We start from the raw sequence: 57,671 nt of genomic DNA, 5'->3' as shown, positions 1-57,671 counted from the left end.
GACCAATTCCCCCCGCGAGAACTCGTCCTAATAATTCTGCCAATAATTGCTTGGGTGGTAATTTAGGCAGTACCTCAAGGGGACTTAATATATCTGGGGCTTCGACTGTGATCACAGCTAACTTATCTGAGTGTATTGCAATGCCTGTGTCCTCCTCTGTACTTTCATCTACGGTGCGAAGGATGGCGGTAGTTTCAGACAAGCTATCTGGATATGAGAAGGGGGAAAAATCTGCCTGTGGGTCTTCAGTTTGCAGGGTTTGTGGTTGATTTACTTGAGATTTGTGATTGAGTGAGGATTTAAGTTTGTCGTTTGTGGTAGCTGCGCGGTGTTTCGAGGCTAGGTTAACTTCTGGCTGATGCGATGGTTGGGCATCTGGGAGGGATGTATTCTTGTAGTTGAGGTAAGTGGAGAGCATGTCGCGATGAGCATCGGCTGCGATCGCCTGAGTTACCATTGTGCAATTTATGTAAGACAAAATTCGCTTCACGTAAGCTAGCGCCTCTTTGTCTAACGGATAAACCATACCCAGCAATAGGTTGTTGTCTTCTAATCCAATGGGTAAAATTTGGTGGTGAAGGCAAACTTCAAAGGACAAGAGACTATCTATCAGATGGAATATTTGCTGGCGATCCCTTGCCTTTTGGGACTCACGCTGTTTGGCACTTTGCTGCCCAATTACTTTAGTATCAATAAGTTTGCCCTCTGAAGACAACATAGGTTTGATGGCTTGATATTTAGGTTGTCTACTATTGTGCCCATAACTTAGTTAGTAGTTAATAAAGATACTTTGTAATGTTGTTAAAACTTGCGCTAATTATCACGAGGTAAATGATTGTTAAGCCTTGACTGTTAACTGTAGGGGCGCAAGTCCTTGCACCCCGAACGACAATCGTCCTCACATAGCCGATAAAATGGCTGTTCCCATGCTCCCGTGGAAACGTCAAGTAATGTCTGGCTTTGTCGAGATTTTATGTAGCAGTTCTTAAAGCTTGGGCTGCGAGATAGATTTTTGTCCATTCTCCCAGCACTTGATGGGTTTTGAGTTTTAACTGTTGGGCGATGACTTCGATTGAGTTACCGGCTTTCCGCAATTTCAGGATTTGTCGCCCCAGTGGAGTCAATTGTTCATGAAGTTGTTCCCATTGATTTGGTGTTAGTCCCAAGTTGTGTTCTTCTAAGGAAATGGAAAGCCAGACATCCACGAGTTCTGTTTGTCCCTTGAGGGCAAAAACACGGACTGCATGGTAGCTAATTTTTTCTCGCAGACGGTAGACATCTTTAATCGACTTATTGAGCTTTTTGGCGATCTCTTCTTGGGATTTGCCTTGGAGATACATTTGTAGCCAGTCTACCGCCTCTTGTCCGAGATTTTGTTGTAAATAATTTTCAAATTCTTTTCGTACGGTTTGACGTAGCGCCTGTTGCTCCTCTTGTTCTTGTTCCTCTTGATATTGGGCGATCGCCTGACTATCGACTAAGTTCACCGGATTTTCATTGTCTTCGCCGAGAATTTCTTCAGAAACTAGCCTAATTACGTCACTACCTGGTACTTGAGTTAAGCCACCACGCTGAGTCCGACGTAAGTAATTCACAAAGCGGTAAGCTAGTAGGGGTTGATTGCGTACTGGTCTTAAACAATACTCTTCTATGCTAGCAAATAGCAGCATATCCCGCAGTCGCTTATCCGTTGTCAATTTGTTGATAGAAGCGATTTGTTCCTGCATGTAGCTATCACTTTGCAGCAATTCTTGGAGTACTTCTTTTAACACATCTAGCACAGTGCGCTGGCGATCGCGGCTCAGGGCTACCCAAGTTTGAATTTTATTCCGTAAGGTCGCTACACTCGCCAGTCGAGTTATGAGGTGCCGATAAGCTCGTTCTCGTGCTAAACCCAAGTAACGCTGTACTAAAATTCGATAGCGATATTCCATCGCTTGCTTCGCCAGATCGAGTTCCTGCGATTTGAGCAGATCGAAGCGTTGGCATTCACGTCCTAACAGCCAGAGAATTATACTTTCTCTGTTAGTTATACTTTGTTCTGGACGCTCTACCGCTAGACGTTTTCGCCAATATTGCGCCAGTTTTTCTGCTTCTGTTGGCATAACGAGATTGCGCTCCTCGAAACCCTGTTTGAAAGTTTGCATCACAACCCCCATGTGTCGCACTTAACTGTTTAACTGGCAGCTGCACCTAATTAAATCTTCTTCTTCATGAAGATATTTGAGTGATTCCATTTTTATTACGTCTCGATTGACTAACTTTATGCAAGAATTTCCCCATTGCTTTTGTGACATTTGCCCTCTCAGCCTTGACCAGACTGGTTTTTGAGGTATTTTAGCAAATTACGCCAAGTTTAAATTTTTGTAAATTTATCGGTTTAGAGAAACTCAGGGTAAAAGTCCACTGCTAATATGGTACTCACTAGCGAATTAAGGCAATATGTCTCCTGAGTGGGTATTGTCTGTTTTTGGCGTCCTTGTCGCGCATGGTAAGTTTAACCCCTCATCGCACAGCAAAATCAGCGATTTTGGTATCCTAGAATGAGATATAGGGGCGCAAAGCCTTGCACCACGAACCACAATCGTCCTCACATAGGCGATAAAATAGGTGTTTCTCTAATATTTGATAAATTATCCAATAATCCAAGATTTGTAGGGTGCGTTAACGAAGTGTAACGCACCATCTTGATCTCATGAGCGACGGCTGAGACTCTATCGCCCGCCCGATGACCGGATGATGGGGTTTTCTACAGATTCGCGATATTGCTGAACTGCTTCTGTGTAGGCTATGGGTAGCACTGCTTCGACGTTTTCATGGGGACGAGGAATAATCACCCAAGATTCTAAGGTGCCACCATATACATTTTCTGCTGCTTCGACACCAGCAGCCATAGCGGTTTTGACTTCAGAAACATCTCCACGAATGTTGACTGTAAAACGGGCGCTACCGACTCTGATATAACCGACGAGGGTGACTCGACCAGCTTTAACCATCGCATCTGCTGCTGCTAATACAGCAGGAAAACCCTTAGTTTCGAGTGACCCAACTGCCTGTAATGACATTAAAAATCTCCTGTATGAATAAAACTATGTGGCGCTATCAGTTAATTGTACGAAGCTTCGTTACAAGTTTTGATGGCGAACTTGCTTAGAACATGCGGAAAGGCTCAGATTTTTGTGTGAAGTGGATTGGAAGAATGGTTTCCACATTTTCTGGGGGATTGGGAACTATGTAATGGGTGATAACTGTATCAACCTTCACTTGCTCTCCAGCAGCTATTCCGGCTTCAACTGCTGTTTTGACTTCAGCAACATGTCCTCGGACAGCGACCAGCAAACGACCGCTTTCCGCTATACCATAATACACAAGTGTGACAGCGGCAGATTTTACCATTGCATCTGCTGCTGCCAACACTGAAGGAAAACCTAATGTTTCAATTACGCCCACCGCCATTGGCATGGCTTGACTCTCCTGAATCGAGGATAATTGACACTCTGCGGTCTGTTCGCCCTTGGCGTCTCCCTTTGGGAGAAGACACGCAGATTCTTTAAGACCTGCTTAAAAGGGATAGTCAAATATCCCCCTAGACGCTCAAAACAATTACCAATAACACAGGTATTGCAATTGCGCAAAATTTTCTTTTTTTTGTTTTCCGAGTCCATCACAACGCCAGTTAGGTACGCTCCATGTTTTCCCATTACTTGTTTACCCAGAGTCGCAACTTGTGCTCTTGCGAGGTAAATTAGGGGTTACACCTTACAAAACACTTCAACACGTAGATGGTTATTCCTACTCACAATTTGATCATATCATTTTCCACAGGTGGTTAAAACAAGCCGTGGCGTGTTTCCTCCACGCATCTATTGCCAAGTGGCTTCTACACGACCCGTGATGTTTTTGTGAGCGCCGATGCTGTAAGCTAAAATTTATGTTTGCTAATTTTCTTCCTCCTACAGTTGGGCAACTGACAGAAACCTCTTCTATCGCTCTTGCTCAAAGTATTCAAAGTCAAGCGATCGCTACCACCTTAATTGATGCACCAATTACCACCAGCTATGTCTGTCAAGGAAGTGGCGATACACCGATTTTATTAATCCACGGCTTTGACAGTTCTGTGTTAGAATTTCGTCGCTTGTTGCCGCTGCTGGCGGTAGATAATCAAACTTGGGCTGTGGATTTGTTGGGTTTTGGATTCACAGACAGAGTTGCAGGGATTCAGTTTAGCCCAGATACTATTAAAACTCACTTGTATTGTTTCTGGAAAACCCTGATTAACCAACCTGTAATTTTGGTGGGGGCTTCGATGGGGGGTGCAACGGCGATTGATTTTACCCTCACTTACCCCGAAGTTGTGCAAAAGTTGGTGTTAATCGACAGTGCTGGGTTAAAGCCGGGTTCACCGTTAAGTAAGTACATGTTTCCGCCCTTGGGTTATTTAGCAACGGAGTTTTTGCGTAGTCCAAAAATCCGCGATCGCATTTCCCGTAGTGCTTACAAAAATCCCAGTCTTGTTTCTGTCGATGCTCTACATTGTGGCGCATTACACCTACAAATGCCTTTTTGGAGTCAAGCTTTGATTGCCTTTACCAAAAGTGGTGGTTACGGTGCTTTTAATTTAGATATTTTAGCACAAATTGTGCAAAATACCTTGATTTTGTGGGGCGATTCTGATAAAATATTGGGTATTCGAGATGCCGAGAAATTCCACAGGGCAATTCCCCACAGTAAACTGGTTTGGATTCCAGATTGCGGTCATATTCCCCATTTGGAGCAACCACAAATCACTGCCCAACACATTTTACAATTTCGATGAGTTCGGGGCATGGGGAAAAGTCACCAATGCCCAATGCCCAATGCCCCAAATCGGCGGGCGGCTGTCCCTCGAAAGACACATAGGGATGGATAAACCGCCGACTTCCAATGGATGACTAGTAGTCTGTCAATTTTGTTTTGAGGGATTTTTGGTAGTGTGAGCGTCTCGCTCACGCGGGCAAGATGCCCGCACTACAGTCCATCATTTTTATCTTGACAGAGTACTAGTCTAGCAACCACATTTGAGAAGAGTTATCTGTTTCTTCTTCTGGTTGCTTTGTTGCTAGCTTGATAGATGAGCGGTGTGATTTTCTGTAGCTGAGTGGGTTATAAGCTTCTTTTTCATGTTGCTGGATTTCTAGTTCTTGTTTAGGAATTTCCTTTTGTTGTTTATAAATTTCGGTTTCTGCTTTTAAGGCATTAATTTCTTCTATAAGCAGGGAATTAGCGGCTGCAAGGTGTACGGCTGCTTGTTTAGCTTCGTCTAGCTCTTTGATTAAGCGTTCTGCTAATGCTTTTTGTTCAGCAACATCTGCTTGCGAATCTACAACTTGTTGCTGGAGAGAGGCTTGTTTTTGGTTGGCTTGTTCGAGGCTTTCTTGCAATTCTTTGATAGTTGTTTCTAAATCAGCTTTTGTCGGAACTGTCCGCTTCGTAGTCGTTGGTTCTGGTATCTGAGTGGGCGATTCTGTTGTCAATTCTTCTAGGGCTGAAGCATTTTCTTCGCTCACTTGTTCGGCGGTAACTTCAATCACAGGTTCACCTTGAGGGGGTGTAAATTTTTCGGCTTCTTCTTGTAGCAAGTCAGACAGACGTTTTTTTACCATTATTTTCTCCAATCACGCTGTAATTCATCGGCGACACGACGGTAGTCTATCTCCGCCTCTCGTGCATTATTTCCTCGCCATTGAGTAATTGCTACACCTTCTAGTGCAGCTCGTTCATGTGCTTTATAGGTACGGATAAAGTTTTTGCAAACCGGTATTCCTAACTTTATAAGTGTGTTTTGAGCTTCGAGTGCTTCCGCTAAAGAACGCATATCAACTTTTGTCAGCAGCACCCGATGGGGAACTCCCGCAGGAATGACGGCTTTTTGAACTGTTTCAATCAGGACAGCTAAATCCATTGCGGCACAGGGTGTAGGCAAAACTAGATAATTCGCACTCGCCACTACGGATGCTAATGCTTCTGAGCGTAGAGCCGGCGGCGTATCCACTACTACTAAATCGTACCCTTTTATCTTTCGTAATTCACCTAAAAGATTCGGATCGGTTTCTTGGGATAGATCAAATCCCATAGCGTTCTGGTTACGTCCAACCCACCAACTGGCAGAACCTTGAATATCTGCATCAATTAGTATGACCTTTTTTTTGGCTGCCAAGTTGGCGGCTAAGTTGACGGCGGTAGTCGTTTTACCGACTCCTCCTTTACCATTGAGAATAGCGATGATTTTTGGCACTGCTTACTTCCGACGCTGCCATATAACAATATACCGCTTTCTGTAGCGACTGTTTGTCAAGAAACTTTGCGGATATGCAGGGGCGCAAGGCCTTGCGCCCCTACCCAATATATCTGTCGCATTCTTTGTTCCAATTGGGATTAGGTATATGAGTACACCCCAACCACCAAACAATGACCCGATAAAAAGCGATCGCTCTGTGGAACAATTAGCTTGGGCGATCGCAGCTTCCGCCGGACAGCAAGCTTTAGATACAGCGTTTCCCGCCCTAGTTACGTACACTCGTAGGGGCACGGCATTGCCGTGTCCTCAAGGAAAATGGCACGAAGCAAATCAGTTAATTCAGCAAGCTTTAGATACAGCGTTTCCCGCCCTAGTTACGTACACTTGTAGGGGCAGGGCATTGCCGTGACCTCAAGCTTTAGATACAGCGTTTCCCGCCCTAGTTACGTACACTCGTAGGGGCATGGCATTGCCGTGACCTCAAGCTTTAGATACAGCGTTTCCCGCCCTAGTTACGTACACTCGTAGGGGCATGGCATTGCCGTGACCTCAAGCTTTAGATACAACGTTTCCCGCCCTAGTTACGTACATTCGTAGGGGCATGGCATTGCCGTGCCCTCAAGCTTTAGATACAGCGTTTCCCGCCCTAGTTACGTACATTCGTAGGGGCACGGCATTGCCGTGCCCTCAAGCTTTAGATACAGCGTTTCCCGCCCTAGTTACGTACACTCGTAGGGGCATGGCATTGCCGTGCCCTCAAGCAAAATGGTACCAAGCAAATCAGTTAATTCAGCAAGCTTTAGATACAGCGTTTCCCGCCCTAGTTACGTACACTCGTAGGGGCATGGCATTGCCGTGCCCTCAAGCAAAATGGTACCAAGCAAATCAGTTAATTCAGCAAGCTTTAGATACAGCGTTTCCCGCCCTAGTTACGTACACTCGTAGGGCACGGCAATGCCGTGCCCTCAAGCAAAATGGTACCAAGCAAATCAGTTAATTCAGCAAGCTTTAGATACAGCGTTTCCCGCCCTAGTTACGTACACTCGTAGGGCACGGCAATGCCGTGCCCCTACACATCGCGATATGATATTGTAGCTGAATTTATCTAGCTCAGAGCTTCGTTCATCTCCCTCAGAACTCCGTTCATCCACCTCAGAACTCCGTTCATCTCCCTCAGAACTCCGTTCATCTCCCTCAGAACTCCGTTCATCTCCCTCAGAACTCCGTTCATCTCCCTCAGAACTCCGTTCATCCACCTCAGAACTCCGTTCATCTCCCTCAGAACTCCGTTCATCCACCTCAGAACTCCGTTCATCTCCCTCAGAGCTTCGTTCATCCACCTCAGAACTCCGTTCATCCACCTCAGAACTCCGTTCATCTCCCTCAAATACTCAAAATCCCCACGTCCCCATCCCACTTACACTTAGTATTAGAGATATTCGTCCAATCTGGCTTAGTGGTTTTGCTACCAGAAAACCCCGCCGACCCTTATCAACTAGTACATGATTATATGGCAACCTTTATCCGCGAGCAAAAATCACCGCAATTACAACAGGTATTGGCGCAACTAGAAGAAGAGAGAAAACAAAGAAAACAAACTCAAGCCAAACTCAATCTGCTTCTCAAACGCGCCCTGTTTGGTACCATAAATGCAGGTTTAGGATTTGCCGGACTAGCAGTGGTAACATCTAATTGGGCAGTAGCGGCAAATGTTAATCAAATTAGCGCTATCAATAATGCTTCTGAAGCAGATTTTGCATCTGGACAACATGGAGATGCTTTAATAACAGCCTTAAGAGCAGGTAACAAACCCAAGCAGACAATTTGGGCAAAGCACAGAAGCGATACCCGAATGCAAGCTGTGTTAACTGTACAGCAACCGGTTGATTTAAAGTCAAATGAAAACAAAGAAAATCGCGGCATTGAGGTAAATACATTAGAAGGTCATAGCGGTTGGGTCAATAGCGTCGCCTATAGCCCCGATGGTAAACAGTTAGCTTCCGCAAGTCGTGACAACACCATCAAAATCTGGGATATCAGCACAGTTGACATCCTCCCACCACTAATTCGGAGTACCGAATATAGTGGGGGATTCCAAAGATCGCTCTTTGGGTTTCCTCTTTCCACGACCCGACTTACTTGGAGGAGTTTCCCCACCCATACAGAGGTCGATGTCTCCAGAGGCGTTAGTTCCGACGTGACCCGCCGTACTCAATCCTTTTGCTAAAATGTTCCGCGCTGCGTTCCAATCCCTATCTTGGGTATACCCACAATGAGGACAAACATGAGTTCTGGTGCTAAGAGTCTTTTTGACAACCTCTCCACAATTAGAGCAATTCTGTGAGGTATAATGTGGTGGAACAGCAACCGTGACAACACCAAACACCTTACCAAAATACTCAACCCATTCACGAAACAGCGACCATGAAGCGTCACTAATCGACTTAGCCAATCGGTGATTTTTCACCATATTCCGCACCATCAAATCCTCATACGCCACGAGGTCGTTAGACTTCACCACGCACCTTGCTGTCTTAACAGCAAAGTCTTTACGCTGGCGACTTACTTTGAGGTGTTTACGCGCTTGTTTATTTCTCAACTTAATTCTATTTTGAGAACCTTTTCTAGTCTTAGACATCCGCCGTTGCAAACGTCTCAAGGACTTTTCACTTTTACGAAGATGTCTAGGGTTGGCGACTGTTTCTCCGTTGCTATCTGTATAGAAGTGGTTTAACCCCAGGTCAATACCAATAGTTTTACCAGTTGGTTCTCGCTTTTCTACTCGTTCATGGTCAATGCAAAACTGGCAATAATAGCCATCTGCACGACGCACAACCCGCACCCTTTTAAACTGTTTCCTGTGGTAGAAATGCAGGTCACGAGTTCCCCAGAGTTTAAAGGTTCCTGCTTGAAACCCATCGGAGAAAGTGATATACCTGCGGTCTTCAGAAAGCTTCCATCCACAGGTTTTGTACTCAACAGAGCCATGCGTTTGTTCTTTCTTGAACTTTGGAAATCCCTTTTTTCCTGGCTTATTTTTCTTGCAGTTATCAAGGAACCGAGCAATAGCAGACCACGCTCTTTCAGCACTAGCTTGACGAGCCATCGAATTAAGCTTGGTAGCATAAGGAAAATCGGGATTAGCAGCAAGCACAGCGCAATATGCGCTCAACTCGTATTTACCAATGCCCTTATTATCCATCCAGTATCGAACACAACTGTTGCGAACAAAACGAGCAGTACGGATAGCTTCATCCAGCTTTCCGTACTGCTCGTTCGTTCCTTCCAGTTTGGCTTCAAATACCAGCATTTTTACGCTCAACTCAATGGCGTAATCATAACATGGATTTGCGAAAAACTCAACTGTTCCCTCTCCCACGCTTGCTTGAAAGCAAGTAATGGTCGTAGAACGTTTCATTTTTCGCCCTCGATTCATCTCGCCGCCAAATCACAGATTATGGCGGGAGCCTTCTCTCCGAATAAGGTAAAGCTGTGAAAACTCTCTCTGGTCATAGCAGTTCGGTCAATAGCGTCGCCTATAGCCCCGATGGTAAACAGTTAGCTTCCGCAAGTAGTGACAAAACAATAATTTTATGGGATTTGGATTTTGATAATTTATTACGCAGTGGTTGCGACTTGCTCAATAATTACTTCATATTCCATCCAGAGGTGTTGAAAGAGTTGCAATCATGTCAAACACCTGCGCGGTTGGCGGAGGGGGCGAAAGTGTTAGACAATTCCAAGTAATATAGCGATTCTCAGTTAAGTGAGGTACAAAATTGTATCACGCGGTGTAGGGGCACGGCATTGCCCATAGGTGTCAACTTAGAGCCACCTGCTCAATGATCCGCTGTTCTAAAAGTTCTAATAAATCATCGACATTCTTCGCAACTTGGTGAAAACTAGCGGGTGGTGGTGGTTCTGGTGCAAACTGGATTAACTTAATTTCCCCCAGACCGATACCAATCATCACCACTTCAACGTCTGGTTGATGATTATCGATAATTCCCAAAATTTCCTGTAGTCGATTATCAACATTACTATTTAATTTTTCTATCGCGTCTTTGGGACAATAAACAAAATGCGGTGTCGGTTGCAAATCAATACCGATAGTACCCTGACTATCGCCATTTTCTAACCATAATCCCCAAAATAAAGCAGCTAATTCTAGTTGATTTGCTTTAACAAACTTATCCAATTGATGACGCCATTTATTGTCTGCTGATTCCGGTTGAGTAATACCAAACATCATAAATAATTTGTAATTTGTAATTTGTAATTTGTAATTCGTAATTTTTCCCGATTTTTCTGGACTTGGTGATTTGTGAGATGATTTTTGACTCACGCATATTTTCAATCAGCCACGCCAGGTCTATTATCTTACAGCAGTTTTCATGTATTTAGACCACACACTGATATCTGTATTTCTTTGTTCCTTTGCGCCTTCTCTGCGAGACGCTCCGCGAATGCGCCTTTGCGTGAGATAAATACATATTTTCAATCAGCCACGCCAGATTTATGATCTTAAACCACTTTGCACACGCCAGAGACCAGAGTAAATCCCGTTTTGATCCAGCAATTGCTCATGGGTACCCGATTCTACTAATTTTCCATGTTCCATGACATAAATGCAATGAGCATTGCGGATGGTAGAAAGACGATGAGCAATCGCAATTGTGGTTCTATTGACTGTAATGCGTTCGAGCGATCGCTGAATTGCGGCTTCTGTTTCATTATCCACGGCTGAGGTAGCTTCGTCTAAAATCAATATAGGGGGATTTTTGAGAACTGCACGGGCGATCGCAATTCTTTGTTTTTGTCCACCAGATAACTTTTGTCCTCGTTCTCCGACAATTGTCTCATAACCTTGGGGCAGATGCTGAATAAATTCGTGAGCTTCTGCTACTTTCGCCGCTGTGATGATTTGTGATTGTGTAGCCTCAAAGCTGCCATAGGCAATATTCTCAGCTACACTGCCATGAAACAAGAATACATCCTGACTTACCAAACCAATACAGCGACGTAAATCCCGTAAGTTTAAATTTTGTAAATCAATCCCATCTAGAGTAATACTGCCGGCGCGCACTTCGTACAATCGCAACAAAAGTTTAACTAAAGTGCTTTTACCGGAACCTGTGGAACCAACAATTGCAATTGTGTTGCCGGCGGGAATTTGCAAAGATAGATGTTTGATGACTGGTAATCTATCTTGATAGGCAAAAGTCACATTCTTAAATTCCACTTCACCGCGCACTTGTTCTAGAGGTAAGCTTGTATTTCCTGGATGAATGGTGATGGGAGTATCTAACAAATCCATGACTCGATTTGTCGAAGCCATAGCTCGTTGATAAAGGTCAAAGGTTTCGCCTAATCTAGTTAAAGGCCAAAGTAAAAACTGGACTGAAAATACTAATGAACTGTAAGCGCCTACAGACATTCTCCCGGCGACTGTTTCCAGTCCACCAAATAGCATTAATGCTGTGAAGCTGGCTAAAATTAGCATTCGGATGAGGGGAATAAAAGCTGCCGAGAGTGCGATCGCTTTGCTATTACTTTGTCTATAAGCATCACTTTCTGCAGCCAACCGAGCGGTTTCATAATCTTCAGCGGTAAAACTTTTAATAGTAGTAATACCACTCAGATTATTTGACAATCTACCATTAAGTAAACCTACTTTTTCTCGCACATCAGCATAGCGAGGCGCTAGCAAATTCTGAAACATTACCGCTCCCCAGACAATAAAAGGCATCGGTAAGATAGCCATCCAAGCAATGCTAGGAGCCAAGACAAAGAAAGCACCGCCAATTACTATAATAGTTGTAGTAACTTGAATAATATCGTTGGCGCCCACATCTAAAAACCGCTCTAGTTGGTTAACATCATCACTGAGGATGGACATTAAACCACCAGTGCTGCGTTCTTCAAAATAAGCCAATTCCAATTCTTGTAGGTGATTATATGCATCCAGACGCAAGTTATGCTGAATATTCTGTGCTAAATTGCGCCAGAGTAACATATAACGGTACTCAAAAAACGATTCTAGTATCCAAGTGATGACCGTAAGCAGAGAAAGGATCAAAAATTGCCCAAAAATGTCTTTAATTCCTAACTGAGCAATGATAGAATCTTGCTGTTTGACTACTACATCTACAGCAATTCCAATTAAGATCGGTGGTGCTAGATCAAAAAGTTTATTGAGGACTGAACAACTAGTTGCCAGCCAAATTTGTTGACTATACTGATGTGCATAGTCAAGCAAACGCTGGAGAGGATGGGCCGAATGTCTAAGCCGTCTTGATACCCGATGAGATTTCTGTAATGTAGCCACAGCCGTTGACAGTTGTGTGCTACTGATTATACCACAAAAGTTAGTCATAAGTCCTGATTTATCAGCCAACTCACTCCCAACTCCCAACTAATTTGCTACCCTCGGACTGATTTATGCTATTTTACTCAGGACTGATAATGGAGATGGAAACTTGAAAACTCAGCAATTTGGAAATTGGCAAACCACAGCTATAGCTGTTATTTTGGCTGTACTTGTCGCCCTCAGCCTGAATTCATTTATCATTATTAATCCAGGGCAAGCAGCGGTAATTAGTATATTGGGTAAAGCTCAAGATGGGGCTTTACTGGAGGGTATCCATCTCAAACCACCGTTTATTTCAGCGATAGATGTATATGATTTAACTGTGCAAAAATTTGAAGTCCCAGCGGAGAGTTCGACTAAGGATCTGCAAAATTTATCAGCCAGATTTGCGATCAACTTTCGCCTTGATCCCATCCAGGTAGTGGAGGTGAGAAGGAAACAAGGAACCCTAGAAAATATTGTCTCCAAAATTATCGCCCCCCAGACACAAGAAGCATTTAAAATTGCAGCAGCCAGAAGAACAGTGGAAGAAGCAATTACCAAGAGAAGTGAATTAAAGGAAGATTTTGATAATGCTTTAGGCGATCGCTTGGATAAATATGGGATAATCGTCTTAGATACGAGCGTAGTTGACTTGACTTTCTCCCCAGAATTCGCCAGAGCAGTGGAAGAAAAACAAATTGCAGAACAACGGGCCCAAAGAGCTGTCTATGTGGCGCGGGAAGCTGAACAAGAAGCACAGGCTGAGGTAAATCGCGCTAAGGGTAAGGCGGAAGCGCAAAAACTCTTAGCAGAGACTCTCAAAGCCCAAGGAGGCCAGTTAGTGCTACAAAAGGAAGCGATTGAAGCTTGGAAAACTGGCGGCGCTCAAATGCCAAAAGTCCTCGTTATGGGACATGATGCCCAAAGCAGCGTGCCCTTTATATTTAACTTAGGAAATGTGGAAAATCAACCCTGAGTTGAGTAAATAATGTGAGTAGGGTGGGTATTACTACCCACCATAAAAGCAACATAACCCAAAAGGATGATAATAAACAAATTTATGTCAACTCCCAATCATCACAATTTTACCGCCGAAGAAGCTAAAAAAATCCTGAATAAATTCAATTGTCTGGATATAGCACCTATCCTCAAGCCATCAGAAAAAGTGTCAACCAGTCGAGCATTAATTTTGTTAGCCAGACTTTCTGATTACCAAATTTTAGGAATTTGCGCTGAGACAGCAGAGGAAGGGCTACAGGCTATGACAACTTATTGTCAGGCTTTGGGTTATGAAGCTCCACAAAATTTACCCAAAATCGAAGGTCCGGTTTATATCAAATTAAACGGCAAAAACGGCTTGTGTTATCTTGATTCTTATTTAGGTCATCATCGCGGAGTATTGGTGTCTTGTCAGTCTTACAATCCAGAGGGAGTAAATGAACTGTATGGACATTTACCCCTCGATTTATTTGTATAGAATTTCTCAGAAATAAAATTATCTGTAGGGTGAGCAATGCCCACCAGAAGCATGATACGGCACCCTACATATTATTTCAAAAATCAAATAGAAATCCTATAATTATCTTGGAATAATCAGAAAAAATGAGTATTATTACCCTACAATCAGTTAAAAAAGACTTTGGCATCAAAGAGATTTTAAAAGAGGCGAGTTTTAGCCTAGATCCTACCGATAAAGTAGGTTTAATTGGTACGAATGGTTCGGGGAAATCAACGTTATTAAAAATGATTGCCGGGCTAGAATCAATAGATAGTGGTCAAATTTTAGTCAACTCTGGGGCTAAAATTGTCTACTTACCCCAGCAACCAGACTTAGATGAAACTCGCACAGTTTTAGAGCAAATTTTCGCTGATAGTGGCGAACACATGGCTTTAGTGCGTGAGTATGAGGAACTTTCTGATAAACTAGCTCATTATCCAGAAGATAGTCAGCTAATGTCGCGCCTTTCTGAAGTAATGCAGCGGATGGATGCGACTGGTTCTTGGGAACTAGAAACCAACGCTAAAATAATTTTAACCAAGTTAGGAATTTCCGATTTTGATGCCAAAATAGGCACTTTATCTGGAGGTTATCGCAAGCGAATTGCTCTGGCGACAGCTTTGCTATCAGAACCCGATGCTTTGCTGATGGATGAGCCAACAAACCACCTCGATGCACTCTCTGTTGAGTGGTTACAAAGTTATTTAAATCGCTATCGCGGCGCACTTTTTCTCATCACCCACGACCGCTATTTTTTGGATCGTGTCACCAATCGAATTATCGAAATTGACCGAGGTGACATTTACACTTACACAGGTAACTATTCATATTACCTAGAAAAGAAAGCCCTAGCTGAAGAATCAGCCATTAGCAGTCAACGCAAACACCAAGGTGTATTGCGACGGGAATTAGAATGGCTCAAACGCGGACCAAAAGCCAGAAGTACCAAACAAAAAGCCAGAATTGACCGCGTTCATGCAATGCGCGACACTCAATTTAAACAGGTTCAGGGTAAAGTCGATATTTCGACAGTTAGTCGTCGCATCGGCAAAAAAGTTATTGAATTGAATAACATTTCTAAAGCATACAATGAACGCACTTTAATTAAAGATTTCACCTATGAATTTAGCCCAGAAGACCGCCTGGGTATCATTGGTGGTAACGGTGCAGGAAAATCCACTTTAATGGATATGATTACCGGGCAAATTCAGCCAGATTCTGGTACTATAGAAATTGGTACTACCATTCACATTGGTTATTTTGACCAGCATTCTGAAGAATTACTCACAGCTTTGAATGAAAATCAGCGCGTGATTGATTACATTAAAGCAGAAGGAGAATTTATCAAAATAGCTGATGGTACCCAAATTACTGCTTCCCAAATGTTAGAGCGGTTTTTGTTTCCTGGAAACCAGCAGTACGCACCAATTCATAAACTTTCCGGCGGTGAAAAACGGCGATTATTTCTGTTGCGCCTGCTCATGGGTGCGCCCAATGTATTGATATTAGATGAACCAACTAATGATTTAGATGTGCAGACATTAGCGGTACTAGAAGACTATTTAGAAGACTTTTCTGGATGTGTAATTATAGTTTCTCATGACCGCTACTTTTTAGACCGCACCGTAGACACAATTTTTGCCTTTGAGGAAGGTGGTGTTCTGCGACAATATCCTGGTAATTACTCAATTTATCTCGACCAGAAAAAACTAGAAGAAGCCGCGCAGCAACAACCTGCTAATCTTAAAGATAAGTCGAAGAATCTAGAGACAGAAAAAACTACATCTCAAGCCAAAGAACCGGAAAATAAAAAGCGCCGCAGACTGTCAAATTGGGAAAAGCGAGAATTTGAGCAATTAGAAGGTAAAATTGCCCAATTAGAAGCAGAGAAAACAGCCGCAGAAAAAGCACTGGTGAATGTTTCGGCTGGGAATTATACCCAAGTGCAAAAATTATATGACCAAGTGGAAGCGCTCAAGCAAGCAATTGATGTAGCGACGGAACGCTGGTTAGAATTAGCCGATATGGAGTCGTGAACAGTTTTGTAGGGGCGCAAGGCCTTGCGCCCCTACTTTAGCTATGAGTCAGTACCACAAAGTGGAACTCAAACCGCTAGGGGGCTACGTATATATTCTAAGTTACCATCAATGTTTTCAATTCCATTCAAGACGATTGAGGATTCATTCCATAAACCATCGTTCCTGCGACAAGTAGCTGATAGTACATCTTCATGAATAGCGATATTCATCGAATTCAAGTGAAAGTTACTAGCTTGCTCAGGGTCAGTTACTTCGAGAATGCCATCATTATTTTCAATTCCCTTCAAGGTTATTGAGGTTTGTTTCCATGAACCATCGCGCCTTTGACAAATGGCTGATATTACATTTCCTTCAATCGAGATGTTGGTGCAATTAAGGTGATAATTACTAGTCATTTCTAGATGCTCCTGATGTCCAGTATAATTTGCAATCTGTTATACTCCAAAAAAAACTCAATGGGTAATGGTTAAAACCCCTAATTGACTAATTCAGTAAAATTACATAAGGCTTGCAAGTTCTTGTGCCCCTACTAGTCATGGTCTTTATTGGTCATTTGTCAAGGGGCTTTTCTGTTCGCGTAGCGTCCCGTAAGGAAGCCCCACCCCAATCAGGGTGGTTTTTCTCCCCTGCTCCCTGCTCCCTGCTCCCCTGCTTTTTCATAGCCCCAAATCGTAAGCAATGCGATGGGCGCAAGCAAACCCTGAAAAAGCGACTGCATTCAACCCCTGACCCGGAAAAGTACTATCCCCCACACAATACAATCCCTTAACAGCGGTGCGATTAAACGGCATCCCTAGCAACCCCCACAACTTGCGCCGGGGAATAGGGCCATAGGTACCATCCTCTCGACCCAAAAAGCGGCGATGGGTGCGCGGTGTTCCTACTTCCAAATAATCTAATCCAGCTTCTAAACCCGGAAAAATCTGCTCTAATCGCTCGATAATTCTCCAAGCCGCTGCTTCTTTCTTCCCTTCGTACTCAGTCTCAGTCAGCCGCAACCAATCATCAATCCAGCTAGGGGTAAAAGTATGAATGATGTGATGTCCTGCTGGTGCTAAATCTGGGTCTAGCAATGTGGGAATCGACACAAAAATTGTGCCTTCTGGTGTCGCCATTTTCCCCCACTCTGCCAACAGAATATGATGACACTCCGTCCCCATAGGCAAAACTGACGCCTCTACCCCCAGGTGCAAACTGAGAAAGCTGGGCGACTTTTGATAACGCTGTTGCCACTTATTCTCATTTCTGGGTATTTTCGTTCTTGGTAGTAATTTGCTAAAAGTATCCCAACGTGTAGCATTAGAAACTATGCGTTTAGCAAGATATACTTTACCATTAGCCAATTGCACACCTACAGCTTGTCCCTTATCTGTGATAATTTTCGTCACCCTAGCTTGATACTGAATCTTACCGCCTGCTTTTTCTAGACCTGTTACCAATGTTTGGGCAATTTGTCCCACTCCGCCTTTAGGGTAGTTAACTCCGCCATAATGTCTGTCAGAAAAGACCATCCCCGCATTAATCATCGGTGTCATATCGGCTGGCACCACGGACCAGCAATAACACTCTATATCGATAAATTTTAATAAATCAGGGTCTTTGATGTAGCGCCGCGCCACATCTCCAACATTTTGTGGTAGATACTTGACTAAACCAAGACAAGCCAAAGGATGCTGAAAAAATGCTCGCAGTAAATAACGAGGTTCTTCTAGGGAGAGCAATTCCATGCTGTTAAGACAATTAAAAACCTGCCAGCATTGGTCATAAAAGCTACGAATTCCCTGCTTTTCATGAGGAAAATAAGCAGTAAGATTTTGCAAAAATTTTTCATACACCCGATCTACTTTGAGATCTAAACCGTTGGGCAAATGATAGTGAATCTGCACTGGATCAATAATCGTTTCTAAGCTGACATTTACCGCATCAAGGGCGCGAGTAAGTAAGTTAGTAGTGCCATTGTGTCCCAACCCAAATATCATCGAGGCGCCAACATCGAATCGATAGCCTTGACGTTCAAAGTAGCCAGCGCTACCACCGGGAATCAGATAACTTTCCACCACCAGTACTTTAGCTCCCTTAGCTGCTAGCTGGGTTGCTGTTACTAAGCCGCCAATCCCAGAGCCAATTACAATCACATCAATATCTTGCATTTGTCCTTTGTCATTTGTCATTTGTCATTTGTCATTGGTTTGAGATCTGATTCATAAATAAATTATTAAATAAAGTGGGGTAAGTTAAGGCAGTGTAATGCACTAATATTTGGTGGTGCCCTGCGGCGCATCATCTGATTTTTGACTACAAATTATGCATTTCCAGTGTCGCAGGGCACCCTAAAAAATTTGAGCAATTACCAATCACAAATCACAAAAAAGAGGGACAAGCCTGCTACTGCTGGCCAATCCCGTCTGCCGATCCTTAAAGAGAGGAGAACACTGAATAATAATATAACTGTGATTGAGAATAACTGTCAACCATTAATGCAAAAAATTTTCAATAATTTAGAAGCTACTGATTTTAGCTGTTAGCCGGAGGCAGGAAAGAGCTTGACTAAATAGCCAAATACCTTTCTAAAGTTACTCATAGTTCTTCAGCGTGAGGATATTGACAGAGTTGTAACTTTCTGATAGTTTTTCTTTAGTGCCGAAAACCAAGGCCAAAAATTATCTGGTTTGTAAACCACAGTCGCTTTCATTACTAGCCAGCCTGTCAAAAGGTCGAACAGGATGCCGTGATTCGTTAAATAGGTGAAAAATGTTGAAAAACGGCTAAAAGCTTCAAAACAATAATTGACAGCAAAAAAAAATAGGCTAGGCTAGAGCCGAATTTACGCTTGTGGACAAGAAGGAGCCGACTCCCTTGGTGGAAGCAAGAAGCAGACCCTCTAGAAATTACTTCTAGTTGAATGGCGAAGCTGAGATAAGTTTAGCCAAGTTTTGTATAGCAGTATGATGTTGTTCAGATCTTATATATTGAAAAGCCGCTGAATCCTGGCTATGACGCTACAACTACATATTTATGTTCCACCCCATCCCTTAATTAAGCACTGGCTGGCAGTTGCTCGCGATGCTGCCACCCCTTCAGTATTATTTCGTAGTGCGATGACTGAGTTGGGACGATGGCTGACTTATGAGGCGGCGCGAGACTGGTTGCCGACTCAAGAAATAACGGTAGAGAGTCCCTTGGATTCCTGTCCAGGGACGGTGATTGATCCCGGTGTGCCTGTGGCTGTTGTGCCGATTTTGCGGGCTGGTTTAGGGTTATTGGAAGGAGCGCAGACTTTGCTGCCCTTAGCCTCAATTTACCATCTGGGCTTGGTGCGAAATGAAGAGACACTGGAACCCACCTGTTACCTGAATAAATTGCCGGAAAAATTTGACCCCCAAACAAGGGTGTTAATTACCGATCCCATGTTGGCTACGGGCGGGTCAATTATGGCAGCAATGGCAGAATTGACACAGCGGGGTGTTGATCCTAGCTTGACGCGAATTGTTTGTGTAGTGGCGGCTCCGCCGGCTTTACAAAAACTAAGTGCTGCTTATCCTGGTTTAAAAATTTACACGGCAACCATAGACGAAAAGCTCAACAATCAAGGATATATTGTACCCGGATTGGGAGATGCAGGCGATCGCACCTTTGGGACTTAAGCTACTATGCAGCTAGGGCAGGAAAACAGCTTAACGAGTCTAAATAAAAGTTTTAAAGTTTCTTCAAGGTGGTAGAGTTATGAGTCAGCGTGATGGTTTTGGCAGTGGTTTTATAGCTGGGGCCGTTTTCGGTAGTGTCTTGGGGGGCGTTTTAGGCGCCTTGATTGCTTCTCGCCAAGATTCAGAATTTCTCTTAGAGGAAGAAACCGAACCGAGGAATAACCCAGACGAACCTAAGAAAGTGTCAGTCAAACGCCGTCAAATGAGAGCCTTAGACAGTCAGAGCATAGAAATGGAAACGGCGAGGCGATCGCTAGAAGATAAAATTGCCCAGCTCAATGCCACAATAGATGAAGTGCGAAACCAGCTGGGGAATGTCAATGGTAATTCCACCCAGGCAATTAATGAGCGCTCCCTCACCAAAGACTCTTAAACTGCTAAACGGGGCGTCAAAGCGCCTAATTGTAGCAAATGCAGCAAAAAGCCACAGACGCAATGACCAGGACTAAATTAAAATCAATGATAAGACCACGTTTAACGTTTAGCAGGAAACCAAGCCATCCATGAATTTACTGTTTACGACATTGTTTAGTTTCATACAGATTTATAACGTTCTGTTGATTATTCGGGTTCTGTTAACCTGGTTCCCCAACATTGATTTTTCTAGTCAGCCATTTGCTGCTTTGTCCCAGATAACCGACCCTTATCTCAATCTTTTCCGCTCAATTATTCCCCCATTGGGCGGTATGGATTTTTCTCCCATCTTAGCCTTTTTGGCACTGCAATTAGCTAGCGGAACTCTCGAAAACATCTTAAGGTTTGTGTCATAACTATTCTGAAACTGTCGGAATTCATGTAGGGTGGATATTCTCCACCCTACTACACCAATTTTGACTACTTAAGCTTATCGCCGCACTCGACCACTAAACCCAGCGGCTTTAAATTGTTTGAGCTTTAAGGGAGTAGGCTGATTTGCAGGTACGGAAATTCTCATTTCAAAATCACTGATACCTGGTGGGATTTCGTCAATAGACCCCAAACGAGTGCGGTTTTGTAGCACTGAGTCGTTATTCGCATCATAGATCCGTCCGAAAATATCTGCATCGTAGACAGTTTTATTTGTGCCATTGTTCGCTTTACCAAGGACAATAAAACAGTTAGCAGCCGCAGAACCGCTACTAATCACCGCCCCTTGTGCCAGTTCTGGGGGACAGTCTTTATAGGAAAGATCAAATAGTTTAATCTGTGTCAACGCCACAGCCGGCGGAGTCAACACCCACGATAACACCCCGACGACGCAGGAAATTAAGATGACTTTGATGAATCGTGAGTACAAGGATATCTTTTGCATATTTGAAAATAATGCCAAATCAACTTAAATTTACTTTATACCCAGGGGAGATTGATTTTTGAGGGTCAACCGATTTTGGATTTTGGATACTTCTCTACGAGAGGCTACGCCAACGACTTCGCTCAGTACAAGTTTTGGATTTTGGATTGACCCCGACTACAATAGATATTCCTGGGGGCGCAAGGCCTTGCGCCCCTACAGGGTGGTCAATTGTAACTAAGCACTCGAAAATCAGCAGTGTTTTTAACTCCAGCTTACCAAAGAAATGGGTAAGGAGTAAGGAGTAATGAGTGTGTATGGGCGGGTTTAACGAGTAAATCTGTGTCTATAAAATTGTCAACTTAGGACTATCTCCCCAAGCCTAGGTGATTTTCCAGCGCTTGGCGCATCACGTCTACAGGTACTGTTTGTTGCTGTAACCAGATTTTTAAGGCTGCGGCGCCTTGTTGGACTAGCATTTCTAAACCATCAATGGGAATTGCGCCTTGTTTTTGGGCTTGTTGGAGAAATTGCGTTGGTTGAGGAATGTATATCAAATCATAGGCGATCGCACCTTTTGGTAAATGGGCTATTTCCTCTGCACTCAAAGGTGATTCGTCTATTTTGGGATACATCCCGATGGGGGTTGTGTTTACCAGCAGGTTTGCTTGGGGAATGAGTTTTCCTAGTTCTTCCCATTGATGAATTTGTAAATTGTCACCTAGGCTGGAATTCGCCCAACTATTACGGAATTCTTTTAATTTCTGCTGATTGCGTCCAACTACATGAATTTCTGCCAAACCTAGTTGATGACAACCTGCGACAACGGCTCTGGCTGCTCCACCATTACCTAAAATTACTGCGACCTTCTGACGCCAATCTTGATTATAGGTTGTTTGCAACGGCGCAATAAATCCTTCTATATCTGTGTTGGTCCCTATCCATTTGTCATTTTGGCGACTTACAGTATTAACTGCTCCTATGGCTTGAGCAACTGGTGATATTTCTGCAAGTAGGGGGATTATTGCCTGTTTGTGAGGAATTGTCACGCTAAAGCCCACAACACCAATAGCCGCAAAGCCTGCGATCGCCACTGCTAAATTCTCTGGTTCTATAGCAAAGGGAAGATAAGCGTATTCTAATCCTAACTGGGCGATCGCGGCATTATGCATCACTGGGGACAGCGAGTGTTCCACCGGATATCCAATCACCCCTAAAAGTTTAGTTTTACCTGTAATTAATGGTTTTTTATCCGTCATATCACTAATTAATTTTCTGACGTACCATAAACCTTGTGCGCGTATGGTGCAGACCCTACGCGCTAAGAAAAGGGAATGAAAAGAATCTGTCCTTCATATTCGCCAGGATTACTGCAACTAACGAATAAATACAAGTCATCAATTACCTGTCCTATAGGAGCCGTTGCAATCACTTCCACAACTCCAGGTATAGACAAACCTTTGTTGATTCGCTCATAAGCATATAAAGTAATCGTTGCTACATCATGAGTAAGCAAGATGCGTTCTTCATTGGCTGCCCACTCTAAGATAGTAGAATCATCAGCATGAATTAGACCTACATCTTGGACACGAACAATGTCTAATTCAGGTAAACGTCTAATCAAGCCACGCAATATCGAGCCATTGAAGTTCTCGTCAGTCAAAAAACGCACTGGCTATGCTCCTTGAGCTTGATAGCGATCGCCCAATCGCTGCCTTAAATTAGCTAAGTTATACTGTTTTTCAAATTGGTTTCGCTGTTGTTGAGCTTTTTGGCGACGTTGCTCTAGGTAATTGTCGATTTCTTGGCGATGGGTGAGATAATATGCGATTGCTGCGTATATTTCCCCTAAACTGAGAACGGAATACTGAACAGCAATTTCTTCAGGTGTAGCGCCGTTATGGTATGTGGCTAGCAAGCTATCGAGAGTAACGCGGCTGTTACCGATACGAATACCTCCAGCTTCGTCCCAACGAAACGGCGGAATGCTAACCTGAAATTTGATTTGAACACTCATCGGGGCAATTCCTGGAGTGGTATTTATTTTTTATGTTTATTTTAACCTTAAATGGCGATCGCTCCTGATTTTATTTTGAATTGTGATTGGACTAGCCTCAAAAATTCAGTGATCGCTTACAACTATCCCAGCTATGAGCTGATCATCTAGAATTATTACAAGTAACTTAACATTTCTTAAAGTTATGCAAACAACCACAGCCCCCTCTACAACCCCAATTGCTGGCCAATACTGGGTGTGGCGAGGGCACAAAGTTTACTACGTAAGCGCCCCCCAGAAACAGCAGCAACGTCCACCCTTGCTGTTGGTGCATGGTTTTGGTGCTTCTACAGACCACTGGCGCAAGAATATCACAGGATTGTGTCAAGATTTTGAGGTATTTGCCATAGATTTGTTGGGGTTCGGACGTTCAGCCAAGCCGAAGCTGCAGTATAGTGGTGACTTGTGGCGCGACCAACTCAACGCTTTTATTAATGAAGTGATTGGTGAAAAAACAGTATTGGCTGGTAATTCCCTTGGGGGCTATGCTTGCTTATGTGTTGCAGCACAACATTCTGAAACTGTAGCTGGTTTAGTGTTGCTTAATAGTGCAGGCCCCTTTAGCGTTCAACAGCCTACATCTGAACCTGAAGCTTTACAATCACAAATTGAGCCGATACAAAAACCCTCTAGTTTACAACAGCTAGTGGGTAAATTTATCAAATCGATTTTTCAACAACGTTTAACCCAGGTTCTGTTATTTCAATACGTGCGACAACGTTGGGTAATTCGTCGCACCCTGAAAAAAGTTTATCTCAATCAGAGTGCGATTACAGACCAATTAGTAGAAGAAATTCGACGCCCTGCTGATGATAAAGGCGCAATAGATGTGTTTGTTTCAGTTTTTAGCACTCCCCAAGGCGAAAAAGTTGATGTACTTTTGCAGCAATTAACTTGTCCTTTATTGATGTTGTGGGGAGAGGCTGACCCTTGGATGAATTGTCGGGAACGTTCTCAAAAGTTTCGTCAATATTATCCTCAATTGCAAGAATATTTTCTGGGTGCTGGTCATTGTCCCCATGATGAAATACCCGATCAAGTAAATTCACTTGTACGGGATTGGGTGTTGAAAATTCATAATTCATAATTCATAATTATGTTATGTAGTGCAATTCATCTGTAGGGTGGGCATTGTCCACAACATAAGCATTTAGGTGGGCAATGCCCACCCTACAAATTTACATAATGAATTATCAATTATCAATTAATATTGGTTAATAACAAGCCCGCTGACGCGGGCTTGTTTATGTATCAAAAGTGAGTGAAGTACATTAACCAAAAAAGGTTAAGTTTCTTGGGCACAATAAATATCTAGTATTACTGTTATCCTAGTCTTTCAACTAGCTCCTCAAGCGTGAATTTCGGCACTTCCTGCCGTATAAAGGATATTATATCACTCTTAATTTTAAAAGCCACTACAAAACTCAAAAACCTGGTCAACTGTGACCAGGTTCGCTCGGATTTTTAGGTTTCAAATTCTTAAACGTCTAAAGTGAGTGAAAAATCAACAACTAAGGTGGACTTGAAGACTAACAAACTCAGCATTCTCCGTTTTTCCGCTTTGGGATTTGGCTTTGCCTTTGTTGAGAAGACTTTATGCCACTTCACTATTAATCTGCTGACATTTGCTTGGGCTGATGACGGGGGACATCAAGTCATTTACCCATTTAGTTTGTTTGTGCTTTATTTTGATGTCCTACAACCTAAATTTAACACGAATACAACAAGTGGAATCCATTGTTTACCAAACTTTATATTTTATTGGAAGCGACGGGAAACTCCATCCCCTTGTGGGTGGTCGAGGTTGCTCGCCGCCGACTTGGGGGATTGGGCATTGGGCATTGGTGAATCTAGCCCCGTGCCCCATGCCCTATTCCCCATGCCCTACAAATTGGAGATTTTTTTAATTGAAAGTCCCTATTACCATTCCCACATAACTTGGTTATTGTCAAGATGGTCGGTGACAATACGTCCAATAGCATCGATTTCTGCAAGGTCGGTGGGAGAAAGTTGCACCGCAGCGGCTTTAGCGTTGTCTATGGCTTGTTGAGGATAACGCGCACCGGCGATCGCATTTGTTTGGGGTTGGGCAATTAACCACGCCAGCGCTAACTGAGCCAGGGTAGAATTATGTCGTTCGGCGATGGGACGCAGTTTTTCTAGCGCTTGTTGGGCACGTTCAAAGTTTTCGCCTTGAAACAGCTTATTTTTGGCGCGATTATCGCCTGGATCAAATTTATGATCAGGCGCAAATTTCCCGGTTAATAATCCTTGCGCTAAAGGCGAATAAGCAATGATGGAAATATTATTTTCGATACAATAAGACATTGCATCCTTCTCTACCTGGCGCCAAAATAAAGAATAAGGCGGTTGTAAACTATCAATACGTCCATACTGTGAGGCTTCTGCTAGTTGGACGCCAGAAAAATTAGAAACTCCAATTGCTCTAATTTTACCTTGTTCTTTGAGAAAATTCAAAGCGCTGATGGTTTCTGCAATAGGCACTATTTCACTATTAAAAGCACCAGCAGGCCAATGAATTTGGTAGAGGTCGATATAGTCAGTTTTGAGGTTTTTTAAAGAGCGATCGCAAGCCTCAATGACTTGTTCATACTTGAGATGGTTGGCAAAAACTTTCGTCGCATACTCCACGCGATCGCGCACATCAGATACAGCTTCGGCTACAATGCGTTCAGAGTGTCCTTCACCATAGACCTCAGCCGTATCAATTGTTGTGATCCCGGCTTCAAATGCGGCTCGGATAGTTTTAATCGAGTCAGCATCCTCAATTCCCACCCACATTTTTTTACCGGCTTGCCAAGTTCCTATAATGATGGGTGTGATTTGTACGTCGGATGTTCCTAATGACCGCTTTTCCATAATTGTTCCCTAATTGAGATCCCTGGATAGTTTCATAGTTTATCGGCCTGAGCGTGAAATTAAATCTGATTAACAGTAGATACCGATGGAATTAACTACAACTTTTCATGCACTCAAAGAATGGGCAGTGGCTATCGATGCCTTAGAAAAGGGTAATATTATTATGTTGCTCCGTAAAGGGGGTATCCATGAACGGAATGGACGGTTTCAAGTTGCCCATGAGCAGGTTTTGCTCTACCCTACCTTTGAGCATCAACAAGCTTTTTTACTGAAAGCTGAGTATGCCAATTTTGTATATCCAGTGACATCAGGTTGGCATCCTGAAACAGTACGCATCGGTAGTTGGGCAGAAATTACTGATATTTTACCCTGCAGTGACGAATCAATTGTCAACGCCTTGTTGCCCTTCCATATTTGGAACGAGTATTTTATTAGCGATCGCCTAAAATGGAAAGCGCGTCAACCCCTGTATATACTTCTGTTGCGGGTTTACAAACTTCCCGAAGCACAAGATATTCCCTATAGTAGTAAATACGGTGGCTGCAAATCATGGATTGATTTAGACCAACCCCTCAACCGAGAACAATCACAGCCAGTTTTATCTGACGCTACATACAAACAGCTAGTTGCAGAAATTCGCCAGATTGTGGGCGATCAGTTATATGCTGAGGTCTTTGATACTCGCTTTTAAGTAAGCCTTAAATTGTTGGGTAAATTATAGCACAATACGCTTGGTGTTAAGGCTAAAAATTTGGTTCTTGCGTACTTAACGTGCTAAATTTTTAATTACAGTCGATAACTTTGTTTTAAAATCAAGGCTTACAGGCGCTTATAGCCAAAATTTTAATCATCAGACCTAAAAGGCAGTAAATAATGGCTGTCATCTTATCCCAGCAAGGAGTTCAAGCTTATTTTTCAACATATTTAGCACGCTAAGTACGCAAGAACCAAGCTTACCTAAAATCGTAGTGATTGATACATACAACTGCCAAAATAGCAAGTAAGATTATAAAAACGTAACCCTTTAGGAAAAGGGAGAGATAGGTGTTTCTATTGCCGTAGTTCTCGGATTTTACAGTAAATATCCCATACAGTTCTCAGAATTCAAGTATTTCTACTAGGGTAGATAGCATTTAATTCGACGAGAATTCGAGGATTAGATAAAAAAGTACCCCACAGGGTTGAGGCAGGTATTGACAAAATACTGCCATTATGCCATACAAGCTAAAACGCAAAGGAGTTTACCATGCATCAAAGAATGTGCTGGTTATCTAAGTCTGGTGGCGATGGAGAAAAAGTTTTGCATTTGCAGATTTCTCCTAGTCAGCCTTGGCGTCCTTACACAGCTTTTCCCCAATTTGCAGTCCCAGATTATCGCATTCCAGGTGGTTCTAAAGGTTGGGCTACCTATCAAAAACTACTGAAAGCAGGTTGGACATTGATACATAGCGCCAGAGCAAACGAGTTTGGTAGCAACGAGTCTGAGTCAATAGTTCAAAATCAAAATCAAAATCAATAGTCAAAAGTCAAGAGTCATTAGGCTGGAATAGTCAAAAACCTTTTGGTGAACCTTCACCACGGGTATCAGCGGCTCCTTCTAGAGTACCATCTGCCGTGACGGCGATCGCGTTGGCATTGCCCCAAGGACTAATTTCCTGAATCTGATGTCCGCGTCGGCGTAATTCTTGCAACTTGACACTCCCCACGGATAAATCCGGGGGATTCCAGCGTCACTGACGTTCCTTGCTTTTGCAGGTCTTGCGACCAACAGAAGTAGAGGGGACATCTCTACTGGCGTTACTTCCCGGATGCCCTCCGGTAGCGTTTGCACGACTTAAAATTACTTTGGCAGCATTCACATCACGTTGTTCAATATATCCGCAATGTGGACAAGAATGGGTGCGGGTGCTGAGAGATTTCTGAACTCTTGCGCCACAATTACTACATTCCTGGCTTGAAAAATGGGGAGAAATCTTAATGATTTTTCTGCCGAATTTCTCTCCAAAGTAGTCGAGCCACTGACAGAAGTTGTACCAAGATGCATCACCGATACTTTTGGCTAGCCTGTGGTTCCTCAACATGCCTGAAATATTTAAATCTTCGACGACGACCAAAGCGTTAGCTAGGCATAAGTTACGCGCCAATTTTTTAGCGTGTTCATTCCTCTGTCGAGTTACTTTTAAATGTTTGCGAGCATAAACACCACGGGCTTTTCTTCTGCCAGATGACCCTTTTTTCTTCTTGTAAATGTTACGTTGAACCCGCTTAATTTCCTGTTCTGCCTTGCGTAGAAAGCGCGGGTTATCTTCATGTTTGCCATTGCTATCAGAGTAGAAAAATTCCAGTCCCACATCAATACCGATCTCTGATGTAGTTGGCGGAGCTTCTTGCTGATTATCAACTTTCACGCAAAACTGCACATAATATCCATCTGCACGGCGAACAATCCTGACCCTTTTGATTAGCTCGATAGGATAAGTATGAATATCCCATTTACCTAATAATTTCAGTTCACCAATACCTTTCTTATCAGTGAATGTTATTCGGCGTTTTATTGGATGCAACTTCCACCCAGACACCTTGTACTCAACAGAACGGCTATGCTTTTTGAATTTTGGATAGCCTTTCTTGCCTGGTTTATTATTTTTGCAGTTATCAAAGAACCGATTGATAGCGCGTTCTACGTTTTCTACTGATGCTTGACAAGCATGACTATTTAAATCATTAACAAATTTAAATTCTGCCCGTAGTTGAGTGTTGTATTGGTACAGTTCTTTTTTGCCAATGCCGCGATTATCCATCCAGTATCTAAGCACCTTATTCCTGACAAACTGACTTGTGCGGATAGCTTCATCTATGGCTTTTGACTGCGCCTTTTTGACAACTGCTTTGTACTCCATTACCAACACTCTCAAATCACCTCCTTGATATTTTAATTTGCTTAAAATAATATATAACTACAGACTGTATAGTGTCAACAGGGTTCCATGCAAAAGTTCAAATCAAACAACAATGTTGTTTATTCGTGCAAATATCATGTTATTTTTTGTTTGTCCTAAATACAGAATACCAGTCCTTGTGGACGCAATCGCTTCTCGACTAAAAGAGTTACTTGCCCTCCGAGCGATTGAGATTAAAGTAGAGATTCTAGAAATGGAGATAATGCCCGACCACGTGTATTTACTATTAGAAGTTGACCCGCAGTTTGGAATACATCGAGTCGTGAAGAGATTCATTGGTGCAACTTCTAGATACTTACGATTAGAATTTCCAGAGTTGAAGAGTAGATTACCTACTTTGTGGACTAATTCTTACTTGGTTTCAACAGTGGGAGGCGCACCACTGGAGGCAGTCAAGATGTATATTCAAAATCAAAAAGAAACTTGACGGCGATTAAAATCGCCAACGGCCTAGCCCCCATAAATAGAATTTAGGGGCTTGCTCGCCGTTGGTAAAATGGTCAGACTTATGGCGTTGCGTTGTTCATTGACAACTGTCAGATGACTGGTTTCAGGTGATTCATAACCAGGTGTGTAGAACCCCACCCTCCTACCCCCCACCCTGTAAGCGAGGAGCGCAGAGCAGGGAGCAGGGAAAAGGTACAAACCGAACTACATCTAACTGATAACTGTTTTCTCCCCTGCTTTTTCATTGTCGAGAGCGCTAAAGCGCAACTACAAACAAATTTATATGTATAAAATTTGCTAAATGCCGATTGGTGGGTATAAATTTAATAACTAATACCAGTTTGAACAAAGAATGCGACAAATACATGAGGTAGGGGCGCAAGGCCTTGCGCCCCTACAGGTGATTGATGTCTTGACAAGATTTTTGGAATTGGTATAACAGCAGTCTCTCTGAGAGTGATTTTATCCAGTTAAGACAGTTACATATATTTACAAATGGAATACGAAATACTTGAAGCCACCGGTTTGGCTGGGGCACAATTAGTGGTGGAGCCACCACCATCGCCAAAAGCGCCAAAAGTGCCACAACCGCCCACATTCGATACCGTACCAAATACGATTTATAACGTGGGAGTACTGTTAGCTCTTTCAGACATTGATTCAAAAGCCTCTCATAGCAGGGTTAAATAAGTTTTTTTGGCATCGTTGCATAGTTGATAGGGGTGCAAGGCCTTGGTTGATAGGGGCGCAAGGCCTTGGTTGATAGGGGCGCAAGGCCTTGCGCCCCTACTTTATTTGCGCCGATCTACTTAGCTTCTGCTAACAATGCTTTTGTCGCAGATTCTCCAGCTAATTTTATCTGTCTTGTTAATTGAAAGTTTAACAATGCGAGAACAGTAAAATCGGCTAAGAGTGCCATAAAAATTGTTGTGGTTGCAGAATATTGTATAGCTTCCCAAGGAAAAGTGGAAAATAGCCACACCGTAGCATGTTTTGAGGGATAGATGTCAAGCAATTGTAAAATTAAGGCTGGCAGGAACATTGCCGCAGTTACAGTACCTATCGCCCAAAAAGCACGCTGGGAATTTTTCATCAACAGCATCAATTGAGCTATGGTAGCATAAATCAACATTAAGCTAATAAACAAAGCCATAGCTAAAATTACCTGAATTTTATCAAGATTGGTAAAATTATGGGTATTGGGTGCAAGTATTGTCCAAACTACAAGTGGTGTTGTTGTAATTACAAGATTAATGGCGATCGCTACTATTGCGGCTCTTCCGTACTTAGCGTGCTGAATTTGTTAAAAAATAAGTTTGAAACCCTTGCCTGGCTCCGATAAAAGCCATTATTTTTTGTATTTGAGCTACTGTTACTAAAAATCAAATTATAAACGCCTATAAGCCTTGTTATTAAAGCAATTTAATCGACTTTCATTAATAATTAAGCACGCTATACACGCAAGAGCCGTAGGCGTTGAGTGCGGCGCGGTTCCCGCAAACGATACAGACGGGCAAAATAATCTAGGTAATCCCAGACAGTCAAATCCTCATACAATGGATAGTCATCCGGTAAATAGCCAAGACGACGTTTGAGAGTGGGGTTGCTTTTGTCCCGAACTAGGCGATCGCCGTTAATATAAATCTCACCCGTAGTTGGCTCCTCAGCAGTTGCTAACATGCGGATGAGAGTCGTTTTACCAGCGCCATTCGGACCAATCAGTCCGTAAACCTCACCAGCCTCAATCTCTAAGTCAACATCATTCACAGCAACATGTCGGTCAAATTGCTTGGTGAGTCCACGGGTGCTAATTGCCAATTCTTTTACCATAGCTGCTAGGGTGCCGCTGTTGATTAATCACTAACCTAGCTTGTGACTACAGTCTTTGTCAGGCTCGTTTCCGAAATGGAAACTGGTTTTATCTAAATTTGATGGGATTACGAGTTAATACTGATTGTAAATTTTAATTGAGGTATATAAATTTAGTTTTTCTTAGGAAGGTACTGTAACTAGTGATGAATAACAAAAACTGTTATCATAATGCTCTATCCTGGTTATTGAAGTGATGGATATATGAATATTTCCCTGACTCCTGAGCTGGAAGCATTCGTGCAAGCACAGGTTGAGTCCGGCTTGTACCATTCTCAAAGTGAAGTTATTCGAGACGGATTGCGTCTGTTAAAACGCTTTAACGACCATTCCGAGGAATATAAACTCTGGCTCAATCAACAGATTGCTATCGGTCTAAACGAGCTTGACAATGCACAAAGTCTACCCGCCAATGGCGCACGGGAACGCATCCGCAACAAGGCGCAACAGTTGATCAAAAAATCCGTGCAATGAACCCAAAACCTTATATTCTCTCGGAGCAAGCAGAAAACGACTTGGCGAGGATTTATGCTTATATTGCACGAGATAATCTGGATGCTGCCGAACGGATGCTGGACAAACTCCTTAGCGCCTGTGAGTTGCTGACGGATAACCCCAGAATAGGACAGTATCGTGCCGACCTTACCCCGCTTCCCGTCCGTTTCTGGCTGGTGCATCCCCGCTATTTTCTCATATACCGAGGTGAAAGCCCCGTTGAAATCGTCCGCGTGCTGGCGGCTAATATGGATATTGCGCGAGAACTTGCTGGGGAATCAACAATAAGGGACATCGAGTAGGTTTTACCCCAAAATTGCGAAAGGGTAGAATTTCCCAATATCTGATCTCGATCTCGCGTATAATCACCATTACCCATCTCGAATTGATGCATAAATAGCGCCATTCCCCCAGAACCAAGGGCACGGCAATGCCGTGCCCCTACACGCGACTGACTTTCCCATGTCCAATGCCCGAACAAGTCACACATCTAAATAAATTGAAAACTCCATCGGGACATTTGCTAGGTATGATATTTAGCTTAAACAGCAAGAAGCCCCGCACCATACACTTCGTGTTGGTGTCGGGATGAATTGCGCGACAAAAAGGAGACGCCATTCAATCAATTTTTACCGCAGGTGAAACAGATTGAATGGCAGTCGAGTTTTTGTCAATTTCTGGATTCGGTAGTGAATCGATAAATTCTTCTAAAACTTGTGTCATTGTTTTATCAACTTGTATTGAATATAACTGCAACTTATTATATCTACGTTCAGACATCCTTAACCCTAATCTTTTGTTTTTCATGATGGCTGTACATTGTTCGTACATTCATGCTAGCATATAACAAGTTAAGTGAGAGGTCGAATCACGATGAAAACAACTTACCAGTATCAGGTTTACCCAGATACTAATCAAAAGATAGAGCTTAACGAGTGGTTAAGAATATCTCGTTATTGGTACAACCGACAATTGGGTGAGCGGTTTTCATGGTGGCAGAACAATCACTTGCAGCTAAAAGCGTTTCCTTTTTGGAAAGACACTTTCCCTGGTTTATTTGAGCGGCCAAGTCACTACTCTCAAAAGTTGCAATTACCAGAAATAAAGAAAGATTTTATCAAGGTAATGCATATTGGAGAGTTACTAGATTTTTCTCGTGTTGATTCAACTGTTTTGCAAGATATTTGTAAGCGAGTTGATAAGGCTTTTGAAAGGTTTATAGTTGGTGATAAAAAGGGTAAGCGTTCGGGTAGGCCACGTTTTAAAACAGCAGCTAGTTTTGGCACAATGACTTTTGCAAGTGCTAAAGATGATTGGATTAAACTAGTTCGGAAAAACTGGTTATATCTAAGATTACCTAAATTGGGTGTTGTACAAGTCAGAATGCATCGACCTTTGCCCAGTGGTTTTAAACTTAAACAAATCAGCGTAACCAAAAAAGTAGATGGTTGGTATATCCAGATGTGTCTGGAAGATACCTCTGTACCTGATTTTAATCCTGATTTAATTGTTCCAGCTTGGGATAATTCAATGGGTTTGGACGCTGTTTTACATGGTGATGATTATCTGGCTACATCCGAAGGTGACAAACTACCTTCTTTAAAATCACTACGTAAAAACCAACATAAACTGGATAAAGTATCAATCAAGAGAAATAAAAGAAAACCTGGTAGTAAACCTAGAAGAAAACTAGCTAAAAAAGAAGGTAAACAGCATCAACGTATCGCTAGAAGTCGTAAGGATTTTCAATATAAGACTGCCCATAAACTTGTAAGAAGTGGTAAGAAAGTATTTTTCCATGAAAAACTTAATTTACAAGGTTTGAGTAAAAAAAATGCACCAAAGCCAGACGAAAATGGTAAGTTTTTACCCAATGGACAATCAGCAAAGTCTGGATTAAATAAGTCTTGGATGGATGCAGCATTTGGACAGTTTTTTGAGATATTAGGTTACATAGCCGCAAAAGCTGGTGCCGTTGTGATACCTCAAAATCCTGCTTATACTAGTCAAATTCTCAGTTATCGGAACGAGATAGTATTTCCTAATCTTGATACTAGAGATTACTGGGATGAGATTGAATCTTTGAGAGTTGATAGAGACATTAATGCCGCTATCAATTTGAAGAGACTTGGCTTGGGCATTATGCCAAGTATAAAACGCCGTAGTAAGAAAATAGACATAGTTGGAACTATGTCTGACAGTATTACAAAGGAAATTTTGAACATCCTTAACAGGACTTCAGAAGCCTACACCATACCCGTAGGGTTGGTGTAGGAGATGTCACTCTGTGAGAATTTGTGCGCGATTAAACATCTACCCAGTAAAATATAGCTATGACCCAAAACTACCGCATTACCCTCCTCCCTGGCGATGGCATTGGCCCTGAAATTATGGCAGTGGCGGTAGAGGTGCTAAAAGTCGTAGGGGAGCAATTTGATATTAAGTTTGATTTCCAAACTGCTCTCATCGGCGGTGCTGCGATTGACGAAACCGGGGAACCTCTACCCTCTGTCACTTTGGATATCTGTCGTGACAGTGATGCTGTATTACTCGCCGCTATCGGTGGTTATAAGTGGGATTCTCTACCATCTAACTTACGCCCAGAAGCCGGTTTATTAGGGCTGCGTGCGGGGTTAGGATTGTTTGCCAATTTGCGCCCCGCGAAAATTTTACCCCAACTGATTGACGCCTCAACTTTAAAGCGGGATGTTGTGGAAGGCGTTGATATTATGGTGGTGCGCGAACTGACAGGCGGTATTTATTTCGGTAAGCCCAAGGGCATTTTTGAGACAGAAACTGGTGAAAAACGCGGTGTAAATACGATGGTTTACACCGAATCGGAAATTGAACGCATTGGCAGAGTGGCTTTTGAAGCGGCGCGCAAACGTGGTAAAAAACTCTGTTCGGTGGATAAAGCGAATGTATTAGAAGTATCTCAATTGTGGCGCGATCGCATCATCAAACTTTCGGCGGAATATCCCGATATTGAACTATCTCATCTTTATGTCGATAATGCTGCTATGCAGTTAGTACGCGCTCCTAAGCAATTTGATACGATTGTCACGGGGAATTTGTTTGGCGATATTCTCTCGGATGCCGCTGCCATGCTGACAGGTAGTATTGGGATGTTACCCTCTGCTAGTTTGGGTGCTTCAGGGCCTGGAGTCTTTGAACCCGTCCACGGTTCGGCGCCAGATATTGCGGGACAGGATAAAGCTAACCCCCTAGCCCAAGTTTTGAGTGCAGCCATGTTGCTACGGTACGGCTTAAACCAAGCAGAAGCAGCAGACAGGGTTGAACAAGCAGTATTCCAAGTTTTAGAGCAGGGCGATCGCACAGGCGATATAATTTCTGCAGGGAAGAATCTTCTCGGTTGCCGTGCTATGGGCGACTCACTGCTGAAAACTCTTGCAGCAAAATAATTTGATCGTGTCAAGTTGTACCATTTTGGCAACCGTTAGATAATCTTTCGGATAGACTAGAGGGAAATTTAGAAAGTAAATAGCCGTAAATAGTGCAAGCTTTAAGACAAGGACAAGGACAAGCAAATTTTACCGCTCCCAGAAACCAGTCGCCTTTAATCGATCCTGCTTTGATTAGGGCGGCTGGTCAGATTTACTACACTCACTGTGAGGTACATCCCGAAATAGCTGGGCGACCTTCAGGAGTAGCCATTAATCGTGTGACTCATCGGGGTAAGGTGATTTTTACTCACCAACCTGTTCTCTTACCCCAAGAGTGTTTTGTACCCTTAAGTCAAATTGAATCACATATGTATTAGGCAAGAGTCAAGAGTCAAGAGTCAAGAGTCAAGGGTCAAGAGTCAAGGGTCAAGGGTCAAGAGTCAAGGGTCAAGGGTCAAGAGTCAAGATTCAAGATTCAAGATTCAAGATTCAAGATTCAAGAGTCATCAGTTGTCTAGATGAATAAACTCTCGACAAAGGATAAAAAATCAACGATAAATGACAAATGACAAATGACAAATGACAAATGACTATATGGATATTTTGATCGTCGTTCCGGCGAGTCTCATTGTCTTGGCTCTGGGTGCATCTATTGGAAGCTTTATTAATGTTGTAGTTTATCGGCTACCTGCAGGATTGTCGATTCTTTGGCCACCTTCCCGCTGTCCCCATTGCCTAAACCAACTTAAAGCCTACGATAATGTACCAGTTTTCGGGTGGTTGTGGTTAAAAGGGCGGTGTCGTTATTGTAAAAGCAAGATTTCTGCTCGTTATCCTGTGGTAGAAGCGTTAACGAGCATAGTATTTTTACTAGTATTTTTAATATTTAAAGTTTCGATTTTTACAATAGGATACTGGGCTTTTTGTAGCTGGTTATTAGCCCTAGCACTGATTGACTTAGATACTATGACCTTACCAAATCCACTGACTAAATCAGGGTTGGTATTAGGGATAATATTTCAAATGACTGTCGGTTTTTTTCCAGAATATAGTTGGGTGGGATTGGTAAAACACCTGATAATGGGGATAGTAGGAGCTGTTCTGGGCTTATGGCTGTTTGATGCGATCGCCATAGTGGGTTCAATTGCTTTAGGTAAAACCGCAATGGGCGCAGGTGACGCCAAATTAGCAGCCATGATGGGAGCATGGTTGGGGTGGAAATATTTGCTGTTGGCTGGTTTTATTGCCTGTGGAATGGGAGTATTAATTGGTGGTGGTGCAATGGCACTATCGCGGCGAAAATTGGGACAAAAGATACCTTTTGGGCCTTTTCTCGCTTTGGGGGCTGTAATTGCAGTATTTGGTGGGGAAACGATTTTATCTGCTTACCTGCGATTATTTTTCCCAATCAATTGAAAAATTGCCCATTTTCTTGATAAAACACCTTTATTTATCATGACTGTAACCGTCATTACGCCATCTGCCCTTGATATTTTGGTAATATCGGCCTGTGACTTGTATTACCGTTACATCAGACCTATCCCAAGCTACTCATATCTATTTTGGGGGTTAGATTTCCCAGCTTTTGCCAGTAAATTCACAAGATAAAACGAACAAGAGACTTGTATTGGCCTAAGCATTTTCGTTAAGCTGGCAACCAAAGATGCAAAATAAAGTCTCAATTGCTTACAAGCGTAATTTTGACGATGTAGTCAATAGTCAAGAGTGAAGAGTCAAAAATTAATAGTGAATCACAAGCGCTAATAACTAATAATCATGACTCCATATCACAGATTGACCTGTTTTCGACCTCATACCCACTTTTGAATAACATAAAAATGGCGAACAACGAAGAATCACGCGGTTTAAAGTCTCTATTAGATTGGTTTGCAAATCGACGCAAATCAGGAAATACCAACCTTGAACGCCAAGAACGTGAAATTGCTGATGGACTATGGCACAAGTGTCCTAAATGTGCTGTATTGACATATACAAAAGACCTAAAAGCAAATCAGATGGTTTGCGTTGAATGTGGTCATCATAATCGCGTGGATAGCGAAGAACGCATCCGCCAATTGATAGATCACGGTACGTGGAGACCGATGGATGAGCATTTGCGCCCCACCGATCCGCTACAATTTCGCGATCGCAAACCATATAGCGATCGCCTGCGCGAAATGCAGGAAAAAATTGGCTTAATCGATGCTGTCAAAACCGGTTTGGGTCAAATCAATGGTTTACCCGTTGCTTTGGGAGTGATGGACTTCCGGTTTATGGGTGGTAGTATGGGTTCAGTAGTGGGAGAAAAACTCACCCGGATGATTGAGCAAGCTACTCAGGGGCGATATGCAGTATTGATTGTCTGTACCTCTGGTGGCGCCAGAATGCAGGAAGGTATGCTTTCCTTAATGCAGATGGCGAAAATCTCCGCAGCGCTTCAGCGCCATCGCGACGAAAGATTATTATATATTCCTATTTTGACTAACCCTACCACAGGCGGTGTCACCGCTAGTTTCGCCATGTTAGGCGACATTATCATAGCAGAACCAAAAGCAACCATTGGTTTTGCAGGTAGGCGCGTAATTGAGCAAACCCTGCGGGAAAAACTCCCAGAAGATTTCCAAAGTGCGGAAGATTTGCTCAAACACGGTTTTGTGGATGATATCGTACCGCGTACCCAATTAAAGAATACTCTAGCACAGCTGATTGGCTTGCACCAACCCATACCCACCGCACCCCATATGGTGTTATGGGAAACAATGTCCTTAAGTTCCAGCGCAGCTGAGTAAGAAGAGGGGAAATGAGGGGGAAAAATAATTTTTCAGTACGAACTCATCTCCCCCTGCTTCCCTAATCCTTCACCCTTTCTGTTCTTGCACAAAAATGAGGGGGATAAGTGCTACTAATCGGCATAGACTAGAGATAGCGAATAATGCTAGTAAGCCTCCATGTTCAGCAAATTGGGCGATGAAACCGCCGATAGTTGTACCTAAAGCACCACTAAGCCCAGCGGTAGCCGCTGCGATCGCAAAATAGATAGACTGATTTTTAATTGGTGCAATTCCTAACTGCATATTATTACTACACAAATCAATTGCTGCTCCAGTTCCGCCAATAAAGATGTGTAACAGCGGGAACCATAGCCAGATACCCTGGTGATTTACAGTAATACCCAGCCACAACAGAGGTGTGAGTGCTACCAAAATTCCCATCATGAGTAAGATGGGACGATTACCAATTTTGTCTGCCAATTTACCCCACAGAATCAGCATCAGCAAATTAGCCCCCATTTGCAGGCTATTGTAAATTGTCACGCAACTGATATCTAAATCAAGGGTTTGCAGCATATAGAAGTTGAAAAAAGGACCGCTGAGGTTAACAGCAAGCATCCAGGAACTGAAATAGAGCAAAAACATCAGAAAATTAGAGTTTTTCCAGATAGGGGACCGAATAGGCACTTTTTCGCTGCACAAAGATTCATCTTTGTCAAGTGCCGTGCTGTCGCTGACTAGTTGAATATCACTTTTTTGCACAGACATAGCAAAAAAAGTGTTTTGTGACAATGGATTCATATCCATCTGGAAGTACTGACACCCCAGGCTAATAAATCCGAAGACAACACCCACAAGCAGAACGACACCATAACCCTGTAAAGTTCCGCCATACCAATGTGATACAGCTAAACCGGCTAAAGGGACACTCAGCAAATTTGTCAAGCTAGCTGCACTATTGCGTATCCCAAAATACCTACCGCGCAATCGTCGGGGGACGATCATCGCCAGCCAACAGAGCCAGGATGCACTTCCTAAACCTCCCAAAAGATGGCTGAATAGGACAATTAAGAGCGTCAATACTACCAAGTGGACAGAACTAAACGCCCCCCAACTCGCGCCCATAATACCAATGACAAGAATCAACCACAGCACCCGAGAAATCCCATAGGTGGCTAGGGAATACTGAAAGCGACTGGTGGTGCGTTCCGACAAATAAGCACCCAAAGGCTGAATCAGATTTACCAGCATCGGGATTGACGACAGCATCCCAAACACAACTGGAGTGGCGTCTAACTCTACTAGGAAATTAGTCAGTAAAATTCCCCCAGTAGTTATAGAAAAGACTGTAGCAAAGACACCATCCAGTGTTGAGGCTCTCAAACTGGTGCGAATAGCATCCTTAGAAACTTGAATTCCGGTTTGTGGTGTAGCAATCTGGGGAATTTCCAGATTTAGCGGTCCAGCTATTTCAACTTGAGCAAGATTCATAACCAAATTTTACCGAGGAAGCACCGTAGGAATAGATTAGTAGCTAATAGTAATTCTGTGCAATATTGCCACATTTTCTATCTACCCGCCTCCCGAAAAATGGAATAACCAAGATAAAAAACTCCATCCCCTTGCGATAGCGCAGGGGGATGGATAAACCGCCGACTTAGAATTAAAAATCCCTCATTTTTAACTAATTACTAATTTTTAATTCATAAGAGGTGATTTTTGGGTTTTATTTCCTTCATTTCGGTGTAAATTCAATTATTATTTACAACACCAACACGCAAAGCAATCCGCTGATACTTTTTGGCATCGTAGGGCATACCTGTATGCATGACCTGGGAGTTATCCCAAAACACAATGACTTTGTAAGTCTGGAGAGATTTCGGGATCTAGAGGCTTGGGGCGACTACCGAGGCTTGAGTCACCGAATGTCTGGATGGCAAACTCCTTCAACTGGGAGGCCGTCAGTTTTTGCTTTCTGACAACAATCACCCCGTGTTCCCAAAGAGATTGCTTCAATTCCTGGACTTGTTGGTCTGTAATATATGCAAGATTACAATTTTGTAGAACTTCCTTGCCCAGTCTTGAATGCTGCTGTATGGTCAACAATTTATTCACCCTAGAATTATTTCTACCAGATAGTATATAAAATTGTTTGAACGGCGATATGTGCGGGGCAATAATGATGATTGATCAAAGCCTGAAATGAGGTATTTTCGTTAATTCACAAGATGATTCCTTTGAGAGCGTGTGTAAGTCCTAGTGTATTCAAGCCTACCTTTTGTTTTGCAGTGTATTTATTGTATATACGTATACACAAAAAATATAGCCTGTACAGTTAACCCAATAATAAGCATTTTCATATCGAATTAGTATAATATAATTTTTTTATACTTTATAAATAAGAGATCATGCTTATAACGAATTTATCTGATTTCCGGCTTTCGGCAACACTTAACTATGGGTGGCTTTGACACTATGGGGCTTGTCGTTAGACATCGCGCGCTGATTTTCGACAAATCAAATGGCTGATAATAGCAATACATGTCTAACGATTTCTGTCAATGCATAAGTCATGATTTTGATATTTCTAGGCAAAGATATGCAATTTGTATACTGTATATATAGAGATTAAAATAGCCTTTTTAATCGTGCAATAATCAATATATTATGCTAATGTTACTTTTCTCTGTCGGAAATAATTTATATGCTCTGGATACTTCTCAGGTTGTGGAAGTTATCCCCAGGGTGATGCTCAGGAAATTACATCAAGTTCCGAGCTATGTTGCTGGTTTATTTAACTATCGAGGTGCAATTGTACCCGTAATCGATTTATGCCAGTTGATTCAAAATCAACCCAGTCGTTCATACTTAAGTACACGAATTATTATGGTAAACTATGTAGGACAAGATAACATCAATCGTTGGCTCGGTTTGATGGCAGAACGAGTGACAGAAACTTTAAATAAACCAGATATAGATTTAGTTGATACGGGAAATTTATTAAAGGAAGCGCCTTATTTAGGAGAAATGATTATGGATGAAAAGGGAATGATCCAACTGATAAGGTTAGAATATTTATTGCTAGATTCGCAGCATAATTACTTATTAACACAAGGAGAATCCTAACATCAATGATCCAGGCAAAAATTGAGTCACTGTTGCAAGAGAAAATAGGTGTCTCTGCCAGTATCATTGGCTCTAAAGAGATTGCCAGAGTTGTAGAAAAGCGCAGATTAGCCTGTAAATTGCCTGATTTGCGAACCTATCTACAACAATTACAAACATCAATTCAAGAATTAGAAGAACTAATTGAATTGGTGATTGTTCCAGAAACTTGGTTTTTTCGGGATGGGGAACCGTTTAATTTTCTGGAGAATTACATCAAATCTGAGTGGTTATCAAGCAAGAGTAAGTCAAGACTGCGTCTTTTGAGTATACCTTGTTCTTCTGGGGAAGAGCCTTATTCAATAGCTATGACGCTACTGAATGCAGGTTTAAGCCCCAATCAATTTGTGATTGATGCCGTTGATATTAGCAAAAAATCTTTAATTAAGGCAAGAGAAGCTGTTTACAGACAAAATTCCTTTCGCGGTAACAATCTAGAATTTCGGGCGCGTTATTTTACTCAAATTGGGGATAAATATGAATTATGTGATTTGGTAAAAAATACTGTTAATTTTATACATGGCAATCTAGTATCTCCTTATTTTATGTTTGACAAGATGCCTTATGATGTAATTTTCTGCCGCAATGTTCTGATTTATTTCGACCAAGCAGCGAGAGAGCAAAGCATGGTAAATTTAGAGCGCTTATTAACTAATCAAGGGCTATTATTTGTGGGACATGCTGAAACCGGACAAACATCAAGGTCTTACTTGAAGTCTGTAGATCATGCTTTTGCTTTTGCTTATCGAAAAATAGATAACAACAAGAGTAAATCTCAAGATATAGATAATTCATTAAAGAAAAATCATCAAGTAGCACCTGTTAAAAAAGTCGGGTTACAGCTAGAAACAAGGCAGGAAACAGAAAAGCCTCAAAAAATACCGCCAAAATCTATCAAAAATGATAAAACTGAACCAGAAAATTTACTGTCAGCTATAGACTTAGGAAGTATCCGTAAATTAGCAGATCGTGGGCAGTTAAGTGAAGCAGCTACACTATGTGAAACATATCTAAAGCTGAATTATACGAATGTGGAAGCTTATGTTTTATTGGGGCAAATTTATCAAGCTCAGGGTAGAGAAAAACAAGCAGAGCAATGCTTTCAAAAAGCAATTTATCTAGAACCTAATGATTATGATGCACTGATGCACCTAACTTTACTCATAGAAAATCGTGGGGATATTGCTAGAGCAGCAGTCTTAAGACAGCGAATTCAGCGATTGCAAAATTTATTAGATAAGTAGATAATTAGCTAGGTTAAATTGAGGAAAAATTAAGATGTTTGAAAATTGGAAAGTCAGAGATCGGTTACTTCTCGGCTATGCAGTCCCCAGTGTATTATCTTTAGTATTTAGTGCGATAGTCTATGTCAATTCTACTCAGACAATAGCGACATTTAATAAAGTTGATAAATTAAACGATATCAATTTAATAACCGATGACATGACCTTAAGAATTTATGGGATGGGTCGCCAAGTTCGTGGCTATCTTCTGGTAGGAAATGCCGATAATTCTTTAGAATATTTTAACAAAGAAAAAGATAAATTTCAAGAAAATGTGAACCGCGTAGAAAGTTTATTGAACGATCCATTAACAGGTAAATACCTCCAAATATTTAACAAAATGCGGCAACTGGAATCCGATTTTGTGGAGTTGAGCAACAAAACTTTTCGTCTTGTAGATCAGGGGAAACAAAAGGAAGCTGTAGCGTTATTCCTACCAGGATCTAAAAAAATCATTGGTGAATTTGATCAAGCGAATACAGACATTACACAAAGAATATTAGAGGAATCGAAAAGCAATACAGAACATACAAGAAATTCTCTTAATTTCATCAGCTTAGTATCTGTAATCATGCCATTGGTGGCTTTAGCAATAGCCCTAACAGTGGCATATATAATTACCCAACAAATAGTTAATTTAATTCGCCAAGTACAGACATCCGGGATTCAGATTACCACCTCAAGCACCCAAATTGCCGCATCAGGAAAGCAACTAGAAGCAACGATGACCGAACAGGTAGCTTCGACAAACGAAGTCGCCGCTACAGCCAGAGAAATTGCAGCCACTTCTGGACAACTGGTAAGGACAATGGATGAAGTCGAGGATAAATCTCAAGCGACAGCCCAAGCTGCAGGTGACTCGCAAAAAGAGTTAATCCACATGGAAAAATCGATGCTACAGTTAGCAGATGCGACGACAATTATTTCCACCAAACTGCGAGTAATCAGCGAAAAATCTAACAACATTAATACTATCGTCACTACGATTACCAAAGTAGCAGATCAAACCAATTTACTCTCCCTGAACGCAGCTATTGAAGCAGAAAAAGCCGGAGAATATGGTACAGGTTTTGCGGTCGTAGCCAGAGAAATTCGCCGCCTTGCCGACCAAACAGCAGTCGCTACATTGGATATTGAAAACATGGTAAAAGAGATGCAAGGAGCAGTTTCAACTGGGGTGATGGAAATGGATAAATTCTCCAAAGAAGTAGAAAAAGGAGTGGATGATGTGCGAAATATCAGCACAAAATTGGAATTAATTATTCAGCAAGTCCAAACCCTCAACCCCCGGTTTCAAGATGTAAGTAATAGTGTGGAAGGACAGTCCCAAGGAGCAGAGCAAATCAGTCAAGCGATGCTGCAATTGAGTGAAGCTTCCTCACAAACTGCAGAGTCTTTGGTAGAGGTGAACGGTGCAATTAGTCAATTGAATAGCGCTGCACAAGCCTTGCGTCAGGAAATCGCTCGTTTTAGAGTAGATAATAATTAAAAGGACACCAGACCCATGAGCGATGATTGCTGGAACCAGATTGGAGTAGAGGGCGATCGCTCCTGTCGGGAGCTAAAAACGGCAATTCACTGTCGCAATTGTTCCGTATATTCTCTGGCTGGGCGGAGTTTATTAGAACGGGAAGCGTCGTCAGAATATCTGCATGAATGGACCGAGATCCTGGCAAAAACTCAGCCAGATGATTCCTTAGCGTCAATAAATAGAGCGCTGGTGCGGTCAGCAGAAACTCTATCAGTGATGATCTTCCGTTTAACAGATGAATGGTTAGCTTTACCGGTGCGGTTACTTCAGGAAGTCACTCAGCCCTGTGTAATTCACAGCCTCCCACATCGCAGTAACGAACTGTTTATGGGTCTGGTTAACATTCGTGGCGAAATTCTCCTATGCATTTCCCTCACCCATCTTCTCAGCCTGGCGGTTATAGCTGATTCCTCCCAGAATGTCAATGCTGTAGTATCTAAACGAATGATGGTGATAGCCTCTGAAGATAACCGCTGGGTGTTTCCAGTTGATGAGGTGTGTGGAGTGCATCGCTTCCAAATTAGTGAATTGCAAAATACGCCAGTGGTCATTTCCAAAGCCGCAGCAGCCTATACCAAAGGGGTCATTTACTGGCAGGAGCATAAGGTAAATTATTTAGATGCAGATTTATTGTTTTATACTCTAGTCCGGAGGATTCTGTAATGGACAATAAGCAAGATATGGGGGACTTAACCATACTAGATTTGTTCCGGCTGGAAGTAGAAGCCCAGGCTGCGATCTTCAAAGAGGGGCTTTTAGCTCTCGAAACTCAACCCCAGTCTTCCCAAACACTGGAATCGCTGATGCGGGCTGCTCATGCTGTCAAAGGGGTAGCTGATCTTGTGGAAATTGATGCTGCTGCTTCCCTATCTCACAGCCTAGAAGAATATTTTGTTACCGCCCAAAATCAAACAATTACACTGGCTCAGATTCCGGTACTACGCTTAGGTGTCGATGCACTGCTGAAGATTAGCCAAGTAGGAGAAGCAGATTTAGACCTTTGGCTATCAGAACATCACCAGGAAATTTCTACAACCACACAGAAAATTACTGCCCTACTTACGGGGACAGTGGAGATGGTATTACTAAATATACATAGGGAAATTACGGAGCCAATTTCTCCCCCACCTCCCCCACCTCCCCCACCACCGCCAATCACAGAAGAGGTAGTAAATATCAGCGATACCTCCATGCTGGATTTGTTCCGCTTGGAAGTAGAAGGTCAGGCAAACATCTTAAATGAAGGGCTGCTATCCTTAGAAAGCCAACCTCAATCTGCCAAAGTGCTAGAATCTTTGATGCGAGCAGCCCATTCCATCAAAGGCGCTGCGAGGATTGTAGCTATTGATGCGGCTGTGAACCTAGCTCACTTAATGGAAGATTGCTTTGTCGCCGCCCAAAACCACACAATTACCCTAGAAGCAGATGATGTTGATGTATTGTTGCAAGGTGTCGATTTACTCCTCAACATTAGTCAGTTAGAGCCAGTGAAATTAAATCCTTGGTTGTCAGAACATCGACAACAGATTACAGCAACCAGACAGCAAATTGCTGGCGTGTTGACGGGAGAGAAAACCCAGACAACAGGACGAGTAGAAATTGCTCCCCCACCTCCCCCCCCAACTCAGACGCCAGCAGGGGCGAAAACCGCCTCAGTTGAGACGACATCAATTGTTAAACCTAAATCCAGTGAACTGACCAACGTCGAACCAACAGGCCAGCCGACAATACAGCTACTCCCGACCAATGACCGAGTTGTCAGGGTCAACGCCGAAAACTTAAATCGGATCATGGGTTTGGCGGGTGAGTCCCTGATTGAAGCCAATTGGCTACAACCCTTTGCAGATTCGCTGATGATTCTCAAAAAACGACAACTGCAACTGTCGAAAATTCTGCAACAATTTCAGGAAGCTGTAGCTGTGGGTCGCTACCAAGAAAGCCAGAAGTATTTGGAAGCTGCGAGGTTAAAAGAGTCAGAATGTCGCGAGATTTTGGGCGATCGCCTGGACGCACTAGAATTATTTGCGCGTCGTACTGCTAGTTTAAGCGATCGCCTCTACCGAGAAGTAATTGCCTCTAATATGCGTCCTTTCGCCGATGGGGTACAAGGGTTCCCCCGAATGATTCGCGATTTGGCCAGAAGCCTAGGTAAGCAAGTAAAATTCGATATTCTCGGCAAATCTACACCCGTTGATCGTGATATTTTAAAGAAATTAGAAGCTCCCCTCACGCATATTTTGCGTAACTCCGTCGATCACGGTATTGAGCTACCCGAAGAACGCCTAGCCGTTGATAAACTAGCTGAAGGAACCGTGCGACTCGAAGCCGTTCATCGTGGGGGAATGCTATCTATTACCATCTCCGATGATGGTCGAGGAATTAACTTTGATTGGTTGCGCCAAAAAATTGTCACCAAGGGACTAACATCATCAGAAATGGTAGATCAACTTAGTGAAAGTGAACTCATGGAATTTCTGTTTTTACCTGGATTTTCTACAGCCAAGCAGGTAACAGAAATTTCTGGCCGTGGCGTGGGTTTAGATATTGCTAAAAGCATGGCTCAAGAAGTTGGTGGTAATGTCCGCGCATTTTCTGTACCAGGAAAAGGCATGACTTTTCACTTCCAATTACCTCTAACTTTATCTGTTGTTCGTACCCTGTTAGTAGAAATATCTGGTGAACCTTATGCTTTCCCTTTAGCAAGAATTGAGCAAATTGTTATGGTGGAAAAAAAGGAAATTTATTCAATTGAAAATCGCCAGTATTTCACAATGGACAATAAAAATATTGGTTTGGTATCAGCCCATCAGGTGTTAGAGTTGCCGGAATCTACACCCAAATCTGATGCCTTACCTGTTGTTATAATTGGTGAACAATCAGATTATTATGGATTAGTAGTAGATCGATTTTTGGGCGAACATGATTTAGTCGTTAGACCTTTAGATCCCCGATTAGGAAAAGTTCAAGATATTAGTGCTGCGGCTCTCATGGGAGATGGTTCACCCATCCTGATTGTCGATATTTCTGATTTAATTCGCTCTGTTGATAATCTACTCAATAACAGCAAATTAAGCCGATTCGACAAGGAAATTAGTACTGCCATACTCGAAAGCCGCAAGAGTATTTTGGTAGTTGATGATTCGATAACTGTCCGAGAAATGGAGAGAAAATTACTAGAAAATAAAGGTTATAAAGTTGATGTGGCGGTGGATGGCGTCGAGGGTTGGTACACAGTTTCTAATAAGCATTATGACTTAGTGATTAGTGATATTGATATGCCCAGAATGAACGGAATTGAACTGGTGAGCAAAATTAAAAACAATCCGAAGTTGAACTCAATACCGATAATTATCGTATCCTATAAAGACCGCGAAGAAGACAGACTTAGGGGGTTAGAAGCTGGGGCTGATTATTATTTAACCAAAGCCAGCTTTCATGATGATACCTTAGTCAATGCCGTGTTAGATTTGATTGGTAATTAATCTAGGTAAGCAATGGGGGATTGGGCATGGAGAATCATAGATGTTCAAAATCAAATATAATTCCTGTAAAATTCCTGTAAATAGTTTAGTAAGCAACAAAAAACAACTAATAAATGAGGATTGCAATTGTTAACGACATGGTAATGGCAGTAGAGACGTTAAAGCGTGTCTTAATTACTGTCCCAGGGTGTGAAGTGGCTTGGATAGCTCGTGATGGTGCTGAAGCAGTTAGTAAATGCGCCCAAGATACACCAGACTTGATTTTGATGGACTTAATCATGCCGGTGATGGATGGGGTAGAAGCAACTCGTCAAATCATGAAAAACTCTCCTTGTGCCATTTTAGTAGTGACAGCAAATGTCGGACAAAATGCATCCAAAGTTTTTGAAGCAATGGGATATGGAGCATTAGATGCAGTTAGTACACCTGTTTTTGGGGTTAGTGGTAATCCTGAAGCTGCAGAGGTTTTCTTAGGAAAAATTACCACTATTCGCAAACTAATTGGTAAACCAGCGCCAACTACCAAATCTAAAACTCTGGGACAAAGTTCGCCATCTCGATTTTCTGCTCTGGAGTCCCAGGTTCCGCCATTAATTGTGATTGGTGCTTCCACAGGTGGTCCTAACGCCCTAGCGACAATTCTCTCACATTTACCAGCAAACTTTGGGGCGGCGATAGCGATTGTTCAACATGTGGATGCTCAATTTACGCCTGGTTTAGTTGAATGGCTAAATCAACAGACACCTTTAACTGTCAAGCTAGCCACAGCAGGGAGTCATTTAGAAGTAGGAAAAGTCCTAATTGCTGGGACTAATGATCACCTCAAGTTACAATCAAATTTGAGCTTGGGTTACACCAAAGAACCGATTGATTATCCTTATCGGCCTTCCGTCGATGTTTTTTTCAAAAGTGTCGCCCAGTATTGGCACCGTCGGGGAACTGCAGTTTTATTGACTGGTATGGGTAAAGATGGAGCAGAAGGGCTAAGTGTGTTACAGCAAAAAGGATGGCATACAATCGCCCAAGATCAGCAGACTTCTGTAGTTTATGGAATGCCCAAAGCTGCTGTAGAATTGGGTGCGGCTGTGGAGAGTTTACCTATTAATGCGATCGCCTCTACTTTAATCGGACGACTATTAAAATCATAAATTCTAAATTCTAACTAAATTATGAATTATTAAATATGTCAAAAGGAGACGAAAGCCATGATAGAAGACCCAATTACAGTTTTACTCATCGATGATCAGCCAATGATCGCCGAAGCTATTCGTCGCATGTTGCTTCCAGAAAAAGACATCACATTTCATTACTGTAGCGACCCTACTAAAGCTCTCAAAGTCGCTAAGTCCTGTCAGCCAACCATCATTTTACAGGATTTAGTGATGCCAGAGATGGAAGGATTAGTATTAGTGCGTTTTTTACGCGCCCAAAATGCTCCTACAAAATACGTTCCTTTAATAGTTCTTTCTAGTAAAGAAGAACCAGTCATCAAAGCAAAAGCTTTTGCATTAGGAGCCAACGATTATTTAGTCAAACTCCCAGATTCAGCCGAACTAATCGCCCGCATCCGTTACCATTCTAAAGCATACGTCAACCTGCTCAAACGCAACGAAGCAGAAGCCATTCTCCAGGCGGAAAACTTCCGTATGGCGAAAGAATTGGATATGTTGCACCAAATGCAAAAAATGATTTTACCAACAGCAGAGGAACTCAAGGCGATTGAAGATTTAGATATTGCATGTTATATGGAACCTGCGGACGAAGTAGGTGGCGACTACTACGACGTTCTGCACACAGACGGTATCACTACAATAGGGATTGGTGATGTTACCGGACATGGTTTGGAAAGTGGTATTTTAATGGTAATGACGCAAACAGCAGTCAGGACTCTCAAAGAGATTCAAGAACTCGATCCCGTTAAATTTTTGGATGCTCTCAACCGCACTATTTATAAAAATGTCCGCCGCATGAATTCTGAGAAGAATTTAACTTTAGTCATTCTCACTTATTCACAAGGCAGAATCAGTATCAGCGGTCAGCACGAAGAAACTATTATAGTGCGGAATGGGGGTGATATTGAGCGCGTTAACACAATAGATCTCGGATTCCCAATTGGGTTAGATGAAGAAATTACTGATTTTATCAATCATACCATCATCGAATTAGATGTAGGCGATGGAGTTATTCTCTATACTGATGGAATTCCTGAAGCTTACAACATCGATAAAAAACAATATGGGCTAGAGCGATTATGCGAAGTTATTAGTCAAAATTGGCAGGGTTCCGCCCCAGAAATTAAGCAAGCAATAATTGATGATGTTAAAAATTTTATAGGTCAACAAAAGGTGTTTGACGATATTACTTTAGTGGTGATCAAACAGCTACCATTTGAGCAGCGGGAAACATTTGCAAGCGAAGAAACATTTGATGGGGAAGAATTATTGGAGGACATTGATGAGAATGTCAACAAAAAGAAAAAATTGGCATTTTCTCGGATTAAAGATAGCAAAATTAAAAATCAATAAATTTAGAGAATGTTTAACTGGCGTCATCCCTAAAAGATTGAATTTCATAAATTATCTGTTTTTATGACGCACCCTACGCCCTCATTTAAAATTGATAAGACAAACAAATCTGACAGTTTTGATATACTAATTAGTAGGTAACAGAAATGAGCCAAATTTTTGGAGAATTTATTGAAGAGTTTCCCCCAAACCATCATTGTTTAGAATTAACCTTTAATACTGTTTCTCGAACCAGTCAAAGACAGTGGCGTAATCACCGTTTATGTGCTTATTATATTGCTGACTATTTTGCAAATATTGTCTCAATTGATAAAGACGATCCTGATGGGGCGAATCGTATTAAAGAGTGTAAAAATTCCATAAGTTATATCGGTAATGAACTTTTGGAAAATGCTGTAAAATTTCAAGAAATGAACGATGATTATCCAGTTACATTTGGGATTTATTATATAGAGGATAGCGAAAAATTGACTGCTGTGATTTTCACGAATAACAGTATTAATGCTCACGGCGTTGCCAAATTTCAAGCCTTTATTCAAGAATTACTTTCTAGCGATACTCAGGAGTTATATGTACAGCAACTGGAAAAAATAGCCGCAGAAGAAGATAGTAAAAGTTCTGGTATAGGTTTACTGACCATTATTAACGATTATTCAGCAAAATTAGGCTGGGAATTTGACTTAGAATCCACCGATACACAAATTATGACGGTTACTACAATGGCTCAAATCATTGTATAATTTGGTATTATTTGTAATAATTAAGCCCGTAGGGTGCGTCAGAATGCTTAATTTTCGGATAAGGTTACTAATTTTCGGTATCTGACGCACCCTACTTGATCTAACTTGCAACTTACGTTAATAATTAAGTTTTAGATCTCAAAAAAATCCAAATAACCTATGGCTACTCAAGAAGTTCAAGGCGATGACTATCAAGTTCAATACAATTCAACATCTGCGATAGTTGACTTTAAAGGAGAAATCAGTCTAGGTGGACCAAAGGATTATGAGCCTATAGTAAATTTGCTTAATCAAGTAGCTGATTTAGCACTTCCAAGCATAACATTGAACCTGAAAGAATTAGCCTTTCTCAACAGTTCAGGTATTAGTATGTTATCTAAGTTTGTTTTAGGAATGCGGAAAAAGAAAGGGACTCAATTAGTAGTTTTAGGTTCCAGAAAAGTTCCTTGGCAAAATAAATCCTTGAAAAATTTAGAGCGATTGCTTCCAGGTTTAAAGCTGGTAATTGAATAAAGTAAACAGGGAATCGGAAATTCTGAAAACTAGGCATATCATTAGGGTAAACCTTTACCTATTTTCGGTTCGTCAATATCTATTATACAATATAATACTATATACAATATGTTACAAAACATTTTACATCAATTTTCCCAACTGAATACAGAGACTTTGCTCCTGTACGGGTTACTAATAACGGCTCTAGGAACTGCGCTGTTATATATAATATTGTTTTACATCTTGCGCCCGATTTTTCGAGAATTTGAAAAGGATATTGCCTTCGTTGCTTTAAATGTTTGCGCCTATCCTATTCTGTTCATCTTTGCTATCCTCAGCATGAAAATCAGCCTAAAAGTTGCTTTAGGAAAGTTAGCTACTGTAGGTTTTTTTTCAGTAATTGATCACATTTTCATAGTCAGTCTAATTATAGTAGGTAGTTATTGGGCTGTTCAACTTTTTAATGAAGTTTTTATCTACTACCTCAAAGTATACACTCGACAAAGTGAAGTCATGTGGGATGACGTATTGCTTCCCATTCTGTCAGCAGTTGTTCCTGTGCTGATATACATCGCTGGTGCAGCTTTTATTCTCAGTTCCTTTGGGGTGAGTTTAAGTGGAATTTGGGTAGCGCTTGGCGGTGCTACTTTTGTGCTTGGTTTTGCACTTCAAGATATTTTAGCTAATTTCTTTAGTGGAATTGTTTTACTTATTGATACACCTTTTCAATTTGGTGATATCTTGCTTCTAGAAGATGGTTCCATCGGGATGCTACGCCAGATTGGTATTAGGGTAACTCAGGTATATATATTTAGTAATCATTGCGATGTTTATATTCCCAATAGTGTATTACAGGGACAAAAAATCACTAACTTGAGTCGTCCTACAACTTTTTATTCACAATCTATAAAGATAGAGATTCCCACTGAATGTGAGTTTGATGATTCCAAAAAGCTGATAGAAGAAATTGTCTTGGCTCATCCTGATACACTAGGGGATATCGATATAAAACTAGAGGTCATGGATGAATACTATATCTACGAAGATAGCGATCCTAATCTTGTAGAACAACAAAAAATTGGAAAATTAAAGGTATTAGCTGAACAGGAAGTTAATTTGAAATTAGAAGAGATTGAACAATCTCTAGAAGCTTTAGTTGCAACGATGCAGTTTGCTGAAAAAGGGGGGTTAACAGTAGACGAAATAGAAAATGTCCAACAAGAATATCAAGGTGTATTAGAACTTATTGGTTTTCAATTAGTTGAAGAAACCATTAACAACCGCACCGTATTTAATTTTGAGGAAAATAATGAAGAGGGACTAATTGAGTTAATTCGCCAGTGGTATCGCGTTTGGATCAAAGATCCAAATTTACTAGATGAAGATCAAAACTTAATTGCAGAGGAATGGGAGCGGAAGATTAATTTATTAACACGCAGAGTGCAACGATTGTCTCAAAAAATATCGAACCCTAAAGCTGAGGAAACGCGCTTAGATGATTATGTCTTAGATTTAATTAAATGGATTAAAGAAAAGTTGAAAGTACCACGCAAAAAATGGCAAGAACCACAAGTGAGGATGGTAGCCATGAATCATAATGATGAGTCGGACTTTTTTATTGAATTTAATATTTCATTTTTTGTGGATGATATTAAACTAGAAGATGGGAAAAGGGGCGAACGAGTCAAGAGCCAAATTTATCAAGAAATCTTCCGCCATTTCAAAAACACCTACCTTGATTTACTCCCTTCGCCAATTTCTGAAGGTTAATATAGCTCGAAACAGTTCAGTTAAGCATTTATTTCTTCTCTCTGTGCCCTGGGGCGCCTCTGCGGTTAGTTAAAAAAATTGACTTTGACTCATAGTTCTATTACTATGTCAAGATAAAAATGATGGACTGTAGTGCGGGCATCTTGCCCGCGTGAGCGAGACGCTCACACTACCAAAAATCCCTCAAAACAAAATTGACAGACTACTAGCCTTAACTGAAACGTATTGGATTATAGTTGGGGACGTTGAGTATTTCGAGGAATATGCTGGTATCTATCAGGCAGATACTACTCATTGCCGTACTCCTGCAAACGAGACAGCCATTCCATAGCTTGCTGTTTTCTGTCTTCAGGTGTATGCGGCGACTTAACAAACCGATCCACTACCCCAGCAGTTACCAGTTGACCGAGGGGCCCCTGAGATATCAGACTGGGGAAATCGTACATCTCCCCAAGCCTTACAAGGCGGCTATCTCCTGACTCTGGATTGCGGAAACAAAACACTACATCACCGAGAGCCGCATCGGGTAAGGCATCCATTAAGGCTGGGTTGTGGGTAGAAAGCAGCACCCGCAATTTCCGCTGCTCGGCAATATCCCGGATGCTGGCGAGTAGATGTTTAGCGCGGTTGGGATGAACCCCATTGTCAATTTCCTCGATTACCACTAAACTTCCTTCGGTTGCCGATAGCATAGCTGCTGCTATAGCTAACACCCGCAAAGTGCCATCGGATAATAATGCCGCCTCACAATTGCGACGGGTATTGCCAAAGGTTTCTGCTAGTCGCACCATGACTTCATCCCGTGGGCCGAAAAGGAAATCAAGCCCATCTATAGCCTGTTCTGGTAGACTCTGGATAAAGTTGAGAATTGCCTGTTGATTTTCGGCTTGGTTCTCCCACAAGCGATACAGGACGCTGGAAAGATTGGTACCATCTTCTTGTAATCGCTTATCAGATTTGAAGCTGTACTCGCGCATTCTGGCGGGGACGGGATCTAGAAACAGGATGTTCTTTAAAACTCGTTGATATTCGCGGACGGTATCAGGAATTATCTTTTGGGATTTGGGGTACTTTGGATCAAAATGGGCAGGGGTGTCTAATTGCACGAATATAGCCATCTGATCGCTGCACTTTACTAGTGGCTTGTTCTTCCCCTTTTTAAAGTTATTATATGCGACACCAACATCCGTCCCTACTCCTTGAGAAGGCTGATCTAGGTCATATAGCGGGACTTGACTTGTCGAGCCAACGATTCGCTCACTACTGATGTGCAGTTCTCCGTCACGCACATTCAGGGTTATATCAAGTTGGTTCCAGTCTGGGGAGTCTAAACGGCAACCAATGGTAAAATTTGACTCTCCCCGATGGCACAAGTCATTTACTCGACCGCGTACAACGCGCTCTGCACTATTCACCGCATATTGAATGCTGGATAGTTTTTGCCCTTGTGCTAGCCACGACAGAAAGCGCAAACCTTCAAGGGCGTTACTTTTACCTGAAGCATTGGCTCCGATTAGTACAGTCAGCGATCCGAGAGGTAAGCGGCTGGTACTGTAACTTTTGAAATTTGCCAGAGTAAATTCGGTCAGCATGGCGTTCATGTCATAATTTTCCTCGGAATTGTGCCAAATAATGGCCAGTGTTAAGAGATGCGTAAGTCCTAGACCATCGCAACCAGAAGCCTATCTTACAGCCATTTTCAGGTAAATAGACCACGCTTTTGGGGCGCAAGGCCTTGCGCCCCTACGAAGATCTGTGGTTATTGGGTGAAAATTGCTGTAATACAATCACTATGACGCTACTTTTCACCTAGTAACGTCTGATGACAAGCTGCTTGCACATACGGCTCTCTGACTGCAGTCAACAGGGGATATCTATGACACGTCTAGTTAAAAAATCGGGAGAATGAATTGATGTCCACTGTAGAATTAGAAAAAAAAGTCATGACTGAAGAAGAAGTAGCAAAGCTGTGGGAAGCGTTCAAAGTATTTGATACCGACGGTAGCGGTGTCATCTCAGCAAGTGAATTGGGTCAAGTAATGCGATCGCTAGGGCAAAGTCCTAGTGACACCGATTTACGAGATATGATTAAAGAAGTAGACGTGGACTTATCAGGCAGTATTGATTTTGAAGAATTCAAAACCCTGATGGTGTCCGTCCAAGGCGATCGCCAAAGCCGTCTCAAATTGGCATTCAGCGTGTTTGATGAAGACGGTAGCGGTCAAATTACCACAAACGAGCTCCGCAGCGTTATGAGTCAGTTTGGGCTGACGGATGCAGAACTTGATGAGATGATTAAAGAAGTCGATCACGATGGCGATGGCTCAATTGACTTTAAAGAGTTCATGAAACTGGTTCCAGAAGAGTCAGAAATCACCACCGGCTATAAAGATTCATCCATTTGTTTTACTAGTTCCCCAGCAAATCCACCCACCGTCACCTCAGACACAGCGGCGGCTGAAGCACCCACTGTATCAAATATCATATCTCCAACAGAGGAAATTAAGGACGAGAATCCAGAAGTAGTGCGACTCAAAGAACTGCTCGCCCAACACCCACAAGACCAAAAAGAACGCGCCACTTCCCCCCTGCAAATGCAGATTGGTTTATTCCGCCTAATTCAGGGAGCCGCCTACCGCAGCTTTCGTGAAAGTTTCTCAGCCAACCATGAAACCCACCTGCGCGTGAGAAACCTACCCTACAAAATTACCGACTTTGTGCAGTTCATTCAGCAAGCGATCGCATTGTACAAAGGCTTAGATATCGTAGAAACAGCTTGTCACCCCTTGCTAGATGCAGTCGTTGAATCAATAAAACAAGAATATACCCGACTCGAAGACCGCATCAAGAATTGGAATACTATCGAAAAAACCCCCCAGATGCTGGCTGAAGATCAAGCGATGCAGGAAGCACGCCGTAAATCAACCTCTGTCAAAGAAAAGTTTGCAGCGGGGGTCGAGTTCGCGATTACTTTGAAGAAAAAGCACTTCAGCTTCCGTGATATTGCTGGCGGTGTACTGGCCATCAACGAACTCAACCGCCTGCGACAGATGGAACTGAATACAGAGCTTACCCCACCTCCAGCTAAATCACCAGGCGATCCCAAAGATTACCTCCAGCAGTGGCACCGCGTCATCCTCTCGGATGCTTCCGAAGAAATATCTGGTGCGATGATGCCGGTAGCTTATTGGTATGAAGATTTCATGCCAAAACTCCTCGCAGCTTTCAGTGTTAACACGGCTGCAGATATTCAAAATAATACCGTACCTGACCAAGGGGCTTTGGCTCAGTGGTATGAAGATACCAAAGCAGTGGGAGAATTTGACCGCTATGGAGCGGATGTGGTACAGAACTTTTCTCAATGTACTGCCAAACAACAGCTGGCTATCAAGCAAGCATGGCGTTTGACACATCACTATCTCAATGGAGTGCAAAAACGGCGCGAACGTCAAGAGTTTGGGCGGGAGTCAGGGGCGCTATCGCAGTATGTAGCATTCCTTGATGTCTATTTGGGACGGAGTGATGTGAAGGATGCCCAGATGCGCGTCAGCTTCCCCTATTATATCGGCCCTGCCGTCTGGCGATTTTTCCACACCACGGCGGAAATTGTCTGTACCAAGCCAGATGCAAAGCAAAAAGTTCTCGTAGCAGTTTTCAAAGACTTCTTTAAACTATTTGCTAGCATGTACCCCTGCCCTTACTGTCGCCACCACCTGAATATGTATGTAGTGCAAAACAAAGAGGTGGACATGTACCCGGTGGAGTATCTTTTGCTGGGACGCGACCCGCAACTTTCCAACTTTGAGGTGTCGATGGAAGCCAAACTGTCTACAGTTGTGGATGGTCCAGCCCTGCGGTTATTTTTCTGGAAACTACACAACACCGTCTCCTCATCGATAGCCCGCTCCGAGGAGTGGTATCATAAGGATGAAAAAGCCTTTTACACTACCCGCTACTGGCCCAGTCTCGACTCCGAATTGGCAAGAAGCAAAGCACTCAAACACCTGAGCATCTCCGTTGACCGATTATACCGCCTCTATGGCATTATCAAACCAGCATCGCGGCTGGCAGGGGTCAGAGCAACCCTGCAAAAGCTGGTGGCGAAAGGGGATGTCGAAGGCATCAGGGAGGCATGTATCCTAGCTGAAGATTATATCAAAGAGTTGGAAACAGCAGCGATCGCCGGACAATTTCTGCAGCAAACCTACTGCTTTGAGCCGCAAATTGTCGATCAAACTCCCTACTTTACTCCTGAAGAAGAACAGTATGCCCGCAGCGGCGTGTTTGTCGAAGTCATATAATTGATCAACTCACACCAACTTTGGGTAAATAGACCACGATGTAGGGGCGCAAGGCTTTGCGCCCCATTATGATCCAATACAGTTCGGTTAAGGAAAATTGTCGTAGGGGCACGGCACGAATAAAATTGTCATTAGAAGAAAAGATTTTGGATGCCGTGCCCCTACACTGTATACCATTTGAGTCTAACTGAACTGTATTGCATTATGATCAATATCTTCAGCAAACTTTGCAGCAGTTGAAGATTGCTGAATACTGAAATCAGAAAGGAATCAGGCATTTTGAGTGCGTAAAACTTCCAATTCGCTAGTATCAGTAAAAACTTTACCTAATGGTTCACTGAAATAAACAACTTTATA

The 57,671-nt window shown here is 42.4% G+C and carries 56 protein-coding genes and 2 pseudogenes (2 of these 58 only partly in view); 32 read left to right on the top strand and 26 right to left on the bottom strand.

Annotated elements, in window-relative coordinates; translation table 11 throughout:
• The 4 genes from HEQ19_13510 to HEQ19_13495 form a co-directional block, all read right to left on the bottom strand.
• On the bottom strand, positions 1 to 718 hold the 5' portion of the coding sequence (locus HEQ19_13510; GenBank protein WYM00388.1) for a pilus assembly protein PilB. 506 nt of this gene lie to the left of the window's left edge; 718 of the gene's 1,224 nt are visible here — the first part of the coding sequence; it begins with the start codon at positions 716 to 718; its stop codon lies off the left edge, out of view.
• A 253-nt stretch (positions 719 to 971) separates the two neighbouring features.
• Entirely contained in the window at positions 972 to 2,159 is a 1,188-nt protein-coding gene (locus tag HEQ19_13505; GenBank protein WYM00387.1) for a HetZ-related protein 2, read from the bottom strand.
• A 555-nt stretch (positions 2,160 to 2,714) separates the two neighbouring features.
• On the bottom strand, positions 2,715 to 3,065 hold the full coding sequence (locus tag HEQ19_13500; protein WYM00386.1) for a BMC domain-containing protein: 351 nt from the start codon (positions 3,063 to 3,065) through the stop codon (positions 2,715 to 2,717).
• A gap of 85 nt (positions 3,066 to 3,150) precedes the next feature.
• A complete protein-coding gene (locus HEQ19_13495; protein ID WYM00385.1) occupies positions 3,151 to 3,462 on the bottom strand; it encodes a carbon dioxide-concentrating mechanism protein CcmK in 312 nt (103 codons plus the stop codon).
• Positions 3,463 to 3,931: 469 nt separating this feature from the next.
• Between HEQ19_13495 and HEQ19_13490 the strand changes: the two genes are divergently transcribed.
• Entirely contained in the window at positions 3,932 to 4,816 is an 885-nt protein-coding gene (locus HEQ19_13490; protein ID WYM00384.1) for an alpha/beta hydrolase, read from the top strand.
• A 223-nt stretch (positions 4,817 to 5,039) separates the two neighbouring features.
• Here the strand turns inward: HEQ19_13490 and HEQ19_13485 are convergent, their stop codons facing one another.
• Positions 5,040 to 5,642 carry a hypothetical protein gene (locus HEQ19_13485; protein ID WYM00383.1) on the bottom strand — a complete coding sequence of 201 codons (603 nt, stop codon included), beginning with the start codon at positions 5,640 to 5,642 and terminating at the stop codon, positions 5,040 to 5,042.
• The gene (locus HEQ19_13480; GenBank protein ID WYM00382.1) at positions 5,642 to 6,274 is read right to left on the bottom strand and encodes a ParA family protein; all 633 of its coding nucleotides are present in this window, start codon (positions 6,272 to 6,274) and stop codon (positions 5,642 to 5,644) included. The genes HEQ19_13485 and HEQ19_13480 overlap by 1 nt, the downstream gene beginning before the upstream one ends.
• Positions 6,275 to 6,422: 148 nt before the next feature.
• Between HEQ19_13480 and HEQ19_13475 the strand changes: the two genes are divergently transcribed.
• Together HEQ19_13475 and HEQ19_13470 are read left to right on the top strand one after the other, a co-directional pair.
• Positions 6,423 to 6,686 (top strand): hypothetical protein, encoded by a 264-nt coding sequence (locus HEQ19_13475; GenBank protein ID WYM00381.1) that lies wholly within the window; start codon positions 6,423 to 6,425, stop codon positions 6,684 to 6,686.
• 192 nt (positions 6,687 to 6,878) lie between these two features.
• Positions 6,879 to 7,274, top strand: coding sequence for a hypothetical protein (locus tag HEQ19_13470; GenBank protein ID WYM00380.1), 396 nt, complete (start codon positions 6,879 to 6,881; stop codon positions 7,272 to 7,274).
• Positions 7,275 to 7,382: 108 nt separating this feature from the next.
• Here the strand turns inward: HEQ19_13470 and HEQ19_13465 are convergent, their stop codons facing one another.
• A complete protein-coding gene (locus HEQ19_13465) occupies positions 7,383 to 7,655 on the bottom strand; it encodes a hypothetical protein (protein WYM00379.1) in 273 nt (90 codons plus the stop codon).
• A gap of 684 nt (positions 7,656 to 8,339) precedes the next feature.
• Complete coding sequence (locus tag HEQ19_13455) at positions 8,340 to 9,587, bottom strand: transposase (protein ID WYM03394.1); 1,248 nt, start codon at positions 9,585 to 9,587, stop codon at positions 8,340 to 8,342.
• Positions 9,588 to 9,769: 182 nt separating this feature from the next.
• Between HEQ19_13455 and HEQ19_13450 the strand changes: the two genes are divergently transcribed.
• Positions 9,770 to 10,024: a hypothetical protein gene (locus HEQ19_13450; GenBank protein WYM00378.1), complete on the top strand. Its 255-nt coding sequence runs from the start codon at positions 9,770 to 9,772 to the stop codon at positions 10,022 to 10,024.
• 73 nt (positions 10,025 to 10,097) lie between these two features.
• Here HEQ19_13450 and HEQ19_13445 read toward each other — a convergent pair whose 3' ends face one another.
• Positions 10,098 to 10,529, bottom strand: coding sequence for a hypothetical protein (locus HEQ19_13445; protein ID WYM00377.1), 432 nt, complete (start codon positions 10,527 to 10,529; stop codon positions 10,098 to 10,100).
• Positions 10,530 to 10,793: 264 nt separating this feature from the next.
• A complete protein-coding gene (locus HEQ19_13440; GenBank protein ID WYM00376.2) occupies positions 10,794 to 12,605 on the bottom strand; it encodes an ABC transporter ATP-binding protein in 1,812 nt (603 codons plus the stop codon).
• 151 nt (positions 12,606 to 12,756) lie between these two features.
• On the opposite strand from HEQ19_13440, the gene HEQ19_13435 reads away from it, so the two are divergent.
• The 3 genes from HEQ19_13435 to HEQ19_13425 all read left to right on the top strand — a co-directional run bounded on the left by HEQ19_13435 (position 12,757) and on the right by HEQ19_13425 (position 16,163).
• A complete protein-coding gene (locus HEQ19_13435) occupies positions 12,757 to 13,605 on the top strand; it encodes a prohibitin family protein (GenBank protein WYM03393.2) in 849 nt (282 codons plus the stop codon).
• 84 nt (positions 13,606 to 13,689) lie between these two features.
• Positions 13,690 to 14,106: a DUF1824 family protein gene (locus tag HEQ19_13430; GenBank protein ID WYM00375.1), complete on the top strand. Its 417-nt coding sequence runs from the start codon at positions 13,690 to 13,692 to the stop codon at positions 14,104 to 14,106.
• Between the two features lie 125 nt (positions 14,107 to 14,231).
• Positions 14,232 to 16,163: an ABC-F family ATP-binding cassette domain-containing protein gene (locus HEQ19_13425; GenBank protein ID WYM00374.1), complete on the top strand. Its 1,932-nt coding sequence runs from the start codon at positions 14,232 to 14,234 to the stop codon at positions 16,161 to 16,163.
• 68 nt (positions 16,164 to 16,231) lie between these two features.
• Here the strand turns inward: HEQ19_13425 and HEQ19_13420 are convergent, their stop codons facing one another.
• Together HEQ19_13420 and crtH are read right to left on the bottom strand one after the other, a co-directional pair.
• Positions 16,232 to 16,561 (bottom strand): CVNH domain-containing protein, encoded by a 330-nt coding sequence (locus tag HEQ19_13420; protein WYM00373.1) that lies wholly within the window; start codon positions 16,559 to 16,561, stop codon positions 16,232 to 16,234.
• Between the two features lie 261 nt (positions 16,562 to 16,822).
• Entirely contained in the window at positions 16,823 to 18,337 is a 1,515-nt protein-coding gene (crtH, locus tag HEQ19_13415; GenBank protein ID WYM00372.1) for a carotenoid isomerase, read from the bottom strand.
• A gap of 822 nt (positions 18,338 to 19,159) precedes the next feature.
• Between crtH and upp the strand changes: the two genes are divergently transcribed.
• The 3 genes from upp to HEQ19_13400 all read left to right on the top strand — a co-directional run bounded on the left by upp (position 19,160) and on the right by HEQ19_13400 (position 20,640).
• Positions 19,160 to 19,810: a uracil phosphoribosyltransferase gene (upp, locus tag HEQ19_13410; protein WYM00371.1), complete on the top strand. Its 651-nt coding sequence runs from the start codon at positions 19,160 to 19,162 to the stop codon at positions 19,808 to 19,810.
• A gap of 79 nt (positions 19,811 to 19,889) precedes the next feature.
• The gene (locus HEQ19_13405; protein WYM00370.1) at positions 19,890 to 20,243 is read left to right on the top strand and encodes a hypothetical protein; all 354 of its coding nucleotides are present in this window, start codon (positions 19,890 to 19,892) and stop codon (positions 20,241 to 20,243) included.
• A 130-nt stretch (positions 20,244 to 20,373) separates the two neighbouring features.
• Positions 20,374 to 20,640 carry a YggT family protein gene (locus HEQ19_13400; protein WYM00369.1) on the top strand — a complete coding sequence of 89 codons (267 nt, stop codon included), beginning with the start codon at positions 20,374 to 20,376 and terminating at the stop codon, positions 20,638 to 20,640.
• Between the two features lie 74 nt (positions 20,641 to 20,714).
• Here HEQ19_13400 and HEQ19_13395 read toward each other — a convergent pair whose 3' ends face one another.
• The 4 genes from HEQ19_13395 to HEQ19_13380 form a co-directional block, all read right to left on the bottom strand.
• A complete protein-coding gene (locus tag HEQ19_13395; protein ID WYM03392.2) occupies positions 20,715 to 21,161 on the bottom strand; it encodes a biotin carboxylase in 447 nt (148 codons plus the stop codon).
• A 347-nt stretch (positions 21,162 to 21,508) separates the two neighbouring features.
• A complete protein-coding gene (locus HEQ19_13390; GenBank protein ID WYM00368.1) occupies positions 21,509 to 22,399 on the bottom strand; it encodes a shikimate dehydrogenase in 891 nt (296 codons plus the stop codon).
• A gap of 62 nt (positions 22,400 to 22,461) precedes the next feature.
• Positions 22,462 to 22,812, bottom strand: a complete 351-nt coding sequence (locus HEQ19_13385) for a DUF5615 family PIN-like protein (protein ID WYM00367.1) — start codon at positions 22,810 to 22,812, stop codon at positions 22,462 to 22,464.
• A 3-nt stretch (positions 22,813 to 22,815) separates the two neighbouring features.
• On the bottom strand, positions 22,816 to 23,157 hold the full coding sequence (locus HEQ19_13380) for a DUF433 domain-containing protein (protein ID WYM00366.1): 342 nt from the start codon (positions 23,155 to 23,157) through the stop codon (positions 22,816 to 22,818).
• Positions 23,158 to 23,341: 184 nt separating this feature from the next.
• Between HEQ19_13380 and HEQ19_13375 the strand changes: the two genes are divergently transcribed.
• Positions 23,342 to 24,283: an alpha/beta fold hydrolase gene (locus HEQ19_13375; protein ID WYM00365.1), complete on the top strand. Its 942-nt coding sequence runs from the start codon at positions 23,342 to 23,344 to the stop codon at positions 24,281 to 24,283.
• Positions 24,284 to 25,116: 833 nt separating this feature from the next.
• Here the strand turns inward: HEQ19_13375 and HEQ19_13370 are convergent.
• The gene (locus HEQ19_13370; protein WYM00364.1) at positions 25,117 to 26,076 is read right to left on the bottom strand and encodes an aldo/keto reductase; all 960 of its coding nucleotides are present in this window, start codon (positions 26,074 to 26,076) and stop codon (positions 25,117 to 25,119) included.
• Positions 26,077 to 26,161: 85 nt separating this feature from the next.
• Between HEQ19_13370 and HEQ19_13365 the strand changes: the two genes are divergently transcribed.
• Both HEQ19_13365 and HEQ19_13360 read left to right on the top strand, forming a co-directional pair.
• Positions 26,162 to 26,767 carry a DUF1802 family protein gene (locus HEQ19_13365; GenBank protein ID WYM00363.1) on the top strand — a complete coding sequence of 202 codons (606 nt, stop codon included), beginning with the start codon at positions 26,162 to 26,164 and terminating at the stop codon, positions 26,765 to 26,767.
• 555 nt (positions 26,768 to 27,322) lie between these two features.
• On the top strand, positions 27,323 to 27,595 hold the full coding sequence (locus HEQ19_13360; protein ID WYM00362.1) for a hypothetical protein: 273 nt from the start codon (positions 27,323 to 27,325) through the stop codon (positions 27,593 to 27,595).
• Positions 27,596 to 27,626: 31 nt separating this feature from the next.
• Here the strand turns inward: HEQ19_13360 and HEQ19_13355 are convergent, their stop codons facing one another.
• Positions 27,627 to 27,782 (bottom strand): hypothetical protein, encoded by a 156-nt coding sequence (locus tag HEQ19_13355; GenBank protein WYL98112.1) that lies wholly within the window; start codon positions 27,780 to 27,782, stop codon positions 27,627 to 27,629.
• Between the two features lie 24 nt (positions 27,783 to 27,806).
• Entirely contained in the window at positions 27,807 to 28,976 is a 1,170-nt protein-coding gene (locus HEQ19_13350) for a transposase (GenBank protein ID WYM00361.2), read from the bottom strand.
• An 87-nt stretch (positions 28,977 to 29,063) separates the two neighbouring features.
• Between HEQ19_13350 and tnpA the strand changes: the two are divergent.
• Positions 29,064 to 29,463: pseudogene (gene tnpA / locus HEQ19_13345) on the top strand (IS200/IS605 family transposase).
• Positions 29,464 to 30,288: 825 nt separating this feature from the next.
• Here tnpA and HEQ19_13340 read toward each other — a convergent pair.
• Positions 30,289 to 30,636, bottom strand: a complete 348-nt coding sequence (locus HEQ19_13340; GenBank protein WYM00360.1) for a hypothetical protein — start codon at positions 30,634 to 30,636, stop codon at positions 30,289 to 30,291.
• A gap of 317 nt (positions 30,637 to 30,953) precedes the next feature.
• Positions 30,954 to 31,313, bottom strand: a pseudogene (locus tag HEQ19_13335) (ATP-binding cassette domain-containing protein).
• A 279-nt stretch (positions 31,314 to 31,592) separates the two neighbouring features.
• Between HEQ19_13335 and HEQ19_13330 the strand changes: the two are divergent.
• Entirely contained in the window at positions 31,593 to 31,826 is a 234-nt protein-coding gene (locus HEQ19_13330) for a type II toxin-antitoxin system ParD family antitoxin (protein ID WYM00359.2), read from the top strand.
• Positions 31,823 to 32,149, top strand: a complete 327-nt coding sequence (locus tag HEQ19_13325; GenBank protein ID WYM00358.1) for a type II toxin-antitoxin system RelE/ParE family toxin — start codon at positions 31,823 to 31,825, stop codon at positions 32,147 to 32,149. Before HEQ19_13330 ends, HEQ19_13325 begins: the two co-directional genes overlap by 4 nt.
• A gap of 316 nt (positions 32,150 to 32,465) precedes the next feature.
• On the opposite strand, the gene HEQ19_13320 is transcribed toward HEQ19_13325, so the two are convergent.
• A complete protein-coding gene (locus tag HEQ19_13320) occupies positions 32,466 to 32,627 on the bottom strand; it encodes a hypothetical protein (GenBank protein WYM00357.2) in 162 nt (53 codons plus the stop codon).
• Positions 32,628 to 32,720: 93 nt separating this feature from the next.
• On the opposite strand from HEQ19_13320, the gene HEQ19_13315 reads away from it, so the two are divergent.
• From HEQ19_13315 to accD, 5 genes are all read left to right on the top strand, one after another.
• Positions 32,721 to 34,121, top strand: coding sequence for a transposase (locus tag HEQ19_13315; GenBank protein ID WYM00356.1), 1,401 nt, complete (start codon positions 32,721 to 32,723; stop codon positions 34,119 to 34,121).
• Positions 34,122 to 34,180: 59 nt separating this feature from the next.
• Positions 34,181 to 35,269, top strand: coding sequence for a 3-isopropylmalate dehydrogenase (gene leuB / locus HEQ19_13310; protein WYM00355.1), 1,089 nt, complete (start codon positions 34,181 to 34,183; stop codon positions 35,267 to 35,269).
• Between the two features lie 92 nt (positions 35,270 to 35,361).
• A complete protein-coding gene (locus HEQ19_13305) occupies positions 35,362 to 35,628 on the top strand; it encodes a hypothetical protein (protein ID WYM00354.1) in 267 nt (88 codons plus the stop codon).
• 217 nt (positions 35,629 to 35,845) lie between these two features.
• On the top strand, positions 35,846 to 36,667 hold the full coding sequence (locus HEQ19_13300; protein ID WYM03391.1) for a prepilin peptidase: 822 nt from the start codon (positions 35,846 to 35,848) through the stop codon (positions 36,665 to 36,667).
• A 422-nt stretch (positions 36,668 to 37,089) separates the two neighbouring features.
• Positions 37,090 to 38,040, top strand: coding sequence for an acetyl-CoA carboxylase, carboxyltransferase subunit beta (gene accD / locus HEQ19_13295; protein WYM00353.1), 951 nt, complete (start codon positions 37,090 to 37,092; stop codon positions 38,038 to 38,040).
• A gap of 69 nt (positions 38,041 to 38,109) precedes the next feature.
• Here accD and HEQ19_13290 read toward each other — a convergent pair whose 3' ends face one another.
• Positions 38,110 to 39,513, bottom strand: coding sequence for an MFS transporter (locus tag HEQ19_13290; GenBank protein WYM00352.1), 1,404 nt, complete (start codon positions 39,511 to 39,513; stop codon positions 38,110 to 38,112).
• A 348-nt stretch (positions 39,514 to 39,861) separates the two neighbouring features.
• Positions 39,862 to 40,137, bottom strand: coding sequence for a hypothetical protein (locus HEQ19_13280; GenBank protein WZI67204.1), 276 nt, complete (start codon positions 40,135 to 40,137; stop codon positions 39,862 to 39,864).
• A gap of 558 nt (positions 40,138 to 40,695) precedes the next feature.
• Here HEQ19_13280 and HEQ19_13275 point away from each other — a divergent pair.
• The 10 genes from HEQ19_13275 to HEQ19_13230 all read left to right on the top strand — a co-directional run bounded on the left by HEQ19_13275 (position 40,696) and on the right by HEQ19_13230 (position 53,013).
• Positions 40,696 to 41,148, top strand: a complete 453-nt coding sequence (locus tag HEQ19_13275) for a chemotaxis protein CheW (GenBank protein ID WYM00351.2) — start codon at positions 40,696 to 40,698, stop codon at positions 41,146 to 41,148.
• A 5-nt stretch (positions 41,149 to 41,153) separates the two neighbouring features.
• Positions 41,154 to 42,431, top strand: coding sequence for a CheR family methyltransferase (locus HEQ19_13270; GenBank protein ID WYM00350.1), 1,278 nt, complete (start codon positions 41,154 to 41,156; stop codon positions 42,429 to 42,431).
• A 34-nt stretch (positions 42,432 to 42,465) separates the two neighbouring features.
• The gene (locus tag HEQ19_13265; GenBank protein WYM00349.1) at positions 42,466 to 43,959 is read left to right on the top strand and encodes a methyl-accepting chemotaxis protein; all 1,494 of its coding nucleotides are present in this window, start codon (positions 42,466 to 42,468) and stop codon (positions 43,957 to 43,959) included.
• A gap of 15 nt (positions 43,960 to 43,974) precedes the next feature.
• Positions 43,975 to 44,664 (top strand): chemotaxis protein CheW, encoded by a 690-nt coding sequence (locus HEQ19_13260; GenBank protein WYM00348.1) that lies wholly within the window; start codon positions 43,975 to 43,977, stop codon positions 44,662 to 44,664.
• Complete coding sequence (locus HEQ19_13255; GenBank protein ID WYM03390.2) at positions 44,664 to 47,483, top strand: response regulator; 2,820 nt, start codon at positions 44,664 to 44,666, stop codon at positions 47,481 to 47,483. The genes HEQ19_13260 and HEQ19_13255 overlap by 1 nt, the downstream gene beginning before the upstream one ends.
• 113 nt (positions 47,484 to 47,596) lie before the next feature.
• The gene (locus HEQ19_13250) at positions 47,597 to 48,631 is read left to right on the top strand and encodes a chemotaxis response regulator protein-glutamate methylesterase (protein ID WYM00347.1); all 1,035 of its coding nucleotides are present in this window, start codon (positions 47,597 to 47,599) and stop codon (positions 48,629 to 48,631) included.
• Between the two features lie 57 nt (positions 48,632 to 48,688).
• On the top strand, positions 48,689 to 50,008 hold the full coding sequence (locus HEQ19_13245; protein WYM00346.1) for a SpoIIE family protein phosphatase: 1,320 nt from the start codon (positions 48,689 to 48,691) through the stop codon (positions 50,006 to 50,008).
• Positions 50,009 to 50,154: 146 nt separating this feature from the next.
• Entirely contained in the window at positions 50,155 to 50,748 is a 594-nt protein-coding gene (locus HEQ19_13240) for a DUF6272 family protein (GenBank protein ID WYM00345.1), read from the top strand.
• A gap of 159 nt (positions 50,749 to 50,907) precedes the next feature.
• Positions 50,908 to 51,261: a hypothetical protein gene (locus HEQ19_13235; protein ID WYM00344.1), complete on the top strand. Its 354-nt coding sequence runs from the start codon at positions 50,908 to 50,910 to the stop codon at positions 51,259 to 51,261.
• A 108-nt stretch (positions 51,262 to 51,369) separates the two neighbouring features.
• Positions 51,370 to 53,013 (top strand): mechanosensitive ion channel family protein, encoded by a 1,644-nt coding sequence (locus HEQ19_13230; GenBank protein ID WYM00343.1) that lies wholly within the window; start codon positions 51,370 to 51,372, stop codon positions 53,011 to 53,013.
• A 287-nt stretch (positions 53,014 to 53,300) separates the two neighbouring features.
• On the opposite strand, the gene HEQ19_13225 is transcribed toward HEQ19_13230, so the two are convergent.
• A complete protein-coding gene (locus HEQ19_13225) occupies positions 53,301 to 54,614 on the bottom strand; it encodes an AAA family ATPase (GenBank protein WYM00342.1) in 1,314 nt (437 codons plus the stop codon).
• A gap of 312 nt (positions 54,615 to 54,926) precedes the next feature.
• On the opposite strand from HEQ19_13225, the gene HEQ19_13220 reads away from it, so the two are divergent.
• On the top strand, positions 54,927 to 57,314 hold the full coding sequence (locus HEQ19_13220) for an EF-hand domain-containing protein (GenBank protein ID WYM00341.1): 2,388 nt from the start codon (positions 54,927 to 54,929) through the stop codon (positions 57,312 to 57,314).
• A gap of 270 nt (positions 57,315 to 57,584) precedes the next feature.
• Here HEQ19_13220 and HEQ19_13215 read toward each other — a convergent pair whose 3' ends face one another.
• Positions 57,585 to 57,671, bottom strand: partial view of a hypothetical protein gene (locus HEQ19_13215; GenBank protein WYM00340.1) — the end only. 273 nt of this gene lie beyond the right edge of the window; only the last 87 of its 360 coding nucleotides appear in the window; its start codon lies beyond the right edge, outside the window; its stop codon occupies positions 57,585 to 57,587.

It is taken from the genome of Gloeotrichia echinulata CP02 (assembly GCA_038087035.1).
In the GTDB taxonomy this organism is placed as follows: Bacteria; Cyanobacteriota; Cyanobacteriia; order Cyanobacteriales; family Nostocaceae; genus Gloeotrichia; species Gloeotrichia echinulata.
Note: the sequence above shows the minus strand (reverse complement) of the source record. Positions and strands in the feature narration are given on the sequence as shown.

Coding starts and splice junctions, on each gene's coding strand:
- HEQ19_13255 (WYM03390.2), top strand. CDS start 44,664: ATGGACAATAAGCAAGATATGGGGGACTTAACCATACTAGATTTGTTC.
- HEQ19_13350 (WYM00361.2), bottom strand. CDS start 28,976: ATGGAGTACAAAGCAGTTGTCAAAAAGGCGCAGTCAAAAGCCATAGAT.
- HEQ19_13260 (WYM00348.1), top strand. CDS start 43,975: ATGAGCGATGATTGCTGGAACCAGATTGGAGTAGAGGGCGATCGCTCC.
- accD (WYM00353.1), top strand. CDS start 37,090: ATGGCGAACAACGAAGAATCACGCGGTTTAAAGTCTCTATTAGATTGG.
- HEQ19_13375 (WYM00365.1), top strand. CDS start 23,342: ATGCAAACAACCACAGCCCCCTCTACAACCCCAATTGCTGGCCAATAC.
- HEQ19_13475 (WYM00381.1), top strand. CDS start 6,423: ATGAGTACACCCCAACCACCAAACAATGACCCGATAAAAAGCGATCGC.
- HEQ19_13275 (WYM00351.2), top strand. CDS start 40,696: ATGTTACTTTTCTCTGTCGGAAATAATTTATATGCTCTGGATACTTCT.
- HEQ19_13445 (WYM00377.1), bottom strand. CDS start 10,529: ATGATGTTTGGTATTACTCAACCGGAATCAGCAGACAATAAATGGCGT.
- HEQ19_13320 (WYM00357.2), bottom strand. CDS start 32,627: ATGTCTGAACGTAGATATAATAAGTTGCAGTTATATTCAATACAAGTT.
- HEQ19_13505 (WYM00387.1), bottom strand. CDS start 2,159: ATGGGGGTTGTGATGCAAACTTTCAAACAGGGTTTCGAGGAGCGCAAT.
- HEQ19_13250 (WYM00347.1), top strand. CDS start 47,597: ATGAGGATTGCAATTGTTAACGACATGGTAATGGCAGTAGAGACGTTA.
- HEQ19_13500 (WYM00386.1), bottom strand. CDS start 3,065: ATGTCATTACAGGCAGTTGGGTCACTCGAAACTAAGGGTTTTCCTGCT.
- HEQ19_13325 (WYM00358.1), top strand. CDS start 31,823: ATGAACCCAAAACCTTATATTCTCTCGGAGCAAGCAGAAAACGACTTG.
- upp (WYM00371.1), top strand. CDS start 19,160: ATGACGCTACAACTACATATTTATGTTCCACCCCATCCCTTAATTAAG.
- HEQ19_13395 (WYM03392.2), bottom strand. CDS start 21,161: ATGCAAAAGATATCCTTGTACTCACGATTCATCAAAGTCATCTTAATT.
- HEQ19_13425 (WYM00374.1), top strand. CDS start 14,232: ATGAGTATTATTACCCTACAATCAGTTAAAAAAGACTTTGGCATCAAA.
- HEQ19_13270 (WYM00350.1), top strand. CDS start 41,154: ATGATCCAGGCAAAAATTGAGTCACTGTTGCAAGAGAAAATAGGTGTC.
- HEQ19_13405 (WYM00370.1), top strand. CDS start 19,890: ATGAGTCAGCGTGATGGTTTTGGCAGTGGTTTTATAGCTGGGGCCGTT.
- HEQ19_13380 (WYM00366.1), bottom strand. CDS start 23,157: ATGAGTGTTCAAATCAAATTTCAGGTTAGCATTCCGCCGTTTCGTTGG.
- HEQ19_13315 (WYM00356.1), top strand. CDS start 32,721: ATGAAAACAACTTACCAGTATCAGGTTTACCCAGATACTAATCAAAAG.
- HEQ19_13245 (WYM00346.1), top strand. CDS start 48,689: ATGATAGAAGACCCAATTACAGTTTTACTCATCGATGATCAGCCAATG.
- HEQ19_13455 (WYM03394.1), bottom strand. CDS start 9,587: ATGCTGGTATTTGAAGCCAAACTGGAAGGAACGAACGAGCAGTACGGA.
- HEQ19_13340 (WYM00360.1), bottom strand. CDS start 30,636: ATGGCTTTGTTTATTAGCTTAATGTTGATTTATGCTACCATAGCTCAA.
- HEQ19_13485 (WYM00383.1), bottom strand. CDS start 5,642: ATGGTAAAAAAACGTCTGTCTGACTTGCTACAAGAAGAAGCCGAAAAA.
- HEQ19_13465 (WYM00379.1), bottom strand. CDS start 7,655: ATGAACGGAGTTCTGAGGTGGATGAACGGAGTTCTGAGGTGGATGAAC.
- HEQ19_13490 (WYM00384.1), top strand. CDS start 3,932: ATGTTTGCTAATTTTCTTCCTCCTACAGTTGGGCAACTGACAGAAACC.
- HEQ19_13470 (WYM00380.1), top strand. CDS start 6,879: ATGGCATTGCCGTGCCCTCAAGCTTTAGATACAGCGTTTCCCGCCCTA.
- HEQ19_13290 (WYM00352.1), bottom strand. CDS start 39,513: ATGAATCTTGCTCAAGTTGAAATAGCTGGACCGCTAAATCTGGAAATT.
- HEQ19_13430 (WYM00375.1), top strand. CDS start 13,690: ATGTCAACTCCCAATCATCACAATTTTACCGCCGAAGAAGCTAAAAAA.
- HEQ19_13360 (WYM00362.1), top strand. CDS start 27,323: ATGCATCAAAGAATGTGCTGGTTATCTAAGTCTGGTGGCGATGGAGAA.
- HEQ19_13225 (WYM00342.1), bottom strand. CDS start 54,614: ATGAACGCCATGCTGACCGAATTTACTCTGGCAAATTTCAAAAGTTAC.
- HEQ19_13240 (WYM00345.1), top strand. CDS start 50,155: ATGAGCCAAATTTTTGGAGAATTTATTGAAGAGTTTCCCCCAAACCAT.
- HEQ19_13420 (WYM00373.1), bottom strand. CDS start 16,561: ATGACTAGTAATTATCACCTTAATTGCACCAACATCTCGATTGAAGGA.
- crtH (WYM00372.1), bottom strand. CDS start 18,337: ATGACAAATGACAAAGGACAAATGCAAGATATTGATGTGATTGTAATT.
- HEQ19_13365 (WYM00363.1), top strand. CDS start 26,162: ATGGAATTAACTACAACTTTTCATGCACTCAAAGAATGGGCAGTGGCT.
- HEQ19_13390 (WYM00368.1), bottom strand. CDS start 22,399: ATGACGGATAAAAAACCATTAATTACAGGTAAAACTAAACTTTTAGGG.
- leuB (WYM00355.1), top strand. CDS start 34,181: ATGACCCAAAACTACCGCATTACCCTCCTCCCTGGCGATGGCATTGGC.
- HEQ19_13230 (WYM00343.1), top strand. CDS start 51,370: ATGTTACAAAACATTTTACATCAATTTTCCCAACTGAATACAGAGACT.
- HEQ19_13495 (WYM00385.1), bottom strand. CDS start 3,462: ATGCCAATGGCGGTGGGCGTAATTGAAACATTAGGTTTTCCTTCAGTG.
- HEQ19_13235 (WYM00344.1), top strand. CDS start 50,908: ATGGCTACTCAAGAAGTTCAAGGCGATGACTATCAAGTTCAATACAAT.
- HEQ19_13400 (WYM00369.1), top strand. CDS start 20,374: ATGAATTTACTGTTTACGACATTGTTTAGTTTCATACAGATTTATAAC.
- HEQ19_13370 (WYM00364.1), bottom strand. CDS start 26,076: ATGGAAAAGCGGTCATTAGGAACATCCGACGTACAAATCACACCCATC.
- HEQ19_13220 (WYM00341.1), top strand. CDS start 54,927: ATGTCCACTGTAGAATTAGAAAAAAAAGTCATGACTGAAGAAGAAGTA.
- HEQ19_13300 (WYM03391.1), top strand. CDS start 35,846: ATGGATATTTTGATCGTCGTTCCGGCGAGTCTCATTGTCTTGGCTCTG.
- HEQ19_13265 (WYM00349.1), top strand. CDS start 42,466: ATGTTTGAAAATTGGAAAGTCAGAGATCGGTTACTTCTCGGCTATGCA.